General features: G+C 37.6%; 49 protein-coding genes and 3 tRNA genes (1 of these 52 running past the window's edge). 43 read left to right on the plus strand and 9 right to left on the minus strand.

The window, feature by feature from the left end:
* Nucleotides 1–101: 101 nt before the first annotated feature.
* A complete protein-coding gene (locus tag ACRD62_RS08550) occupies nt 102–863 on the minus strand; it encodes an RNA methyltransferase (protein ID WP_430819722.1) in 762 nt (253 codons plus the stop codon).
* Between the two features lie 120 nt (nt 864–983).
* Here ACRD62_RS08550 and tamL point away from each other — a divergent pair, with 120 nt between their 5' ends.
* From tamL to ACRD62_RS08660, 22 genes are all read left to right on the plus strand, one after another.
* Nucleotides 984–3,341, plus strand: a complete 2,358-nt coding sequence (tamL, locus tag ACRD62_RS08555) for a translocation and assembly module lipoprotein TamL (protein WP_430819723.1) — start codon at nt 984–986, stop codon at nt 3,339–3,341.
* A gap of 618 nt (nt 3,342–3,959) precedes the next feature.
* Entirely contained in the window at nt 3,960–5,036 is a 1,077-nt protein-coding gene (gene fbaA, locus ACRD62_RS08560; protein WP_430819724.1) for a class II fructose-bisphosphate aldolase, read from the plus strand.
* Between the two features lie 88 nt (nt 5,037–5,124).
* Nucleotides 5,125–6,441 carry a sodium-dependent transporter gene (locus ACRD62_RS08565; protein ID WP_430819726.1) on the plus strand — a complete coding sequence of 439 codons (1,317 nt, stop codon included), beginning with the start codon at nt 5,125–5,127 and terminating at the stop codon, nt 6,439–6,441.
* A 51-nt stretch (nt 6,442–6,492) separates the two neighbouring features.
* Entirely contained in the window at nt 6,493–7,551 is a 1,059-nt protein-coding gene (locus tag ACRD62_RS08570; protein ID WP_430819727.1) for a helix-hairpin-helix domain-containing protein, read from the plus strand.
* A gap of 176 nt (nt 7,552–7,727) precedes the next feature.
* On the plus strand, nt 7,728–7,919 hold the full coding sequence (gene rpsU / locus ACRD62_RS08575; protein WP_321409789.1) for a 30S ribosomal protein S21: 192 nt from the start codon (nt 7,728–7,730) through the stop codon (nt 7,917–7,919).
* 79 nt (nt 7,920–7,998) lie between these two features.
* Nucleotides 7,999–8,883, plus strand: coding sequence for a tyrosine-type recombinase/integrase (locus ACRD62_RS08580; RefSeq protein WP_430819728.1), 885 nt, complete (start codon nt 7,999–8,001; stop codon nt 8,881–8,883).
* A gap of 11 nt (nt 8,884–8,894) precedes the next feature.
* The gene (hpf, locus tag ACRD62_RS08585) at nt 8,895–9,200 is read left to right on the plus strand and encodes a ribosome hibernation-promoting factor, HPF/YfiA family (protein ID WP_430819729.1); all 306 of its coding nucleotides are present in this window, start codon (nt 8,895–8,897) and stop codon (nt 9,198–9,200) included.
* Nucleotides 9,201–9,395: 195 nt separating this feature from the next.
* Nucleotides 9,396–9,478: transfer RNA gene (locus ACRD62_RS08590), tRNA-Tyr, on the plus strand.
* Between the two features lie 23 nt (nt 9,479–9,501).
* A tRNA-Gly gene (locus ACRD62_RS08595) sits at nt 9,502–9,574 on the plus strand.
* 118 nt (nt 9,575–9,692) lie between these two features.
* On the plus strand, nt 9,693–10,880 hold the full coding sequence (gene tuf / locus ACRD62_RS08600; RefSeq protein WP_430819730.1) for an elongation factor Tu: 1,188 nt from the start codon (nt 9,693–9,695) through the stop codon (nt 10,878–10,880).
* A 47-nt stretch (nt 10,881–10,927) separates the two neighbouring features.
* Nucleotides 10,928–11,000, plus strand: a tRNA-Trp gene (locus ACRD62_RS08605).
* 60 nt (nt 11,001–11,060) lie between these two features.
* Complete coding sequence (gene secE / locus ACRD62_RS08610) at nt 11,061–11,255, plus strand: preprotein translocase subunit SecE (protein WP_321409796.1); 195 nt, start codon at nt 11,061–11,063, stop codon at nt 11,253–11,255.
* A gap of 24 nt (nt 11,256–11,279) precedes the next feature.
* The gene (nusG, locus tag ACRD62_RS08615) at nt 11,280–11,825 is read left to right on the plus strand and encodes a transcription termination/antitermination protein NusG (RefSeq protein WP_321409797.1); all 546 of its coding nucleotides are present in this window, start codon (nt 11,280–11,282) and stop codon (nt 11,823–11,825) included.
* Nucleotides 11,826–11,926: 101 nt separating this feature from the next.
* Nucleotides 11,927–12,370 carry a 50S ribosomal protein L11 gene (gene rplK, locus ACRD62_RS08620; protein WP_321409799.1) on the plus strand — a complete coding sequence of 148 codons (444 nt, stop codon included), beginning with the start codon at nt 11,927–11,929 and terminating at the stop codon, nt 12,368–12,370.
* Between the two features lie 19 nt (nt 12,371–12,389).
* Nucleotides 12,390–13,085: a 50S ribosomal protein L1 gene (gene rplA, locus ACRD62_RS08625; protein ID WP_430819731.1), complete on the plus strand. Its 696-nt coding sequence runs from the start codon at nt 12,390–12,392 to the stop codon at nt 13,083–13,085.
* Between the two features lie 29 nt (nt 13,086–13,114).
* Nucleotides 13,115–13,633, plus strand: coding sequence for a 50S ribosomal protein L10 (gene rplJ, locus ACRD62_RS08630; protein WP_430819732.1), 519 nt, complete (start codon nt 13,115–13,117; stop codon nt 13,631–13,633).
* A gap of 33 nt (nt 13,634–13,666) precedes the next feature.
* Nucleotides 13,667–14,041, plus strand: coding sequence for a 50S ribosomal protein L7/L12 (rplL, locus tag ACRD62_RS08635; RefSeq protein ID WP_430819733.1), 375 nt, complete (start codon nt 13,667–13,669; stop codon nt 14,039–14,041).
* Between the two features lie 102 nt (nt 14,042–14,143).
* Complete coding sequence (rpoB, locus tag ACRD62_RS08640) at nt 14,144–17,953, plus strand: DNA-directed RNA polymerase subunit beta (protein WP_430819734.1); 3,810 nt, start codon at nt 14,144–14,146, stop codon at nt 17,951–17,953.
* Nucleotides 17,954–18,030: 77 nt separating this feature from the next.
* Nucleotides 18,031–22,305: a DNA-directed RNA polymerase subunit beta' gene (rpoC, locus tag ACRD62_RS08645; protein WP_430819735.1), complete on the plus strand. Its 4,275-nt coding sequence runs from the start codon at nt 18,031–18,033 to the stop codon at nt 22,303–22,305.
* Between the two features lie 71 nt (nt 22,306–22,376).
* Entirely contained in the window at nt 22,377–22,703 is a 327-nt protein-coding gene (locus ACRD62_RS08650) for a DUF3467 domain-containing protein (RefSeq protein WP_321409809.1), read from the plus strand.
* Nucleotides 22,704–22,757: 54 nt separating this feature from the next.
* Nucleotides 22,758–23,924 (plus strand): exo-beta-N-acetylmuramidase NamZ family protein, encoded by a 1,167-nt coding sequence (locus ACRD62_RS08655; protein WP_430819736.1) that lies wholly within the window; start codon nt 22,758–22,760, stop codon nt 23,922–23,924.
* Between the two features lie 10 nt (nt 23,925–23,934).
* Complete coding sequence (locus tag ACRD62_RS08660; protein ID WP_430819737.1) at nt 23,935–26,829, plus strand: serine hydrolase domain-containing protein; 2,895 nt, start codon at nt 23,935–23,937, stop codon at nt 26,827–26,829.
* Here the strand turns inward: ACRD62_RS08660 and ACRD62_RS08665 are convergent.
* The gene (locus ACRD62_RS08665) at nt 26,826–27,548 is read right to left on the minus strand and encodes an AlbA family DNA-binding domain-containing protein (protein ID WP_430819738.1); all 723 of its coding nucleotides are present in this window, start codon (nt 27,546–27,548) and stop codon (nt 26,826–26,828) included. The genes ACRD62_RS08660 and ACRD62_RS08665 overlap by 4 nt on opposite strands.
* Before the next feature lie 222 nt (nt 27,549–27,770).
* On the opposite strand from ACRD62_RS08665, the gene nuoE reads away from it, so the two are divergent.
* The 16 genes from nuoE (at nt 27,771) to ACRD62_RS08745 (ending at nt 43,484) form a co-directional block, all read left to right on the plus strand.
* On the plus strand, nt 27,771–28,250 hold the full coding sequence (gene nuoE / locus ACRD62_RS08670) for an NADH-quinone oxidoreductase subunit NuoE (protein WP_430819739.1): 480 nt from the start codon (nt 27,771–27,773) through the stop codon (nt 28,248–28,250).
* Nucleotides 28,251–28,269: 19 nt separating this feature from the next.
* Nucleotides 28,270–29,451: an NADH-ubiquinone oxidoreductase-F iron-sulfur binding region domain-containing protein gene (locus ACRD62_RS08675; protein ID WP_430819740.1), complete on the plus strand. Its 1,182-nt coding sequence runs from the start codon at nt 28,270–28,272 to the stop codon at nt 29,449–29,451.
* A 17-nt stretch (nt 29,452–29,468) separates the two neighbouring features.
* Entirely contained in the window at nt 29,469–31,259 is a 1,791-nt protein-coding gene (locus ACRD62_RS08680) for an NADH-dependent [FeFe] hydrogenase, group A6 (protein ID WP_430819741.1), read from the plus strand.
* A gap of 234 nt (nt 31,260–31,493) precedes the next feature.
* Nucleotides 31,494–31,754 carry an NAD(P)H-dependent oxidoreductase subunit E gene (locus ACRD62_RS08685; RefSeq protein ID WP_430819742.1) on the plus strand — a complete coding sequence of 87 codons (261 nt, stop codon included), beginning with the start codon at nt 31,494–31,496 and terminating at the stop codon, nt 31,752–31,754.
* Between the two features lie 12 nt (nt 31,755–31,766).
* On the plus strand, nt 31,767–33,626 hold the full coding sequence (locus ACRD62_RS08690; protein ID WP_430819743.1) for a [Fe-Fe] hydrogenase large subunit C-terminal domain-containing protein: 1,860 nt from the start codon (nt 31,767–31,769) through the stop codon (nt 33,624–33,626).
* On the plus strand, nt 33,610–34,800 hold the full coding sequence (locus ACRD62_RS08695; RefSeq protein ID WP_430819744.1) for a SpoIIE family protein phosphatase: 1,191 nt from the start codon (nt 33,610–33,612) through the stop codon (nt 34,798–34,800). The genes ACRD62_RS08690 and ACRD62_RS08695 overlap by 17 nt, the downstream gene beginning before the upstream one ends.
* A gap of 249 nt (nt 34,801–35,049) precedes the next feature.
* A complete protein-coding gene (locus ACRD62_RS08700; RefSeq protein ID WP_430819745.1) occupies nt 35,050–35,394 on the plus strand; it encodes a DRTGG domain-containing protein in 345 nt (114 codons plus the stop codon).
* A gap of 9 nt (nt 35,395–35,403) precedes the next feature.
* Nucleotides 35,404–35,820, plus strand: a complete 417-nt coding sequence (locus tag ACRD62_RS08705; protein ID WP_430819746.1) for an ATP-binding protein — start codon at nt 35,404–35,406, stop codon at nt 35,818–35,820.
* Nucleotides 35,821–35,827: 7 nt separating this feature from the next.
* Nucleotides 35,828–37,210, plus strand: a complete 1,383-nt coding sequence (locus ACRD62_RS08710) for a [Fe-Fe] hydrogenase large subunit C-terminal domain-containing protein (RefSeq protein WP_430819747.1) — start codon at nt 35,828–35,830, stop codon at nt 37,208–37,210.
* Nucleotides 37,197–37,532: a DRTGG domain-containing protein gene (locus ACRD62_RS08715; protein ID WP_430819748.1), complete on the plus strand. Its 336-nt coding sequence runs from the start codon at nt 37,197–37,199 to the stop codon at nt 37,530–37,532. The genes ACRD62_RS08710 and ACRD62_RS08715 overlap by 14 nt, the downstream gene beginning before the upstream one ends.
* Nucleotide 37,533: 1 nt before the next feature.
* Nucleotides 37,534–38,277 (plus strand): PHP domain-containing protein, encoded by a 744-nt coding sequence (locus ACRD62_RS08720; RefSeq protein WP_430819749.1) that lies wholly within the window; start codon nt 37,534–37,536, stop codon nt 38,275–38,277.
* On the plus strand, nt 38,274–38,816 hold the full coding sequence (locus ACRD62_RS08725) for an ATP-binding protein (RefSeq protein WP_430819750.1): 543 nt from the start codon (nt 38,274–38,276) through the stop codon (nt 38,814–38,816). The genes ACRD62_RS08720 and ACRD62_RS08725 overlap by 4 nt, the downstream gene beginning before the upstream one ends.
* A gap of 80 nt (nt 38,817–38,896) precedes the next feature.
* On the plus strand, nt 38,897–39,304 hold the full coding sequence (locus ACRD62_RS08730) for a (2Fe-2S) ferredoxin domain-containing protein (RefSeq protein WP_321409836.1): 408 nt from the start codon (nt 38,897–38,899) through the stop codon (nt 39,302–39,304).
* Between the two features lie 10 nt (nt 39,305–39,314).
* The gene (locus tag ACRD62_RS08735; protein ID WP_430819751.1) at nt 39,315–41,108 is read left to right on the plus strand and encodes an NADH-ubiquinone oxidoreductase-F iron-sulfur binding region domain-containing protein; all 1,794 of its coding nucleotides are present in this window, start codon (nt 39,315–39,317) and stop codon (nt 41,106–41,108) included.
* Between the two features lie 36 nt (nt 41,109–41,144).
* Nucleotides 41,145–42,911 (plus strand): NADH-dependent [FeFe] hydrogenase, group A6, encoded by a 1,767-nt coding sequence (locus ACRD62_RS08740; protein ID WP_430819752.1) that lies wholly within the window; start codon nt 41,145–41,147, stop codon nt 42,909–42,911.
* 96 nt (nt 42,912–43,007) lie between these two features.
* On the plus strand, nt 43,008–43,484 hold the full coding sequence (locus tag ACRD62_RS08745; protein ID WP_321409842.1) for an NADH-quinone oxidoreductase subunit NuoE family protein: 477 nt from the start codon (nt 43,008–43,010) through the stop codon (nt 43,482–43,484).
* A 286-nt stretch (nt 43,485–43,770) separates the two neighbouring features.
* Here the strand turns inward: ACRD62_RS08745 and ACRD62_RS08750 are convergent, their stop codons facing one another.
* The 5 genes from ACRD62_RS08750 to larE form a co-directional block, all read right to left on the minus strand.
* Entirely contained in the window at nt 43,771–44,520 is a 750-nt protein-coding gene (locus ACRD62_RS08750; protein ID WP_430819753.1) for a LytR/AlgR family response regulator transcription factor, read from the minus strand.
* Nucleotides 44,521–44,522: 2 nt separating this feature from the next.
* The gene (locus ACRD62_RS08755; RefSeq protein WP_430819754.1) at nt 44,523–47,396 is read right to left on the minus strand and encodes a histidine kinase; all 2,874 of its coding nucleotides are present in this window, start codon (nt 47,394–47,396) and stop codon (nt 44,523–44,525) included.
* A gap of 154 nt (nt 47,397–47,550) precedes the next feature.
* Entirely contained in the window at nt 47,551–47,850 is a 300-nt protein-coding gene (locus ACRD62_RS08760) for a type II toxin-antitoxin system RelE/ParE family toxin (protein ID WP_430819755.1), read from the minus strand.
* A gap of 2 nt (nt 47,851–47,852) precedes the next feature.
* Nucleotides 47,853–48,062 (minus strand): hypothetical protein, encoded by a 210-nt coding sequence (locus ACRD62_RS08765; RefSeq protein ID WP_430819756.1) that lies wholly within the window; start codon nt 48,060–48,062, stop codon nt 47,853–47,855.
* Nucleotides 48,063–48,146: 84 nt separating this feature from the next.
* On the minus strand, nt 48,147–48,968 hold the full coding sequence (larE, locus tag ACRD62_RS08770; protein ID WP_430819757.1) for an ATP-dependent sacrificial sulfur transferase LarE: 822 nt from the start codon (nt 48,966–48,968) through the stop codon (nt 48,147–48,149).
* 191 nt (nt 48,969–49,159) lie between these two features.
* On the opposite strand from larE, the gene hydG reads away from it, so the two are divergent.
* A complete protein-coding gene (hydG, locus tag ACRD62_RS08775; RefSeq protein ID WP_430819758.1) occupies nt 49,160–50,593 on the plus strand; it encodes a [FeFe] hydrogenase H-cluster radical SAM maturase HydG in 1,434 nt (477 codons plus the stop codon).
* Nucleotides 50,594–51,232: 639 nt separating this feature from the next.
* Here the strand turns inward: hydG and ACRD62_RS08780 are convergent.
* Nucleotides 51,233–53,683, minus strand: coding sequence for a TonB-dependent receptor (locus ACRD62_RS08780; RefSeq protein ID WP_430819759.1), 2,451 nt, complete (start codon nt 53,681–53,683; stop codon nt 51,233–51,235).
* A gap of 106 nt (nt 53,684–53,789) precedes the next feature.
* Here ACRD62_RS08780 and ACRD62_RS08785 point away from each other — a divergent pair, with 106 nt between their 5' ends.
* Nucleotides 53,790–53,975, plus strand: coding sequence for a hypothetical protein (locus tag ACRD62_RS08785; protein ID WP_430819760.1), 186 nt, complete (start codon nt 53,790–53,792; stop codon nt 53,973–53,975).
* Here the strand turns inward: ACRD62_RS08785 and ACRD62_RS08790 are convergent.
* A complete protein-coding gene (locus ACRD62_RS08790) occupies nt 53,972–54,574 on the minus strand; it encodes a Fic/DOC family protein (protein ID WP_430819761.1) in 603 nt (200 codons plus the stop codon). The genes ACRD62_RS08785 and ACRD62_RS08790 overlap by 4 nt on opposite strands.
* Nucleotides 54,575–54,745: 171 nt before the next feature.
* Between ACRD62_RS08790 and ACRD62_RS08795 the strand changes: the two genes are divergently transcribed.
* The 3 genes from ACRD62_RS08795 to ACRD62_RS08805 all read left to right on the plus strand — a co-directional run.
* The gene (locus ACRD62_RS08795; RefSeq protein WP_430819762.1) at nt 54,746–55,699 is read left to right on the plus strand and encodes an NAD(P)-dependent oxidoreductase; all 954 of its coding nucleotides are present in this window, start codon (nt 54,746–54,748) and stop codon (nt 55,697–55,699) included.
* Nucleotides 55,700–55,741: 42 nt separating this feature from the next.
* Nucleotides 55,742–56,152, plus strand: coding sequence for a secondary thiamine-phosphate synthase enzyme YjbQ (locus ACRD62_RS08800; protein WP_321409860.1), 411 nt, complete (start codon nt 55,742–55,744; stop codon nt 56,150–56,152).
* 111 nt (nt 56,153–56,263) lie between these two features.
* Nucleotides 56,264–57,671: the 5' portion of a thiamine pyrophosphate-dependent enzyme gene (locus ACRD62_RS08805; RefSeq protein ID WP_430819763.1), read on the plus strand. The gene runs 206 nt beyond the window's last position; the window shows 1,408 of its 1,614 coding nt (coding positions 1–1,408); its start codon is at nt 56,264–56,266; its stop codon lies off the right edge, out of view.

Raw genomic sequence — 57,671 nt, forward strand, 5'->3', positions numbered from 1 at the left:
GAATCAATATATTATTATGAAAAACAAAGAGGCTAATCGGTAAAGATTAACCTCATATATTTTCCTTTTTAAGTATTACTTCTGAAATCGCCTAATTAACATTACTTTAAAATTCGTCTTCTGAATTCAGCGCACGTGATGGCTGTTGCTACTGCAACGTTTAACGATTCGCTGGTGGCTGAATCAGGAGGGTAGTTGGGGATATTGAGTTTGGTGGTAACGTATTTTTCTACTTCAGAGCTGATACCATTGCCTTCATTTCCCATTACTATAATTCCGTTTGGCTGTAATTCAGTATCATAAAGGTTGCTGCCTTCTAAGAAAGTTCCATACACTTCCAGTTTATCGATAGATTTAAAAAATTTATCAACGTCAACATATTGTATTTTAACACGTGCAATGGCTCCCATAGTCGATTGAACCGTTTTTGAATTGAATATATCGGCACATCCTTTGGAACAAAATACATTCTCAATACCAAACCAATCGGCCATTCTGACAATTGTTCCAAGGTTTCCCGGGTCCTGTACATCATCCAGAAATATACTTAGTTTAGAAGAAAGATCTTTAAAATTTATAATGTTAGCTGGTTGTTCAAATACAGCTAGAACCGGGGGTGTGCTTTTGAGGGTTGATATCTTTTTTAATTCATTTTCGGTAACAGAGATAAGTTCTGTTTTATTATTTGGAAGAGAATTATTTTTTATCCATTCATGAGTAGCAATCAGAAAAATGCATTTTAATGTTGTATTCAGCAGGTCTGTTACCAGTTTATGACCTTCGGCTACAAATAACTTTTCCTGATCTCTATGCTTTTTTCGGGTTAAAGAGGTAATTAATTTTTGCTTATTCTTACTCAGCATAACTTAAATTGATGAATGTTGGCCGTAAAGTTAGAGCTTATCAACCGAATTAAATATCTTTATCGCAAGTTTGTTTCAGACGACCACATTTCTAATGGTTCAATTACCGATTAAATTGTATTGAGAACATTGTTTAAAAAATATCATACTGCGACAGTTTCAGTCGGAGCTTTTATTTGCAGGGGCTTACTGTTTTTTATTCTGGTATTTCTTTGGGGATGCAAAACTACCAAGTATGTTCCGGAGGGTTCTTATTTATTAAATAAAGTTGAAATTGAAAATTCGGCCAAAGATTTATCTAAAGAAGAATTAAAGGGGTATTTACGTCAGAAAGAAAATATCAGAATTCTAGGTTTCTGGAGATTTCACCTGGGTTTGTACAATTTATCGGGTAGCGATGAATCAAAAGGCTTTAACAAATGGATGAGACGAATAGGTGAAGAGCCTGTATTGTATGATGAAGTGTTGAAACTTAAATCCAATGAACAGTTGAATTTATATCTGAGAAACAAGGGATATTTCAATGGGGTTGTGTCGGATACAGTCATCCATAAGTCCTCCAAAAAGGTTAAAGTACGCTACGAGATTGAACCCGGAAAAAGATATAGTTTAAACAAAGTCTCATACAGGGTTGAGGATCCTGAAATCAGGACGTTGGTTTATGAAGATACAATCAAATCCTTGTTAAAAACTGGTAAGCCATTTGATGCCACTTTGCATGATAGAGAAAGAGAACGAATCACACAAAAGGTTAGAAATAATGGTTATTTCGATTTTCGAAAAGAATATATCTATTTCTGGGCTGATAGTGCTTTTAATAATTACACCGTTAATGATTCGTTGATTATAAACAATAACCGAATTAATCTTGGAAAGAATCGTGATACCATTATTAATCATCGTAAATCCAAAATAAAAGATGTGTTCTTTGTTGTTGGATATGATGCCCAGGAAGCTTTGGAGCAAAAAGATACCTACTTTCAACAGTTTGATACTTTAATGTATGAGGGCTGTCACATTTTATTTAATAAAGATCTTCATTTCAGAGCCGATGTATTGATTAACTCCAATTACATATTTCCTGGTCAGTTTTATAAAGAAGAATTGGTTGCAAAAACACAAAATCTACTTTCTGATATTCAGTTGTTTCGGTTTATTAATATCCGCTTTAAAATTGCTGATGAGCAAGTTGATGAAGATGGTAATCAGTTACTTGACTGTCTGATTCAATTATCGGCTTCTAAAATTCAGAGTTATACATTTGAGGTTGAAGGTACCAATTCATCAGGTAATTTGGGAGTTGCCGGTAATTTCAAATACAAGCATAAGAATATTGTTCGGGGAGGTGAGGTTTTTGAGTTTGGACTGAGAACAGCGACTGAATCACAAACACAGGTTGAAGGAAGTCAGTTTAATACTTTCGAATTGGGGTCAGAGTCATCTTTATCTATACCAAAATTTGTAGTTCCATTTAAGATTGAAAGTTTCAGAAAAAGATATAATCCTAAAACCAATATATCGGCAGCCTATAACTATCAGCGCCGACCCGATTATACCCGTATCATTCTTAATGGAAGATTAGGTTATAATTGGAGATCAAATCCTATGGTTAGTCATTTTCTATCTCCATTTGAATTAAGTTTGATTAATGTGCCCTATATGAATCCTGACTTTTACGACAGGATAAAGGATACTTATTTGATATACAGTTATCAGGATCAGTTGATTAGTAGTACTTCGTATTCTTATGTGTTTAATGATCAGCTTGGACCGGGTGAAAAACATTATTGGTATTTTCAATCTAATGTTGAACTGGCCGGTAATGTAATAAATGGAGTCACCAGTCTTTTTAATCTTGGCGGAAGTAAAGACTATAAAGAGGTTCTGGGTATTCGTTTCGCTCAATATGTGAAGTCAGATATTGATGTACGATATCATTTTAATGTGAACAGGATCAATTCTTTTGCTTATCGATTCTTTGCAGGAGTTGCTTATCCATATGGCAACTCGCAAACCATGCCTTTTGTTAAGCAGTATTTTTCAGGAGGTGCCAATAGTATCAGGGCCTGGCCGGTTAGAGGATTGGGACCGGGATCGCATAAAGAATCAGTTATTCAATATTATAATATGACGGCTGATATTAAGCTTGAGGCTAATGCTGAATATCGATTCAAATTATTCTGGCTGCTCGAAGGAGCTTTGTTTGTGGATGTTGGTAATATTTGGGATATTACAAGCACTGGGGATGAAGAACGGGATGCTAATGGTCTGTTTCATTTTAATGAATTTTACAATCAACTGGCAATTGGCGTTGGAAGCGGTATTCGCCTTGATTTTAACTACTTCGTCTTTCGATTGGATATGGGAGTAAAGGCAAGAGATCCTTCATTGGAGTCTGGTCAAAGATGGATAATCGGACGAAGAGCATTAAAGTGGTCGGATACTGCATTTAATTTTGCAATTGGATATCCATTCTAAAATAAAAAACAGGAGGCCTTTTGAGTCTTCTTATTTATTACTATTGTATTTGGATTAAGTTTTCTCAGCGGATCCTAATACATTGATGTTTTTCTACATGTAAAGCTATTTTGTTTCAATACAGGCTTTTATAACAGCTTACATTTAAGAAAGGTTGATGAAGTTGCAACCATTAATTGCTTATTCGCCTAGAATTGCTTTTTTTGAATAGTTCAGGCATGACTGAAAGTTCAGGATCCTTCTAATTATTTACTATATGTCTGAATTTATAGCTTCAACTGTTGGTTTTAATCTATTGCAAAAACGTCAATATATCTAATGAAGCATAAGTAATTTGTAAAATAAAGTTTATATATGTAATTTTGCACCCGAAATAGTAGTCAATAGATGAGTCTCATCCAATATTCGCATTTTATTGTTTGCTGTTATTCTTAATTTTTAAAGATATTTTTCTTTAATCTAAATTAAAGGCTAATAATTTGTTGTAAGCTGTAAACATTTAGTACCTTTACCGTTTGAATAGACTTTAGGTATTTATCAATGTTAATCGTTTAGATTTCTTGATTATAACCTTTTGATTTGATTATATTTTTATTCTAAATTTCATTATTTGATATTATGGGAAAAGTTTTAGACGTGGTAAAACCTGGTGTTGTAACTGGTGACGACGTAAGTAAATTATTTGCAGTAGCAAAAGCAGAAGGATTTGCAATGCCTGCAGTTAATGTTGTAGGAACAGACTCTATCAATGGTATTTTAGAAGCTGCTAAAGTGGTGAATTCACCAGTAATGATTCAGCTTTCTAACGGAGGTGCAGCTTTTTTTGCTGGTAAAGGATTAAAGTTGGAAGGTCAGCAAGCTCAGATTTTAGGAGCTATCTCAGCTGCAAAACATGTTCATACTTTAGCTGAAGCTTATGGTGTACCAGTGATTTTACACACCGACCACGCTGCTAAGAAATTATTACCTTGGATCGACGGATTGTTGGATGCAAGTGAAAAGCACTTTGCTGAAACTGGTAAGCCATTGTTCAGCTCTCATATGTTAGATCTTTCTGAAGAGCCTCTTGAGGAGAATATTGAAATCTGTAAAGAGTATTTGACTCGTATGAGCAAAATGGGAATGACTCTTGAGATTGAGTTAGGAATTACTGGTGGTGAAGAAGATGGTGTTGATAACTCTGATGTTGATAACGCATTACTTTATACTCAGCCAGAAGAAGTTGCTTTTGCATACGAAGAATTATTGAAGATTTCTCCAAACTTCACAATTGCTGCTTCATTTGGTAACGTACATGGTGTTTATAAGCCAGGTAATGTTGTTTTGAAACCATCTATTTTGGATGCTTCTCAAAAGTATATTCAGGAAAAATACAATACAGCAGAAAAGCCTGTTAACTTTGTATTCCATGGTGGTTCTGGTTCTACTTTAGAAGAGATCCGTGAGGCTATCAGCTATGGTGTTATTAAAATGAACATCGATACTGATACACAATGGGCAACATGGGATGGTGTACGTCAGTTTGAAGCTGATAACCGTCCATACCTACAAGGTCAGATTGGTAACCCAGAAGGTGACGATAAGCCAAATAAGAAGTATTACGATCCTCGTGTTTGGTTGCGTGCTGGTCAGGTAACTCTTGTTGATCGTTTGAAAGTTGCTTTCGAAGATCTAAACTGTATTGATCGTCTATAAAATTTTATAGAAAGATATATTAAAAGAGGCGCTGGTTTTGTATCTTGTGCCTCTTTTTTTTAGGTATAATTCAAATTATCAAAATAAAATGAGTATCGATACAAGAGATAGCTTTACAGGAAAATTCGGTGTAATTGCTGCAGCTGCCGGTTCTGCTGTTGGATTAGGAAATATTTGGAGATTTCCATATGTTGTTGGTGAGAATGGTGGTGGAGCTTTTCTTTTGGTTTATATTTTATTTATTCTTGCAATAGGTATTCCAGTGATGATGTCTGAATTAATTATTGGTCGAAGAGCGCAAAAGAATGTGTTTGGAGCCTTTAAGGCATTGGCACCAAAACATCCTTATTTTATTATTGTTGGGATAATGGGTGTAGGTGCTGCGTTTATGATTCTGGCGTTTTACTCTGTTGTAGCCGGTTGGACACTGGAATATACGTATCTGGCGGTGAGTAACAATCTTCTAACCAAGACTTCGTCAGAACTATCTGTTTTCTTCTCAGAATTTTCACAATCAACAACCGGGCCGGTAATTTGGATGGTTGTATTTATGTTTTTAACGGGTGCTATAGTTATTGGGGGAGTGCAAAAAGGTATTGAGCGTTATACAAAAATATTAATGCCTGTATTGTTCATTATTATTGTTATTCTTTGTATAAAGTCAGCAACACTCGATGGAGCAGGTAAAGGTTTTTCATTTTTATTTAAGCCTGATTTTTCGAAAGTTACAGGAAAAGTAATTTTAGAGGCACTTGGACAGGCATTTTTCTCCCTCAGTATCGGTATGGGTGTAATTGCTACGTATGGTTCCTATATTCAGAAAAAGGAGAATCTATTTACGACGGCTGTTTCTGTATCATTTGCTGATACCTTAATTGCAGTATTGGCAGGAGTAGCAATTTTTCCGGCTGTTTTTGCATTTGGTATTGATCCTAGTTCTGGTCCTGGATTAGTATTTGAGACCCTTCCTAATGTTTTTAATCATATGGCAGGAGGATATTTCTTTTCTGTAGCTTTCTTTTTGTTGCTTGTAATTGCAGCATTAACATCTTCTGTCTCTTTATTGGAAGTTGTGGTTGCATATTTTGCCGAAGAATTGGGAATGAAAAGGACTGTAGCAACTGTCATTGCGACAATTGCAATTACATTATTTGGCTTATTGGCTGTGTTCAGTTCAGAGATGTTTAATTTCTTTGACAAGACATCGTCAAATATTTTATTGCCATTAGGTGGAATTTTAATTTCAGTTTTTGTAGGTTGGGTACTTGGAAAATTGCAAGTTAAAGATGAACTTTCTGCTCATGGAGGAAAGGTTCGTATGATTGGTCTTCTTATGATCATTCTGAAAATTATTGCTCCATTAGCTATTGGACTTGTGTTTTTAAATGGTATAGGTATAATATAAAGCCTGTGATGTTGAACAGTTGAAGAAGGTAGGCTTTCAAAACTGTGAATCATGTGGCGTGAATTTTTAACATTAACTAAACGGGAACAGACTGGTATTTTGAGTCTGTTCTTTTTGTTAGTAATACTTATAGGCTTGCTTTGGATTAAACCCGCCTTCAAGGAAGAGCAGGTGGACAAAGAATTACAAGCCTGTGCAGATCAGCTTAAACAGTCTAATTCTGTCATGGTATCAGAGGATAACTTCGAACCCCTTCAATATTTTAGTTTTGATCCGAACAATGTTTCTAAAAACGATATGCTAAGGTTGGGATTTTCTAATTATGCTTCTGATAATCTTATTAAATATAGAAACGCAGGAGGGAAGTTTAATAGCATTGAAAAATTAGCCCAGATTTATGGAATGGATTCAGTTCATTTAAAAAACATCGAACCTTATATTATATTTAATGTTGATCAAAGGCTTTCTGTTAATAACTTGAATAACTCTACTAAAGTCAATTTTAAAGTTGATCTTAATCTTCAGGATTCATTAGATCTGATTAAATTAAAACTAAATAGCTCTTTATTGAATGATATTCTTCAAATTAAAAAAGAGTTTTATTTTAATCAGCGAATTTCATTAAATGATTTGCAAAGCTGGAGTTTTAGTGAATGGATTTCTATTAAAGATACATTAGTAGTAAGGAAAAGGGCAGATGTGGTTCAAACCGATTTGTTTCAAATAGAACTAAATTCAGCTGATACTGCCGAATTGGCTTTGCTAAAAGGTATTGGTAAAGTATTGGCAAGAAGGATAGTTTATTATCGCAATCGCCTGGGCGGATTTTATGAAATTAATCAATTGGCAGAAGTAGAAGGAATATCACCCATTGTAATCAATGATAATCAAAAATATATCTTAATTGATACGTCATTTATTAAGAAAATAAACATTAACAAAGCCAGTTTAAGAAGAATGAAGGAGCATCCTTATATGGATTTTTACATGGCTAAAGATATTTACGAATCCAGAAAGGAATCAGTTGTAAATCTGAAAGATATCATCCAAATGAGATCTTTTGCAAAGGCTAACAAGAATAGGATTCGTCAGTATTTTACAGATAACTGATAAAAGTGTATTAAAAACTGCTAAAAAAGAGCTTCAAAATTTGTTGTAATCAGTAAACTTCCTTTTCTTTGCACCTGCAAAATTTCAAGGTACAAAGTAATTGCTTCCGATTTGATTGATTTTTTGCGATTTAATAGGTATTTTTGCAGCCTAAATAAAAAATTAAAGAAAGCGTTATGATAGTTATTCCAATTAAAGAAGGCGAAAACATTGAAAGAGCCTTGAAGAAGTTCAAAAGAAAATTTGAGAAGACTGGTACTATGCGTGAATTAAGATCACGTCAGGCATTCACAAAGCCTTCAATTGTTAGAAGAGAGCAAGTTAAAAAAGCAGCATACATTCAGCAATTGCAGCGCGAAGCTGAATAGATTTTTTGCGTAGGAGGGCGTCGGTTTATTGCTGATTTTTTCGTATATTCGTTAGAGCATAAAAAGACTCCCTCTGTTGATGCAAAATATTGATTCATTCTATAAATATCTTGAATTTGAAAAGCGTAGTTCGGTACATACCTTAACTGCGTACAAAAATGATGTTGGCCAGTTCTGTGATTATCTCCAGGAGAAAGAGATTAACAACTGGCAACAGATTACTGCAAAAATCATCCGTCAGTGGATGGTTGAAATGCTCGACGAGGGCACCAAGGCCAGAACGGTCACAAGAAAAATTTCAACACTTAAGGTTTTATTTCGGTTTTTGATTCGTGAAGAAGTGTTGGAAAGTAATCCTGCAGATAAAGTTACTACTCCAAAAATCCCTAAGCGCTTGCCTGTTTTTGTCAAGGAAAACGAAATGGATTTTTTATTGGATCAAATTGATTTTGGTAATGATTATTCCGGTATACGAAATAAAGTCATTATTGATCTTTTTTATTTTACCGGAATGCGATTATCTGAATTAGTTGAATTGAAAATATCACAAATTGATTTTTCCAATGAAGTTATCAAGGTTTTGGGTAAGAGAAATAAAGAGAGAATAATACCCATTACCCGAGAACTAAAAATGTCACTTGTTAGTTATATAAGTAGGAGAAACCAAACTTTTCCTGATATAAAAAATAAAGTGCTTTTTCTTACAGATAAAGGAAATCCTGTGTATCAAAAGTTGGTTTATAGAGTAGTAAATCGTTATCTTAGTCAAGTGTCTACGGTCACAAAAAAGAGCCCGCATGTTATTAGGCATTCATTTGCAACAGCTTTGCTTAATAAAGGTGCAGACTTAAATGCGATAAAGGAATTGTTAGGGCATGCTAATTTAGCCGCTACCGAGGTTTATACTCACAATTCCTATGAGAAGTTAAATTCTATTTATAAACAGGCTCACCCGCGAGCCTAAAAGAAGGAGGAATGCATATGAATGTTACAATTCAATCTGTACGCTTTACTGCTTCCGATCAATTGGAAGAGTTTATCCAACAAAAAGTTAGTAAGTTGGATCAGTTTTTTGATGGTATTGTATCAGCAGAGGTGATTTTGAAGTTGGATAAGTCAGATTCAACAGAGAACAAAGTATCAGAAATAAGTCTTAACGTTCCCGGAGGAGATTTGTTTGCAAAAAAGCAAACCAAATCTTTTGAAGAAGGTGTTGACTTATGTGTCGATGCCTTGCGTAAACAGTTGATAAAATGGAAAGAAAAGGTACGTGCCAAATAACCAAAAAAAAAAGCGTTTTTTTTGTGTTGTTGAAAATAAATTATACATTTGCACACCGTTTTTAGGGTAGTACGTACAGTGCTGCTTGAAAATGAACTTAATAGGCTGATTGACCAAGGTAATCGGCCTATTGAAATGAAAAAAAGAAACCAAACGTGGTTTTTAGTTAAAAAAAAAGTATTGAAAATATATGTTGGGGAGATACCAAAGTGGCCAACTGGGGCGGACTGTAACTCCGCTGTCGTACGACTTCGTAGGTTCGAATCCTGCTCTCCCCACTAATGGAATTATAGATTCTTATGCGGAAGTAGCTCAGTTGATAGAGCATCAGCCTTCCAAGCTGAGGGTCGCGGGTTTGAGCCCCGTCTTCCGCTCACTTTTAGTGATAAGAATAAATTCCTTTTTGCATTGAAGATTAATTTTATTGACAATGCAAAAAAATAGAGTTAGTTTAAGATTCAATTTATATCTAATTGTCTAATATTTCGAGTTATGGCTAAAGAAACATTTCAAAGGACGAAGCCTCACGTTAATATCGGTACCATTGGTCACGTTGACCACGGTAAAACTACTTTGACTGCTGCTATCACAAAAGTTTTGGCTGATGCAGGATTGAGTGAAGCAAAAGACTTCGACCAAATTGATAACGCTCCTGAAGAAAAAGAAAGGGGTATTACTATTAACACTGCTCACGTTGAGTATCAAACAGAAAACCGTCACTACGCACACGTTGACTGTCCAGGTCACGCGGATTACGTAAAGAACATGGTAACTGGTGCTGCTCAGATGGACGGTGCAATTCTTGTATGTGCTGCTACTGATGGTCCTATGCCTCAAACTCGCGAGCACATCCTACTTTGTCGTCAGGTAAACGTTCCTAAAATCGTTGTTTTCTTGAATAAAGTTGACATGGTTGACGATGAGGAATTATTAGAGCTTGTTGAGATGGAAGTTCGTGACCTATTAAGCTTCTACGAGTTTGAAGGTGATGATTCTCCAGTAATCATGGGTTCTGCTCTTGGTGCATTGAATGGAGAAGCACAATGGGTAGAGAAAGTAATGGAATTAATGGCTGCTGTAGATGAGTGGATTCCACTTCCTCCACGTGACATTGAAAAGCCATTCTTGATGCCTGTTGAGGACGTATTCTCTATTACAGGTCGTGGTACTGTAGCAACTGGTCGTATCGAAACTGGTGTTATCAAAACTGGTGAAGAAATGCAGATCATTGGTCTTGGTGCAGAAGGTAAGAAAACTGTATGTACTGGGGTAGAAATGTTCCGTAAGATTTTGGATACTGGTGAAGCTGGAGATAACGTAGGTTTATTGATGCGTGGTATCGACAAAAAAGAAATTAAGCGTGGTATGGTATTGGCTAAGCCAGGTTCAATCACTCCTCACTCTAAATTTAAAGGTGAGATCTATGTGTTGAAGAAAGAAGAAGGTGGTCGTCACACTCCATTCCATAACAAATACCGTCCTCAGTTCTACTTACGTACATTGGACGTAACTGGTGAGATCACTCTTCCAGAAGGAACTGAAATGGTAATGCCTGGTGATAACGTAACTATCACTGTAGATTTGATCTACCCAGTAGCATTGAACCAAGGTCTTCGTTTCGCTATCCGCGAAGGTGGACGTACAGTTGGTGCTGGTCAGGTAACTGAAATTCTTGACTAATCATTGATTAGCATATAAAACCGGAAGCGAAAGTTTCCGGTTCTTTTACGGGTGTAGCTCAGTTGGTAGAGCACTGGTCTCCAAAACCAGGTGTCGGGCGTTCGAGTCGCTCCTCCCGTGCTCAAAAAGCCGGTTTCAGGACAACAAGTTATGAAACCGGCACATTAATGAAACAATATTATGAGTAAACTAACAGCATATTTTAAAGACGTTCATAATGAGTTGATCAATAAGACGTCATGGCCAACTTGGTCGGAACTAACAAACAGTGCAATTGTTGTTATGGTAGCTTCCTTAATTATTGCTGCAATTATCTTTGGCATGGATTCTGCTTTTGATAATGGTATTGATTGGATTTACAGACGACTTTACTAATCATCATATAGAGGACTTTAATAAATGGCCGAAGTCGAAAAAAAATGGTATGTTCTCCGTGCAATCGGAGGAAAAGAAAAGAAGGTTAAAGAATATGTTGAAAGCGAGATTGCTGGCTTGAAACTTACTGACTATGTAAGTCAGGTTCTGATACCTACCGAGAAAGTATATCAAATACGTAATGGAAAAAAAGTAAGTAAGGAACGCCCTTATTTACCAGGTTATGTGTTGGTTGAAGCTGCTATGGTAGGAGAGATTCCACATATTCTTCGAAATATACCTAATGTAATTGGTTTTCTGGGGGACAATGATTCAAACCCTATTCCGTTGCGTCAATCTGAAGTAAACCGTATCCTAGGCAAGGTTGATGAACTGAATGAAACAGATGAAGAAATCAATGTACCATACTTTGTTGGTGAAACAGTAAAAGTAATAGATGGTCCTTTTAGTGGATTCAACGGTTTAATCGAAGAGGTTAACGAAGAAAAGAAAAAGCTAAAAGTAATGGTGAAAATTTTCGGAAGAAAAACACCACTTGAATTAAGTTTTATGCAGGTAGAAAAAGAGTAGTTACTTAGTAGAAACAAGCTTCCATGTAGACTTAATGTTTGCATACTACAAGTGACATCTTTAATTATCTATATTTTAATAAATAAATACGAATTGCTACAATGGCTAAAGAAGTAGAAGCTTTTATCAAACTTCAGATAAAAGGTGGTGCAGCTAATCCTTCACCTCCAGTTGGTCCTGCGTTAGGTGCCAAAGGGGTGAACATTATGGAGTTCTGCAAGCAATTCAATGCCAGAACACAGGAAAAAGCTGGTAAAGTTTTACCTGTGGTTATCTCGGTGTATAAAGACAAATCTTTTGAATTTGTTATTAAAACACCACCGGCAGCTGTTCAAATTATGGAAGCGGCTAAACTTAAAGGGGGTTCACCTGAACCTAACCGTAAGAAAGTTGGTTCTATTACCTGGGATCAGGTGAAAGCTATTGCCGAAGATAAAATGGCTGACTTGAATTGTTTTACAGTTGAATCTGCAATGAGGATGATCGCCGGTACCGCCAGAAGTATGGGAGTAACCGTATCGGGAGAATTCCCTGGTAGTAACTAATTAACACCTTTTTGCGAAAATGACAAAACTAACAAAAAATAAAAAGTTAGCGTTAGAAAAAATCGATGCCTCAAAACTTTACTCTCTTGAGGAAGCAGCGAAATTGGTTAAGGAAGTAACCACTACCAAATTCGACGCTTCGGTAGATATCGATGTTCGCTTAGGTGTTGATCCACGTAAAGCGAACCAGATGGTAAGAGGTGTTGTGACTTTGCCTCACGGAACAGGAAAAGAAACACGTGTTTTAGTGTTATGTACTCCTGATAAAGACGAAGAAGCAAAGGCAGCAGGCGCCGATTATGTTGGACTAGACGAATACATTGAGAAAATCAAAGGTGGTTGGACTGATGTGGACGTGATTATAACCATGCCAAGTGTAATGGCGAAAGTAGGTGCTCTAGGTCGTATTTTAGGTCCTCGCGGCTTAATGCCAAACCCTAAGAGTGGTACTGTAACCATGGACATTGCTAAAGCGGTACAAGAAGTTAAAGCCGGTAAAATCGACTTTAAAGTAGACCGTTACGGTATTGTTCATACATCTGTTGGTAAGGTATCGTTTAGTGAAGATAAAATCGTTGATAACGTAAAAGAATTCATGAACACTATCATGAAACTTAAGCCTAGCGCGGCTAAAGGAACTTACGTTAAGAGTATTGGTCTTTCTAGCACCATGAGTCCGGGTCTTCGCATTGAACCTAAATCGGTTGATGCTTAATGTTTAATCTTTAAAAAGAAGAAGGAATCATGAGAAAAGAAGATAAAAATACGGTCATCAATGATATTGTTGCGAGTATTAATGAGTATAGTCACTTTTATGTAACTGACGCAGCAGGATTAAATGCTGAAAAAAGTAGTAATCTGCGTCGTGAGTGTTTCAAAAAAGATGTAAAAATGGTGATGGTTAAAAACACCCTTTTACAAAAAGCTTTGGAACAGATCGAAGGTGATTTCGAAGAAATGTACGCAACATTTAAAGGAACAACTGCTGTTTTATTCTCCAACACAGGTAACGTTCCAGCTAAGTTGATTAAAGATTTTTCTAAAGCAAATGCTAAGCCTACGCTTAAGAGTGCTTATGTAGAAGAGTCGCTTTATATTGGCGAAAATCAACTTGAAGCATTGTGTAACATCAAGTCAAAAGAAGAAGTTATTGCAGATGTTATCGCATTGCTACAATCTCCGATGAAAAACGTTGTTTCTGCCCTTCAATCAGGTGGATCGACCATTCACGGACTATTAAAAACACTAGGAGAAAAAGAATAATTAAAGTAAAAACAATATTTAATAAATAGAAAAATGGCTGATATCAAAAAGCTTGCAGAAGAATTAGTAAATTTGACTGTTAAAGAAGTTAACGAACTAGCTGAAGTTTTAAAAGAAGAATATGGTATCGAACCTGCTGCTGCAGCTGTTGCTGTAGCTGGCCCTGCTGCTGGTGGCGAAGCTGCTGCTGCTGAGCAAACTGAGTTTGACGTAATTTTGAAGTCTGCAGGTGGTTCTAAATTAGCTATCGTTAAGTTAGTTAAAGAAATGACTGGCGTTGGTTTGAAAGAAGCTAAAGAATTAGTGGACAAAGCACCAGCTCCATTAAAGGAAAAAGTAACTAAAGAAGAAGCTGAAGCATTAAAATCTCAATTAGAAGAGGCAGGAGCAGAAGTTGAACTTAAGTAATTTAAATTCCTATATAAGGATTTTCGGTTTAGGAAACCCGGTAACGGGTCTCCTAAACCTTTTTGTGCTTTAATATTTTAGGTTCAATAAATTTGTTGATAGATGACTCCAAATACTACCGAAAGGATTAGTTTTGCTTCCATTAAGAATAAGTTGGATTACCCTGACTTACTGGAAGTTCAATTAAAATCTTTCCGCGAATTCTTCCAAATGGGTTCTACCCCAGAAGAGCGGAAATTGGAGGGGTTATATCAGGTTTTCAATGAGAATTTCCCCATTACGGATACAAGAAACAACTTCGTTCTGGAGTTTCTTGATTTCTCGATCGATCCACCACGATATAGCATCTCAGAGTGCATAGAAAGAGGTTTAACATTCAGTGTGCCTCTAAAAGCCAAATTAAAGTTGTACTGTACCGATCCTGAGCACGAGGATTTTGATACGGTGGTACAAGATGTATATTTGGGCACAATTCCTTACATGACCGATAAAGGTAGCTTTATCATAAATGGAGCAGAGCGTGTTGTAGTTAGTCAGTTGCACCGTTCTCCTGGTGTATTCTTCGGACAAAGCGTTCATGCCAATGGTACTAAGTTGTATTCAGCTCGTATCATTCCATTTAAAGGATCATGGATTGAATTTGCTACCGATATAAACAGCGTGATGTATGCTTACATCGACCGTAAGAAAAAGCTTCCGGTAACTACGTTGTTAAGAGCAATTGGATATGAAGGTGACAAGGATATTCTTGAAATCTTCGACCTTGCTGATGAAATTAAAGTCAATAAGTCAAGCCTTAAGAAAGTGGTTGGCCGTAAATTGGCAGCCCGTGTTCTTAAATCATGGATTGAGGATTTCGTAGATGAAGATACCGGTGAAGTTGTTTCAATCGAACGTAACGAAGTTATTATCGATCGTGAAACAGTCCTTACCGATGAACACGTAGATGAGATTATTGACTCTGGTACTAAAACAATTCTATTGCACAAGGAAAACCAAAACCTTTCCGATTTTGCAATTATTTATAATACTCTTCAGAAAGACCCTTGTAACTCTGAAAAAGAGGCAGTAGTTCATATCTATCGACAATTAAGAAATGCTGAGCCACCTGATGAGGCAACGGCTCGTGATGTTATCGACAAATTGTTCTTCTCTGACAAGCGTTATGACTTGGGAGATGTAGGACGTTATCGATTAAACAAAAAATTAAATCTAAGTACGGACTGGGAAAATAAAGTATTGACTCGCGAAGATATCATTGCGATCATCAAGCACTTAATCCAGTTGATCAATTCAAAAACTGATGTTGATGATATTGACCACTTAAGTAACCGTCGTGTAAGAACCGTTGGCGAACAAATGGCAAATCAGTTTGGTGTTGGTTTAGCACGTATGGCCCGCACCATTCGTGAACGTATGAATGTACGCGACAATGAGGTGTTTACTCCAATTGACTTAATTAACAGTAAGACTTTGTCTTCAGTTATTAATAGTTTCTTTGGAACAAATGCTTTGTCTCAGTTTATGGATCAAACAAACCCATTGGCTGAGATTACACACAAACGTCGTATGTCAGCTTTGGGTCCTGGTGGTTTATCACGTGAACGTGCAGGTTTCGAGGTTCGTGACGTACACTATACTCACTATGGTCGTTTGTGTCCGATTGAAACTCCTGAAGGTCCAAACATCGGTTTGATTTCTTCTTTATGTGTTTATGCTAAGATAAACGATCTAGGATTTATTGAAACTCCTTACCGTAAAGTAGAAAACGGACAAGTTGATTTATCCAATGAAGGTGTATCTTACTTAACCGCCGAAGAAGAAGAAGAAAAAATCATTGCTCAGGCAAATGCTCCGTTGCATGATGACGGTAAATTTGTTAACGACAGAGTAAAAGCTCGTGAAGAAGGTGACTTCCCAGTTGTAGAACCAGGAGAAGTACATATGATGGACGTTGCACCAAACCAGATTGCGTCTGTTGCAGCCTCATTAATTCCTTTCCTTGAGCATGATGATGCGAACCGTGCTTTGATGGGATCTAACATGATGCGTCAGGCAGTACCTTTGATGCGTCCTGAGTCACCAATTGTTGGAACCGGATTAGAAGGTAAATTAATTCAGGATTCACGTACTCACGTCGTTGCTGAAGGCGAAGGTGTTGTTGAGTATGTTGATGCCGATGAGATTGTTATTCGTTATGATCAAACAGATGATGAACGTTTTGTAAGCTTCGATGGCGAAACTAAGCGTTACCGTTTGTTGAAGTATCAGAAGACGAACCAAAATACTAGTATTGACGTTAAGCCTTTGGTTACCAAAGGTCAGAGAGTGTCCAAAGGACAGATTTTGTCTGATGGTTATTCTACTGAAAAAGGTGAACTTGGATTAGGACGTAACCTTAAAGTAGCATTTATGCCTTGGAAAGGGTATAACTTCGAGGATGCGATTGTAATTTCTGAGAAAGTTGTTCGCGATGACGTCTTTACATCAATTCATATTGATGAATATTCATTGGAAGTTCGTGATACTAAACGTGGATTAGAAGAATTAACTTCTGATATCCCTAACGTTAGTGAAGAAGCTACCAAGGATTTAGATGAGAATGGTTTGATTCGAATTGGAGCTCATGTTAAACCTGGAGATATCTTAATTGGTAAGATTACTCCAAAAGGTGAAAGTGATCCAACTCCTGAAGAAAAACTATTACGCGCTATCTTCGGTGAAAAAGCTGGTGATGTTAAAGATGCATCATTAAAAGCCTCTCCATCATTGAAAGGTGTGGTTATCGATAAGAAGTTGTTCTCTCGTAACATCAAGGATCGTAAGTCACGTTCTTCTGAGAAGAGCATGATTGCCAAAATTGATGAGGATTTCGCTAGATCAGCTGAGGAGTTAAAAGGAAGATTGATCGATAAATTATTCGTTCAGTTAAACGGTAAGACTTCTCAGGGAGTTAAAGATTATTTAGAAGTGGATATCGTATCAAAAGGTACTAAGTTCACTCAAAAAATCCTTAACGACATTGATTATTTGAATGTTAATCCAAATGACTGGACAACAGACAAAGATAAGAATGACCTTATTTCAAAGGTTATTCACAACTATCGTATGAAGTACAAAGAGTTGGAAGCAGTTGAAAAGCGCCAGAAGTACAACGTTACTATTGGTGATGAGCTTCCTGCAGGTATTGTACAGTTAGCAAAAGTATATATTGCTAAAAAACGTAAGATTACGGTAGGTGATAAGATGGCAGGTCGTCACGGTAACAAAGGTATTGTATCACGTATTGTACGTGCCGAAGATATGCCTTTCTTAGAAGACGGAACGCCAGTTGATATTGTTTTGAACCCATTAGGTGTACCTTCAAGGATGAACCTTGGACAGATTTACGAAACTGTTCTTGGTTGGGCCGGTAAGAATTTGGGAGTTAAATTTGCTACTCCTATCTTCGATGGTGCTAAAATGGAAGATTTGAATGGTTGGACTGATAAAGCAGGCGTTCCTCGTTATGGTCGTACATATTTGTATGATGGAGGAACAGGTGAGCGTTTCCACCAGCCGGCAACAGTAGGTGTGATTTACATGCTGAAACTGGGCCACATGGTAGAAGACAAAATGCACGCCAGATCGATTGGTCCTTACTCATTAATTACGCAACAGCCATTAGGTGGTAAAGCACAGTTTGGTGGTCAGCGTTTTGGTGAGATGGAGGTATGGGCATTAGAAGCATTTGGTGCGGCTAATATCCTTCAAGAGATCTTAACTGTTAAGTCGGATGATGTAATTGGACGAGCTAAGGCTTATGAGGCAATAGTGAAAGGTGATGGACTTCCTCAAGCAGGTATTCCTGAGTCATTGAATGTATTGCTTCATGAAATGCGTGGTCTCGGACTAAGTGTGAACTTAGATTAATAATCTGATCGAAGAGAATGGTGCTTGCACTGTTCTCTTTATATCCATATTTATAATTTTCAAATACTCTACGCTATATGGCATTTAGAAGAGATCAGAAAACAAAAACTAGTTTCAATAAGATCACTATTGGCTTGGCTTCACCGGAAGAAATTCTGGAGATGTCGAGTGGCGAAGTGCTTAAGCCTGAAACTATCAACTACCGTACATATAAGCCTGAGCGCGACGGATTATTCTGTGAAAGAATTTTCGGTCCTGTAAAGGATTATGAATGTCACTGTGGTAAATATAAGCGTATCAGGTACCGTGGCATCGTCTGCGACCGATGTGGTGTTGAAGTAACCGAGAAGAAGGTACGTCGTGAGAGAATGGGACATATCTCATTAGTGGTTCCTGTTGCTCATATCTGGTATTTCAAGTCATTACCGAATAAAATTGGTTACTTACTTGGTTTACCAACAAAAAAATTAGATACTATCATTTATTACGAGCGTTATGTTGTTATTAATGCTGGTGTTAAAGCTGAAGATGGTATTAACAAAATGGATTTCTTAACAGAAGAGGAATATCTTGATATTTTAGAAACTCTTCCAAAAGATAATCAGCATCTTGATGATGATGATCCAAACAAATTCATTGCAAAAATGGGTGCCGATGCATTACATATGTTATTAGGCCGCATTGATTTGGATTCATTATCTTATGACTTACGTCATAAAGCGAGTACTGAAACATCACAACAACGTAAGAATGAAGCTTTAAAGCGTCTTCAGGTTGTTGAGTCATTCCGTGAGTCGCAAGGTATCAACCGTCCTGAATGGATGATTGTGAAAGTAGTTCCTGTTATTCCACCAGAATTACGTCCTTTGGTACCATTGGATGGTGGTCGTTTTGCTACTTCCGACCTTAACGACTTGTATCGCCGTGTGATTATCCGTAACAATCGTTTGAAGCGATTAATTGAAATCAAAGCACCTGAAGTAATCTTACGTAACGAAAAACGTATGTTACAGGAAGCTGTGGATTCATTGTTCGATAACTCGCGTAAATCAAATGCTGTTAAAACTGATTCAAACCGTCCTTTAAAATCTTTAAGTGATAGTTTGAAAGGTAAGCAAGGACGTTTCCGTCAGAACTTATTGGGTAAGCGTGTTGACTACTCAGCTCGTTCTGTAATTGTTGTAGGTCCGGAGCTTAATATGCATGAGTGTGGTATTCCAAAAGATATGGCAGCTGAGCTGTTTAAACCATTTGTTATCCGTAAGCTTATCGAGCGTGGGGTAGTAAAAACGGTTAAATCAGCAAAGAAAATTGTTGACCGTAAAGATCCTGTTGTTTGGGATATTTTGGAAAATGTAATGAAAGGTCACCCGGTATTATTAAACCGTGCCCCTACGCTTCACCGTTTAGGTATTCAGGCGTTTCAGCCTAAAATGATCGAAGGTAAAGCAATTCAGCTACATCCACTTGCTTGTTCTGCATTTAACGCTGACTTTGACGGTGACCAGATGGCGGTTCACTTACCATTAGGTAATGCTGCAATTTTGGAAGCCCAAATGTTAATGTTAGGATCTCAAAACATTTTGAACCCTGCTAACGGTGCACCTATTACTGTACCATCTCAGGATATGGTTTTGGGTCTCTATTATATGACCAAAGCTCGTGAAGGTGCCAAAGGTGAAGGATTGATTTTCTATTCACCAGAGGAGACTAAAATTGCCTTTAACGAAAAACGTGTTGATTTACATGCAATCGTAAAAGTTAAAACTAATGATTTAAATGCTGAAGGTGAGATTGTTAAAACAATAATCGAAACAACAGTTGGACGAATCTTATTTAATGAGTTTGTACCTTCTAAGGCAGGTTATATCAATAAAGTTTTGACCAAAAAGGCATTGCGCGACATTATTGGTGAAGTACATAAAGTTTGTGGTACACCACGTACTGCAGCTTTCCTTGATGATATTAAAAACCTTGGATACCGTATGGCATTCGAAGGTGGTCTGTCGTTTAACCTGGGTGACGTAATTATACCTGCTGAAAAAGAAACTCTTGTTCAGGAAGGATATGATGAAGTTGAAGAAGTAATGAATAACTATAACATGGGTTTCATTACCAACAACGAACGTTACAATCAGATTATCGATATCTGGACGCATGTTAATGCCCGATTGACTCAAACCTTAATGAATCAGTTGAGTTCTGACAGACAAGGTTTCAACTCAGTATACATGATGCTTGACTCTGGAGCGAGGGGTTCTAAGGAACAGATTCGTCAGTTGTCAGGTATGAGGGGGCTGATGGCAAAACCACAGAAATCTGGTGCTGAAGGAGGTCAGATTATTGAAAACCCAATTCTTTCGAACTTTAAAGAAGGACTGTCGGTATTAGAGTACTTTATCTCTACTCACGGTGCACGTAAAGGTTTGGCGGATACCGCTCTTAAAACTGCGGATGCGGGATACCTTACTCGTCGTTTGGTTGACGTATCTCAGGATGTGGTTATTCTTGAAGAAGATTGTGGTACTCTAAGAGGTTTAACAGCAACTGATATAAAAAATAACGAAGAAGTTGTTGCTTCTCTATACGAACGTATTCTTGGACGTGTTTCTGTTCACGATATTTATCACCCAAGTACTGGTGAAAAACTGGTAAGCGCTGGTGAAGAGATTGTTGAAGATCAGGCAAGATTAATTGATGACTCACCAATAGAGCGTGTTGAGATTCGTTCAGTACTGACATGTGAATCTAAACAAGGTGTTTGTGCTAAGTGTTACGGACGTAACCTGGCAACAGGCCGTATGGTTCAAATGGGTGAATCGGTTGGTGTAATTGCTGCACAATCAATCGGAGAGCCGGGTACACAGTTAACACTTCGTACTTTCCACGTAGGGGGTACAGCAGGTAACATTACTTCAGAAAACAGTATCAACGCTAAATACGATGGTGTTGTTGAAATTGAAGAGTTACGTACTGTTCCATCAACTACGGAAGAAGGAACTGAAGTGGATGTGGTGATAGGTCGTTTGGCTGAATTGCGTATTATCGACAAGAATACCAATATTGCCTTAACTACACACCCAATTCCTTATGGTGCCAAACTCCACATTAAAAACGGAGCCGAAATTAAGAAAGGCGATGTGATTTGTGAATGGGACCCATATAACGCATTGATCATTACAGAAAAATCCGGTAAGGTTTCTTTCGAAAATATGATTGATGGTGTTACTTACAAAGAGGAATCGGATGAACAAACTGGTTTCCGCGAAAAAGTAATCACTGAAACTCGTGATAAAACCAAGAACCCATCATTGCGTATCTTAAGTGCCGATGGTGAGATCTTAAAAACATATAACTTACCTGTGGGAGCTCACCTTTCAGTAGATGAAGGTGATGAAGTGAAAATGGGTCAGATATTAGCTAAGATTCCTCGTGCTGTTGGTAAAGCAGGTGATATCACCGGTGGTCTTCCAAGGGTAACCGAATTATTCGAAGCTCGTAACCCAAGTAACCCTGCAGTAGTATCTGAAGTTGATGGTGAGGTAACGTTTGGTAAAATCAAACGTGGTAACCGCGAAATCATGGTTACTTCTAAAATAGGTGAAGTAAAGAAGTATCTGGTATCACTTTCTAAGCAGATCCTCGTTCAGGAGAATGACTATGTACGTGCGGGTACTCCTCTTTCTGACGGAGCAACTACTCCATCAGACATCTTGAGTATTAAAGGTCCTACTGCTGTTCAGGAATATATTGTGAACGAAGTTCAGGATGTATATCGTCTACAGGGTGTGAAAATCAATGATAAGCACTTCGAAATTATCGTACGTCAGATGATGCGTAAGGTAGATATCGATGATCCGGGAGATACTAAATTCCTTGAAAAGCAAATCGTTGATAAGATTGAGTTCATGGAAGAGAACGATAATATCTGGGGTAAAAAAGTAGTTGAAGATGCTGGTGATTCACAAACATTGAAAGCTGGTATGATTATTACAGCCCGTCGTTTGCGTGATGAGAACTCTCAGTTGAAGCGTCGTGACTTGAAACTGGTAACAGCTCGTGAAGCAATTCCGGCTACATCAAGTCAGGTATTACAGGGTATTACCCGTGCCGCACTTCAAACTAAGAGTTTCATGTCAGCTGCATCCTTCCAGGAAACAACTAAAGTGTTAAATGAAGCAGCTATCCAGGGTAAAGTCGACAGACTTGAAGGATTGAAGGAAAATGTGATCTGTGGTCACTTGATTCCTGCCGGTACTGGTGTGCGTTCATATAACAAAGTTGTTGTAGGATCACGAGAAGAATTTGACCGCTTGGTAGGTAAAGAAGTGGTTGAAGAGAATCAAGACTAAACAAATTATTTTGAGATAAGGAGAGAGGGGGAGCACGTTAGTGACTTCCCCTTTTTTGAAAAAATATTGCTATGGAAGATAAGAAGAATCAGAATCAGTTGAATATCGAGCTTAAGGAAGATGTTGCACAAGGTGTTTACTCAAACCTTGCTGTAATAACACATTCACCTTCGGAGTTTGTGCTCGATTTTGTGAGAGTTATGCCAGGTGTGCCTAAAGCACAGGTGAAATCGCGCGTTATCATTACACCTGAGCATGCTAAACGTTTGATGAATGCACTGAATGACAATATAAAGCGTTATGAGTCGATTCATGGTCCAATTAAACAATCGGTACCGCAAGGACCTGACGGTGGACCGGTGATGCCAATGAATTTTGGACCAACAGGACAAGCTTAAAGAATAAAACGGGGCAATTTGCTCCGTTTTTTTTATTTTTAAATAAAAAATCAAATGTCCATTCGTCTCCTGCTGTTTAGCCTCTTGGCTATTTTTATTTCTTCATGTTCTGCTCAGACTGAAAAATCACGGATTATATTAGGTGCTGAGCAATTTGAATCCTACTTGCCATTGCTAAAAGACAAAAAAGTTGGATTATTGGTTAATCACACTTCACTTGTAAATTCGACACATTTGTTAGATACCTTATTAGCATTAAATATTGATGTTCAAAAAGTATTTGCTCCCGAACATGGTTTCAGGGGAAATGCTGATGCAGGTGAGTTGATTAAAAGTGATGTTGATATAAAAACAGGAATTCCAATTGTTTCGATGTATGGTAAAAGTAAGAAACCGTCAAAGGAAACAATGGCAGGATTAGATGCTGTTGTATTTGATATACAGGATGTAGGAGTAAGGTTTTACACTTATGTTTCTTCGATGCATTACATGATGGAAGCATGTGCTGAGAATAATGTTCAGTTGATTGTGTTGGATCGTCCAAATCCGAATGGCGACTATTTTGATGGTCCGGTTTTACAAAAGAAATTTCAATCTTTTGTTGGGATGCATCCTATCCCTGTGGTGCATGGTCTTACGGTTGGTGAACTGGCAAAAATGATAAATGATGAGTATTGGTTAAAGGATAGCCTGAAGACTAGTTTGACGGTAATTCCAATGCAGCATTATAGCCATGATACTTTTTATTCCTTACCGGTTAAACCTTCGCCCAATTTACCCAATGATATATCAATTAGATTATATCCTTCCTTATGCTTTTTCGAAGCAACAACAATCAGTGTTGGACGTGGCACCTATATGCCGTTTCAGGTGATTGGTTATCCTGATTCCTGCATGGGAGATTTTACATTTACTCCGGTATCCATTGAAGGAATGTCAAAATATCCGTCACAACAGAATCAGTTATGTTATGGGATTGATCTCAGACAAGAGCCATTAAGTCATATGTTTACACTGAAGTACTTTGTTGATTTTATGAATAAATGTGTTCCTTCAGATACATTAATCGACAGGGTTAGATGGTTTAATCTTCTTGCCGGCAACGATATGCTTTTAAAAAAAATAAAGGACGGATGGTCGGAAGAACAGATTAAAGAAAGCTGGCATGATGAATTAAATAACTATGCTATTTTAAGACAAAAGTATTTGTTATATCCATGATAAACATTGTATGAAATCTATTATAAAAATTCTTCTTGTACTGGTATTACCATTCAATATTACTGCTCAATCTAATTTTCCGTTTTATGCAGATGAAACAGCAAATCAATGGGTAGATAGTATTTATCAAACATTGTCTGTTGATGAGCAAATAGCACAATTGTTTTGGATAGCCATTGAAAATACTGCTGATGAGAATGCTATATTGAAAAATGAGAACCTGATTCGCGAAACTAAACCGGGAGGAATCATATTTTTTGAGAGCCAATCTTCAGAAGTCATAGATTTGATTAGTCGTTTAAATCATTTATCAGAGGTTCCATTAATTGTGGCAATAGATGGAGAGTGGGGTTTAGGTATGCGTTTAAAAGATGCAAATTCTTTTCCTTATCAAATGACTTTAGGTGCTATTCAAAATGATAGTTTGATTTATGAAATGGGTAGGGAAATAGGTCGTCAGATGAAACAAATGGGTATTAATGTTAATCTGGCTCCAGTAGTTGATGTTAATAACAATCCGGATAACCCTGTAATTGGAAAACGATCGTTTGGAGAGGATCCTGAAAATGTTGCCCGTAAATCATGGGCTTATGCCAAGGAACTGCAGGATGCCGGTATTCTGGCAGTTGCCAAGCATTTTCCGGGACATGGTGATACAAATAAAGATTCGCATCTTACTTTACCTGTTATTTCGCACACTAAAGAAAGACTGGACAGTATTGAGCTGGTGCCTTTCCGGTATGTTATTGAAAAAGGAATCAAGGGTGTTATGACTGCTCATTTAGCTGTTACATCTCTGGAGGATAATGAACAGTTACCATCAAGTTTATCAAAATCGATTTCAACCGATTTGTTACAGACCCAAATGGGATTTACAGGGCTGGTTATTACAGATGCTATGAATATGAAAGGTGTATCAGACTATTCGGGTGTTGGTGAAAATGAATTACAGGCTTTAATTGCTGGAAACGATATAATCGAATTTAGTCCTGATCTGAAGAAATCAATTGAAACCATAAAAAAGGCTCTTCAATCTGGTAAAATATCTCAAAAAACAATAGAAGCTAAGTGTAAGAAAGCTTTATTGGCAAAATATGATTGTGGTCTGAGTAATGCCAGAACAGATTCTTTTAATTATAGTAATGACCATCCCAAAGCTGATTATTTGAAATCAAGCTTATATAAAGAAGCCATTACAGTAATAAAGAATGATGCTGGTATTCCGTTCAAAAAACTGGATGATATTAAAATATCAGTAGTTTGTTTTGAGAATGCTGTAGAATGGAAAAACAATTTTTTAAGGTATCTGGATGTTGAAATAATAGATGGGACTATAAGTAAGATTGATTTATTAGATAGTGCATCTAAGGTATTGGTAATTCCCGACAGTAAGGTTTATAAAAAATATCAGCAACAAATTGATCAGCTTTTGTTAAAAGACAATTGTATTTTAGTTTACCAGGGAAACCCATATCAATTGGCTGAAATAGAAAATTTTGATAAGGCAGAAAGTATTATTCTAACCTATGAAAACAATCCTATTACCAGGGATTGGGTATCTCAACTTTTATTTGGAGCTATTGAAGCCAATGGTACTTTACCGGTTAGTATTAATGAAAAGTACAGAGCAGGTTATGGACTGAATATTGAATCATTAAACAGGCTATCGTATACACAACCTGAAGAGTTTGATTTAGATTCTCGTTTTATTACAACAAAGGTTGATTCGGTTGTGAATGCAGGATTAACAATGAAGGCATTTCCGGGCTGCAGGGTTTTTGTAGCTATTGATGGAAAGGTGATATTCAATAAATGTTATGGTTTTCATACATATGACAGTATATCTCCTGTTCAGGAACACGATGTATACGATTTGGCATCAGTTACCAAAATATCTGGGCCATTACCTCTTATTATGAAGGGAGTGGATGATGGATTGATTGATTTGGATCAGTCTTTCTCAACTTATTGGCCTGACTGGCAGAAAAAGCTTTTTCACAGCTCAAATAAGGAGGAGCTGATCTTTAGAGAAGTCTTAGCTCATCAAGCAGCTTTAACACCTTATATCAACTATTATCCATTCACCTTAAAAAATGGTGTTTATAATAGTCGTTTTTATGATGATCATTTTTCAGATAAGTTTTCGTTGCAGATAGATGATAATGTGTTCCTGAAAACATCGTTTAAAAAGAAGATTTATAAAGAAATACGTAAGTCACCTTTGTTGAATGAGCATAAATACACCTATAGTGGATTATCTTATATTATTTATCCAGAGCTGTTAACCAATCTTTTTCATCACAACTACGAAGAATGTCTTTATAGTCAGTTTTATAAACCTCTGGGAGCATCATCTCTTTGCTATCTGCCCCTTTCGAAGATGGATACCTGCAGAATTCTTCCTACAGAGATGGATAATAATTATCGGCATAAACTGGTTAAGGGATGGGTGCATGATGAAGCAGCTGCTGTAATGGGTGGAGTTTCAGGAAATGCAGGTTTATTTGCTTCTGTTCATGACTTGGCAAAGCTAATGCAGATGTATCTTCAGAATGGTGAATACGGGGGAGAAAGATACATAAGTGCCGATGTATTGAAACAATTCAGTCAGGTTCAATATCCTGAAAATGAAAACAGGAGAGGCCTGGGATTTGATAAGCCTATATTTGGTAATGATACTTTATCTATTGATCAATCTTACCCTGCACCAGGAGTAAGTGCTGACAGTTTTGGACACAGTGGTTTTACCGGCACTTTTGTATGGATGGATCCCCAATATAAAATGTTGTATATATTCTTGTCAAACAGAGTTTATCCAACAAGGGATAACAGACTTCTTTATCAAAAGAATATAAGACCTTCGATACAACAAGTATTTTACGATGCTTTAAAATCCAAGAATTAAAAATCTTCAGGAAGTTCTTGCTGAGTCATTTCAGGGTAAACAGGGTTTGGATTCATTTTGTAAAAAATCTGTTTTTCAGTGATGTCCATTACAAGTACCTTCATGTGAATCAGATTGATCAGTATTTTTTCTGCTTTTCGTGGACTGATACGAGCCATTCCGCAAAATCTTGAGAAGGTGATATAACCATGAATTTCAAGATAGGAGAGAAGTTTGCTCTCGGCATATTTGATTTTTAACATGCCTCCACTTCCTTCTTTCTCCTTTTGCCATACCTCCAATAAAATTCGGTTGGCCATAATGTTTTGATCCTTAACACGTACGTATGCTTTGGGCTTACCATCTTTATCTGGAGCACGGTGTGGACGTTTATTGCTCTTGGGAATAATGATTTCAAGAACTGTTTTACCTTCTACTTCCCATTTTCTGGTTTCGAAAGGAACCTGTGGTTTGCAATGAATTTTAGCTGCTGCCTCAATCATGTAATATTCCTCATCAGATTCAACACCCGCAATTCTGCCATTGTCTTTTACGCCCAATAACAATCTACCACCATCGGTATTGGCAAAAGCAGATAATGAGCGGGCTATCTTTTTTGAGTCATTAACAGCGAATTTAAAATCCTGTGTCTGATGCTCACCTTCGGCAATCATATTTAATAGTTCTTTCCCTTCCACAACTAAAATTCTTTTGCGCAAAGGTCGGAAAAAAGTTGTCATCAACGAAATATTACTTTATTTCCAGAATTGGGCATCAATCAAGCAAATGCTTTACCTAATAGTATGTAGTGTGTTGATAAATAGTTATTAAGAATAAGTCTTTATAATACTTAAATAGGAAAATAGTGATATTTATCATGTGACAAAATCGTTAAAAAATATTAAATTACTGAAAAATATCTCTAATAAATAGAGCAGTGATCACCCTTAAATTTCGCAATTATGACAGAAGTGAAACAACTGGTTCAAGACCTTGCTGATCAATATGGCAGAAACCAGGAAAGTCTGTTACCAATTCTGCAAGGTATTGTAAACAGAGAGCAACACATTTCAGAAGATGCGATGATTGAAGTAGCCCGGGAATTGAATATTTCGGCAGCTCAGGTTTATGGAACTGCAACGTTTTATTCTTTTCTAAACACCAAACCCCTAGGCAAGTATGTCATTCGTGTTTGTAAAACAATTACGTGCATGATGCACGGAAAAAATCAGATTATAAAAGAACTTGAAACCGTTCTGAAGGTGAATCTGGGAGAAACCACACACGATGGCAAATTTACCCTGCTCGAAACAAACTGCCTTGGTCAATGTCATAAAGGGCCGGCAATGTTAATTAACGATAAACCATACACTGAACTTACTCCTGATAAGGTGAGAGAGATTATAATGATGTATCGTGATAAGGAATTACGAGTAAACTAACCATTAACATCTTTCAACTATGAAAAAGAAACATCTGCAACGACTGGATCTTATTTTTAAGAACGAACACGATATAGAAGATATTCTAACCAAAACATTCAAAAAAAGCAATGAGGAGCTTGTTAATGATTTGATAAGTTCAGGATTAAAAGGCCGAGGAGGTGCTGGATTTCCTACGGGTTTAAAATGGAAGCTGGCTTCAGAAGAAGAATCTGATTCTAAATACATTATTTGTAATGCCGATGAGGGTGAGCCCGGAACCTTTAAAGATCGTGAGATACTATCGAGAGTTCCCCATAAAGTTTTAACCGGAATGGCAGTTTGCGCCCGTATTATTGGAGCCAAAAAAGGATTTATTTATCTGCGGGGAGAATATGTTTTTCTGAAACCTCAATTAATGGAGGTAATTAAAGAATTTCATCAGTTATTGGATAAGCTCAAACTGGATTTCAGGGTTGAAATTTTCTTAGGTAGTGGAGCATATATCTGTGGGGAGGAAAGTGCCTTATTTGAAAGTATGGAAGGTAAAAGAGGAGAACCACGGAATAAACCTCCTTTTCCAACACAGCATGGCTATAAAAGTAAACCAACCGTAATAAATAATGTAGAAACACTGGCTCATACATATTCGATTTTTAAATATGGTGCCGATAAATTTAAAGATTTGGGAGTTCAGGATTCACGTGGGTCAAAAGTATTTTCTGTATCCGGAGATACTCCTATTCCTGGAATTTATGAACTGGAATTTGGTATGTCGTTACAAAAATTTGTAGAAGATTTTGGTGATGGGGATGCCAAAGCTGTTCAGGTCGGTGGTGCTTCCGGTTTTTGTGTACCCCGCAAAAAGTTTGACAAAACGGTTATAGGTTATCAGGGTAAACTAAGAGGTACTTCTTTGCCAACAGGAGGCTCCATGATGATTTTCAATTCGTCGCGTTCCATGTATAATGTCCTGCATAATTATCTTGATTTTTTTGTGGAAGAATCATGTGGGCAATGCACACCCTGCAGGGTTGGAACTCAACAATTATTGTTAGGTATTGAAGCCGTTAAAAAAGGAGAACAACCCTCTTCTTATCTTGAAAAGTTAATGGAACTGGCTGAAGCAATGCGGATAACTGCTAAATGTGGTTTAGGGCAATCAGTTGCTAATTCTTTCTCTTCAATTGTTGAGAACTTCAAAGAAGAAATGATCTACTAACCCTTAAATCGAAAATCATGTCAGATAAGATTAATCTACGAATTGATAATATCGCCGTAAGTGTTGAAGAAGGTACAACTATTCTGGAGGCTGCACGAAAGGTAAATATCAGAATTCCTACTTTATGTCATCACGAGGATTTATGTGTTGCCGGAAATTGCCGGGTTTGTATGGTTGAACAAACCGGAGCTGATAGATTATTGCCATCTTGCGCAATGCCTGTTTCAGAAGGTATGGAGATTCAAACCAATAGCTTGAAAGTCAGAAGTGCTCGCAGGCAAATTATTGAATTGCTGGTAAGTGAACACCGAGCCGATTGTACCAGATGTTATAAAAACGGTAAGTGTGAATTGCAGGAGCTCTCTTCGGAATATATTATTGGTGAAAGCGGTTTTATTGATTTGGTTCCCTTAAAGGTGATGACCATCGATAATTTTTCACCATCAATCATAAAAGATGACAGTAAATGTATTCGTTGCCAACGTTGTGTTCGGACCTGCGATCAACTGCAAAATATAGGCGCTTTAACGGTAGCATACAAAGGGAAAAATATGAAGATTTCATCTTTCTATGAAAAGCCAATGTATGAAGTGGTTTGTACCAATTGTGGTCAGTGTGTGAATCGTTGCCCAACAGGTGCTTTAACCGAGAAGACCTATGTCGAACAGGTGTGGACAGCCATCAACAATGATAAAAAGCATGTGGTTGTACAAACAGCTCCTGCTGTACGTATTGCTTTGGGAGAGGCATTGGGTATGCCAGCCGGTGAAATTGTGACTGGTAAAATGGTTTCCGCTTTGCGTCGTTTAGGCTTTGATTCTGTTTTGGATACTGATTTTACAGCTGACTTAACCATTATTGAAGAGGGTAATGAGTTATTGCAACGTTTGAAAAAAGTGTTGGTTGATGGCGATACTTCGGTTAAAATTCCAATGACAACTTCGTGCTCACCAGGATGGGTGAAGTTCATTGAACATACCTTTCCGGAATATCTAGAAAATGTTTCCACTGCAAAATCACCACAGCAAATGTTTGGTGCTTTGGCTAAGACGTTCTATGCCAAAAAAGTTAATGTTGAACCGGAGGATATGGTAAGTGTATCCATTATGCCTTGTACAGCTAAGAAATATGAAGCTGACCGTCCTGAGATGCGTAGCAGCGGATACAAAGATGTTGATTTTGTTTTAACAACACGTGAGTTGGCTTTGATGATTAAGCAGGCCGGAATCGACTTTGCTTCATTGCCCGAAGATGAGTACGATAGTTTTATGGGTGAATCCTCAGGTGCAGCAGTAATCTTTGGCGCCACTGGCGGAGTAATGGAAGCTGCCTTGCGCACAGCTTATGAAGTGGTAACAGGACGCGAGGTTCCATTTGATAATTTGAATATTACGCCTGTTAGAGGTATGGATAGCATAAAAGAGGCAAGTGTTAAAATTGAAAATCCTTTACCTGAATGGAGCTTTTTGGATGGTGTTGAGCTTAAAACCTGCGTAGCACATGGACTTAGTAATGCTAAGCAAGTTATGGAAGCTGTTAAGTCTGGTAAAGCCGATTATCATTTTATTGAGATTATGGCATGTCCGGGTGGATGTTTAGGTGGTGGAGGTCAGCCAATTCCAACTTCTCCTGCCATAAGAGAAAAGCGTAGTAAGGCTATTTACAAAGAAGATAGTTTGAAACCTATCAGAAAATCGCACGAAAATCCTGAGATAGCACAAATCTATGATGAGTTTTTAAAAGAACCATTGGGTAAGAAGTCACACCAATTATTACATACTCATTATACAGAAAGAAACAGATACTAATTACCTCGGTCGTTTCAAAAATGTAATTGCTTCGGCTTGCAATTACAACTAAACCGGGACGAGTTCCCGGTTTTTTATAGCTTATTTTTTAATGTTTTAATAATGAGTGTTATAGCTCATGTGCATTGGTCAACTTATTATTTAGTATTGATATAAATTACCGTTTTAAAGGGGACAGGAAATCTAATTACGGATAAATTTATATAATTTAATATTTAAATATTATGCTGAGTCATGGATAACAAAGTAGAAATTACCATTTGTTTAGGGAGTTCCTGTTTCTCAAGAGGAAATAAGGAAGTACTTCAAGTGATTAAAAGCTTTATTGCCGAACACCAACTGGAAGCAAAAGTTTTTTTTCATGGTGACTTATGCGGAGGAAGATGTGAAGAGGGGCCTGTATTAAAGATTGATAATACATTGTATAAAAAGGTTAGTGTTGATAATGTATATGAAATCTTACGTAGCTTTTTTGATATTAATGATAATGTCTAGAATATAGAATCTATGGCTCAACTTATTGTTGCAGATAAGGATAAGTGTAATCTGAGTTATACATGTGTTCGGGTTTGTCCGTCAAAAGCGATTAAAATAGCCGACCGGCATGCACAGATTTTACCCGATCGTTGTATTGGTTGCGGACATTGTGTTACAATGTGTTCGCAAGAAGCTATCAGTTACCGCGATGAACAGACTATTGTACAGGAATTACTGGCTTCTAAAATGAAAGTGGCAGCCATTTGTGATTCTGCCATATCAGGTGAATTCAATGATGTAACTGATTACAGAAAATTTGTGGCAATGATTCGTGCCTTAGGTTTTGATTATGTAACAGAAATGTCCTTTGCAGTTGACTTAATTGCCTATCGCTACAAAGATTTGGTTGATAACTTTCAGGGCAAACATTTTATATCATCCAAATGTCCGGCGACAGTCAAATACATTGAACGACATGAGCCGGAACTTGTTGAGAATCTCGCAGGTATTGTTCCTCCTTATGTTGCAATGAGTAAGGTTGTGCATCAACGTTATGGAGCGGATACCAAAATAGTTTATATTACAGCATGTACTGCTGCTAAAGATGATACCAAGCGGTTTCATGGTAGTGATGGTAGTATAGAATCGGTTCTCACTTTTGTTGAATTAAGGAAATTATTCAAGAAAAAAAGAATCACAGAGAATACAGTTGAATACAGTGAATTTGATCCTCCACTTGGAAGAAAAGGAGGTCTTTTCCCAATCTCGCATGGCTTATTTCAGGCAGTTGATATCAATCAGGGCTTGCTAGAGGGAAATATTCTAATTACCGAAGGAAGAACCAATTTTTTACAATCTATTAAGGAATTTAAAGAAGAGAAGGATATGCATCAGCATCTTGATCTTTTTTATTGCAGGGGGTGTATCATGGCACCAGGAATGACACCCGGAGGTAAAAAATTTACACGTCGTTCGCAAGTGATTGAATATGTAGATAAAAGGATGAAGGCCATAGATGTTTACCAGTGGCGGCTTGATGTTGAGGAATTTAAAACCTTGGATCTGAGTCGTTCATTCAAATCTGTTGACTTACGTCTTTCTCAACCGAGCGAGGAGGATATTGATCGTGTTTTGCTGGAAATGGGGAAAGGAAAACGTGAAGATCAATTGGGGTGTGGAGCATGTGGTTATCCTTCCTGTCGTGAGTTTGCTGTAGCTCATTTGCAAGGATTGACGAATTTTGAACAATGTTATACCTATTCTATAAAATCACTTAGAAGCTATGTTAAAAAACTAAATGCTTCCAACGAAAAATATAAGCAATCTCAAGATGCTTTATTGAAAAGTGAAGAGAGGGCAAGATATGAAGAACGATCGGCCAAAGAGGCTGCAGAAACTACAACAGCAATGCTTAATAAACTAAGAGCCGGAGTGGTTATGGTCGATGCCAATTTAAAGGTGGTAGAGGCTAACCGCCGGTTCATAGAGATGTTGGGTGAAGACGCCAGAGAAATTTCAATGCTTATCCCAGGTTTGAAAGGTGCCGAATTGAGTAAATTAATTGATTTTCATCGAGTGTTTACAACTGTATTACAATCCGGTCAGGATGTGCTGGACAGAGATGTTACATATGGTAATTCTATACTTAATGTTTCGGTATTTACCATTAAGAAAAACGAAGTTGTTGGTGGCATTATCCGTGATCTGGTAACACCTGAAGTTCGAAAAGAGGAAGTAATTAAGCGGGCCCGTGATGTTATCAAAGAAAACCTGCAAACAGTTCAGCAAATAGCCTTTTTACTAGGTGAAAGTGCCTCAAAAACAGAAAAAACGCTTAATAGTATCATAGAAGCACAGCAGTTGGGAGAATCCAATGAATCAGGAAAATAAATTCTACATCGATATCGAATGCCGGCAGAATAATCATGTTGGTGAGCTTATTTGCGGCGATGTTTTTCTTTCAAAACGCATCAAAGAAGAAGGAAGAACAATTGCTGTATTATCTGATGGAATGGGTAGTGGGGTTAAAGCTAATGTATTGGCAACATTAACCGCTTCGATGGCGCTTAATTTTACGGTTGAACATCGTGAGGTAAGAAGAACAGCAGAAATAATTATGAATACTCTGCCGGTTTGTAGTGTTCGAAAGGTGAGCTACAGCACATTTACCATTATTGATATTGAAGATGATGGCACAACCACAATTGTGGAGTATGATAATCCAACATGTACCATCACCCGTGGAGCTGAAATATACGATGCCAAATGGGATTATATTGAGCTGGAAGGAGAACAAAACAGAGGTAAGAAAATACGTATCTGTCGTTTTATTGCCAGGCGTGAAGACCGCATCTTTTTTTGGTCTGATGGAATAATGCAGTCAGGTATGGGTACAAAGGCATTTCCATTTGGCTGGGGCGAAGATGGTATGCGCGACTATGTGAAAAGTTTGGTTAGATATACTCCATTCGCATCCTCGGGTAAGTTGGCTCAAAAGGTTCTGAATATGGCACTTCTACATGATGGAGATAAGCCTAAAGATGATTCTTCATGCGGGGTTATTTATTTCAGAGAACCAAGAAAATTATTATTGGTTACCGGGCCTCCGTATGAGGATAGTAAAGACTTTCAATTTGCATTAAAGGTGCAGCATTTCAAGGGTAAAAAAATAATAGCAGGTGGCACCACAGCAGAAGTGGTTTCCAGGGAACTGGCATTGAAATTTGATGCAGGTTTGGAATCTGACGATCCGGATTTGCCACCTATATCATTTATGCAGGAAATAAACCTGGTGACAGAAGGCATTCTTACACTTGGCAAAGTGGCACGCTTACTTGAACAATATAATATGGATACAAGGCTGGGTAAAGGTCCTGCAGATCAGATTATAAAAATGCTTTTTGAGAGTGATAAAATACACATTATCAATGGTACACGCATTAATGTGGCGCATCAGGATCCGAATCTTCCGGTAGAGTTGGAAATTAGAAGAACGGTAGTTAAAAGGATTATCAGATTACTGGAAGAAAAGTTTTTGAAAGATGTAGATGTCGAGTATATATAATTGACGAAAATCATGATCTTATGATTCCTTACAGAATGGAATTACAGAATGTTCTATTCTTATATTTTATAAGTGGTTACGTTGTTTTTATAACTTGATTATTGAACATTAATTTAGATTTGATATGTATTATAGAAAATCAAGATCTTCATTTTTTTTTTTCATATTATTAGTATTCATTTGTTAAAGAATCATGAAAAATTTCTTTAATCGAGAAGCTTGATTCTGAATACTAAAGGCTGATCCAACATGAAAATAAAAGAGATTGCAGAAATATTAGAGGCAAAGGTGGTTTGTGGAGAGGACGACATTGATAGAGACATACGATGTGGCTTTGCCAGTGACCTGATGAGCGACGTATTAACATTAGACTCAGAAAACCTGGCCCTCATTACGGGTTTAGCCAATATGCAGGTTATCAGAACAGCCGAAATGGCTGATGTTAACTGTATTGTTTTTGTGCGCGATAAGCATGTGAGTAATGAAATGATTGAGGTTGCCAAAGAAAATGATATGGTACTTCTCGAGTGCAAATATTCAATGTTCAACACGATAGGTAAATTGTTCCAGGCAGGATTAGCACCTGTTTACTGATTTATAGATATGGAGTTTAATTACGAAGTAGAGGGTGGAAATTTCGCAAAGGCGGGTTATGCAGCAAGTAGCGTAAAAAAGGTGCTGAAGGAACTTAATGTTGATCCGAAAATTATTAAGCGTGTGGTTGTGGCATTGTACGAAGGAGAAGTAAACGTTGTAGCACATGCTTACAGGGGCAATATTAAAGTCGACATTGATACAGAACGCATTTTTATTGAGATTAAAGATGAAGGACCTGGAATACCGGACATCAATCTTGCCATGCAGGTGGGGTATTCAACAGCCTCGGCAATGGTACGCGAAATGGGGTTTGGTGCTGGTATGGGACTTCCGAATATGAAACGAAATGCTGATACTTTAGATATTTCCAGTTCAGTAGGAAAAGGTACAGTAGTTGAATTAACAACTTACCTGGTTAAATGAAAATTGTATGAGCGAACAACAGTTTTATCATGCTTTAAAAGTAGACCGCGACAAATGCTTCGGGTGTGTTCATTGTATGAATGAATGCCCGACTGATGCAATTCGTATTCGTGATGGAATTGCCACAATTCGTAAGGATTGGTGCATTGATTGCGGGGAGTGCATGAAAGCCTGTCCGGTTGATGCAATATATGTTGAGCAGGATGACTTTGATGATATCTTTCGTTACAAATACAGGGTAGCCATATTACCATCTGTTTTTATTGGTCAGTTTTCGAAAGTCATCAGTGTAGATGAAATCATAGAAATATTAAAAGGATTAGGTTTCACTCATATTGTGCCGGCTGAGGCAACTGTGGATGTAATTAATGAAGCAATGCTTGAAGCCTATGATTCAGATATTGAGAAACCTTTAATTAGTACTTTCTGTCCTTCAATTGTCCGTTTGATTCAGGTTCGTTTTCCCGGATTGGTTCACAATATTATGCCTATCAAACCACCCATTGACACTACTGCAATTTATTACCGTAAGCGTTTGATTGATGAAGGAAACAATCCGGAAGAGATTGGAATATTTTACGTAACACCTTGTGCATCTAAAATTGCAACTGTTAAAGCTCCGGTTGGAGAGGACGAGTCTTTTGTGGATGGAGTCATTAACATGGATTTTTTATACAACAAGGTTTACCACATCTTAAAAAATCGAAATGTAGCCAGAGAAGCTAATGAGACTGATGCATTTGAATACATTAGCCCTAAGGCACTACGCTGGAGTCTTACAGAAGGTGAATCTTCCAGCATGAAAGGCCGTTGTTTGGCTATCGATGAAATTCATAATGTTATTAAATTTCTGAATAAGGTTGAGAATGATGAAATCATTAATGTTGATTTTATCGAATTAAGAGCTTGCGACCAGAGTTGTGCCGGAGGTGTACTGCTTAGCGAAAATCGTTTCCTTACGGTTGAGCGTATGAAAAAAAGGGCAGAAAACCTTGAGCAAATGCAAATAAAAGCCAAAGAGATCAGCTTTGATCATCATCAATATATAAAAGAAAGATTATCCATTAAGCCAATAGAACCCCGTTCGATGATGGGTTTGGATAACGATATGGCCACTGCCATTAAGAAAATGGAACGAGTGCGTCGTATCATGTGTTTTTTACCTGGTATTGACTGCGGAGCCTGCGGTTCGCCGAGTTGCGAAGGTCTGGCACGTGATATTGTATTAAAGGATGCAAATCTTTCGAGCTGTGTGTTTATGCAGCGAATGATGGAAAAAAGTAAAAAACTGGATCCGCAGCATTCCATTCGAATTATTGAGAAAACATGGGGAAAAGATCGATTGGATAAGGATTGTTATAAAAAAGGAGCAAAAAATGAAGGTAACTGATATAATTGAAAAACTTAATCTGAAGGTTATTGCAGGTGCAGAAGGCTTGCAAAATAAAGTGACAGGAGGCTACACTTCAGATTTGTTAAGCGATGTAATGGGAAATGCAGATGAAGGTCAGGTTTGGATTACCCTGCAAACACATCGCAATGTGATGGCTGTGGCATCGCTTAAAGAAGTGGCTGCCGTTATTATCGTCAAAGGCTTGGAAGCAGAGGAAAGCACCATCAGTCAAAGTAATAATGAAGGGATTCCTTTGTTAAGTTCCGATTTGGAAACATTTGAATTGTCGGGCCAGCTGTATCAGTTATTGCATCCGTAAGATGAATCTTTTCAAAGCTGATCTACATATTCATACGGTCCTTTCTCCATGCGGAAGTCTGGAAATGAGTCCGAAAGTGATTGTAGAACGTGCTTTGGAAATGGGGTTAGATATTATTGGTATTACCGATCATAACTCAACACTGCAGTGTGAAGTAGTTGTGAAATTAGCCGGTAAAAAAGGATTGACGGTTCTTTGTGGAGCTGAAGTAACCACCAAAGAAGAAGTCCATTGCCTAACGTTCTTTGAAACTTTTGAAAAACTTGAAACTTTTCAGCAATATCTGGATCAACATCTTCCGGATATTCCAAATGATACTGAAATGTTTGGACACCAGGTTTGGGTTGATGAAGATGAAAATATACTGGGTGAAGAAAGTCGATTGTTGATTAGTGCCATTGATCAGAGCATAGAAGAGGTGGAAGCAATGGTGCGGAGTCTGGATGGTTTGTTTATTCCAGCTCATGTTGATCGGGGGCGATTCAGTTTATACAGTCAGTTGGGTTTTATGCCTTCTGATTTAAAACCGGATGCCGTGGGTGCGACTTTCAGAGCCAACATGGATGAGATGATTAAAAGTCATCCAGAGTTGAAAAAGCTTGCTATACTAAGGTCATCCGATGCACATTTTCCGGAGGCAATTGGTACTCACTACACTGTTTTAGAAATGGAACAATGTAATTTTAGTGAAATTCGGTTGGCCCTTCATCAAAAGGATGGTCGAAAAGTAAAGGAACTGGTATGAGAGATCTTTCGATGCATATCACCGATATCGTTCAAAACTCGGTACGAGCGAAGGCTAAACTTATTCAGCTTACGATTGAAGAAAAAGGAGAATGGCTGGTTTTTACTTTTGAGGATGATGGTACTGGAATGGATGCGGAAACGGTGAAAAAAGTAACAGATCCATTTTATACCTCACGCACAACCCGCAAAGTTGGGTTAGGATTACCACTTTTTAAGCAAAATGCAGAACTAACAGGTGGCACTCTGGAGATATATTCTCAATTAGGAGAAGGTACAACTGTAAAGGCTGATTTTGGAAAGGACCATATCGATCGTCCACCAATGGGTGATTTAAAATCAACAGTAGCTATGCTGATCACCGGGAATCCCGAAGTTGATATGGTATTCACCTATCGAACAAAGGATGATGAGTTTAGATTGGATAGCAGAGAAGTTAAGGAAGTGTTGGATGGAATGGATATCAGAATGCCTCAGGTGACAAGTTTTTTGAAAGAAATGATTGATGAAAATTTAAAAGAGATAAAAGCAGACTTATAAAGTGTACTTGTTGAGGCTAATGAGTTAAAGCAAGCACATATCAGCTAAACAAAAATGTGTAATAATTATATCCAATTGCTATGACTAAAGTGAAATCCCTTGCCGACCTTCGAAAAATGAAGGAAGAATTGGCAAACAAAGTCCAGCTGAGAGAAAAGAGCGATCATCCTGATAAAATCGTTCAGGTGAAAGTTTCGATGGCTACATGTGGAATTGCCTCAGGTGCCAAAGAAGTGATGAACCATATTATTGAAGAGCTGGACAGACAGGCAATAGATGCAGTCGTAACCCAGACCGGCTGCATGGGTTATTGCTATGCCGAGCCTACTATTGAGGTAACTTTGCCCAGCTCCAATCCGGTTGTGTTTGGGTATGTAGATTTTAAAAAAGCCAACGAAATAATTGCAAAGTACATTATTAGGGGTGAGTTGGTAGATGGAATCATCCCCGTAAATTACGAAACAGTTAACGATAAAAAGAACGACTAGGTATAACGCTATGGCAAAATATAAAAATCATGTTCTTGTGTGTGGCGGTACAGGATGTCGCGCATCGCAAGGAGAAGAGATTGTACAAAACCTGAATCGTATTCTTGAGGAGAATGGTCTCGAGCAGGAAGTTCAGGTGGTAAGAACAGGATGTTTTGGTTTCTGTGAAAAAGGTCCTGTGGTAAAAATGGTTCCCGATAACACTTTTTATGTGCAGGTTAGCCCTAAAGACGCAGAAGAGATTGTTAAAGAGCATCTGGTTAAAGGCCGTCAGGTTGAAAGACTTTTATACATCGATCCGGAAACAAAAAAACAAGTTTCAGAATCGAAAAACATGGGCTTCTACAAAAAACAGATTCGGATTGCTTTACGAAATTGTGGATTTATCAACCCTGAAAATATAGATGAATATATTGCCCGCGATGGGTATGCTTCATTAGGTAAAGCTCTTACTGAGATGAAACCTGAAGAGGTAATCAAAATTATTATTGATTCCGGATTACGTGGTCGTGGTGGAGGTGGATTCCCTACCGGATTAAAATGGGATATTACCCGCAAAGTAGAATCAGATCAGAAATACGTAGTATGTAATGCAGACGAAGGAGATCCGGGAGCCTTTATGGATCGTTCCATTCTGGAAGGTGATCCGCATTCAGTTTTGGAGGCAATGGCTATCAATGCCTATTGTACAGGTGCCGACAAAGGTCTGATTTATATCCGTGCAGAGTATCCGCTTGCTATTAAACGTTTGAAAATTGCCATTGAACAGGCTCGTGAATATGGCTTGTTGGGTAGTGATATATTTGGTACCGGTTTTAATTTTGATGTCGAATTACGTTTTGGTGCCGGTGCTTTTGTTTGTGGTGAAGAAACTTCGTTGATTCACTCCATGGAAGGATTACGAGGAGAACCTACAGTTAAACCTCCTTTCCCTTCAGAAAGCGGATACAAAGGCAAGCCTACCAACGTAAATAATGTTGAGACTTACGCCAACATTCCGGTTATCCTGATGAAAGGTGCTGAATGGTTTAGCAGTATCGGAACCGAGAAAAGTAAAGGAACCAAGGTGTTTGCCCTGGCAGGAAAGGTAAATAACGTTGGTTTGATTGAAGTACCGATGGGTACCACTCTTCGGGAAGTAATTTTTGATATTGGTGGTGGTATTAAAGACGGTAAGAAATTTAAAGCTGTTCAAACAGGTGGGCCATCGGGTGGGTGTTTAACCGATAAACACCTTGATATACCTATTGATTACGATAACTTGCTGGCCAGTGGATCAATGATGGGATCTGGTGGTATGATCGTGATGGATGAAAGCGATTGTATGGTATCAATGGCTAAGTTTTATCTTGATTTTACTGTTGAAGAATCATGTGGTAAGTGCGCTCCATGTCGAATCGGTAACAAGCGTTTGTACGAAATGCTTCATAAAATTACCGAAGGAAAAGGTACTGAGGCCGACCTTGATAACCTTCGCAATTTGAGTAATGTTATTAAGGATACCTCGCTTTGTGGTTTGGGGCAAACCTCTCCAAATCCGGTTTTATCAACCATGGAAAATTTCTGGGATGAATATATCGCACACGTGAAAAACGATAACTGTCCGGCTGGTCAGTGTAAAGCGTTAATGCAATATGTTATTGACGAAGAAAAATGTGTGGGTTGTACTTTATGCTCACGTGTTTGTCCGGTTGATGCCATTGCAGGTGAGAAAAAAGCACCGCATGTGATCAATCCAACAACATGTATTAAGTGTGGAGCGTGTTATGAAAAATGTAAGTTCGGAGCGATCAGCATCCAGTAATTTACACCAGTATTTTTGAACAGAAAAAGATAAGAAATGGATATCGTTCAATTAACCATAGATAATAAAAAGGTAGTCGTTGAAAAAGGAACTACCATCTTAGAAGCGGCAAAGACAATCGGGGTAGATATACCTTCGCTTTGCTATATGAAGTTGGAAGACACCAACTTTGAAAATAAGCCCGGCGGATGTCGCGTATGTGTTGTTGAGGTAGAAGGTCGTCGTAACCTTGCTCCGGCATGTAAAACGGAGTGCTCTGAAGGTATGACAGTTAATACGCACTCGGTGAGAGTGGTTAACGCACGTCGCACAGTTATGGAGTTGATTCTTTCAGATCACCCTTTTGAATGTCTGGTTTGTGCAAAATCAGGTGATTGTGAATTGCAGAGTCTGGCTCAAAAACTGGGTATTCGTGAGATAAAATACACGGGTGCCAAGAGTACTTACAAAGGTGATGAATCGCCCGCTATTATCCGTGATATGGATAAGTGTATTATGTGTCGCCGTTGCGAAACAGCATGTAATGATGTACAGACAGTAGGGGTTCTTTCAGCTATTAACAGAGGCTTTGAATCAGTGGTTGCACCAGCCTTCGAAATGGATCTTGACCACTCAACCTGTACCTTCTGCGGGCAATGTGTGGCAGTTTGTCCTACCGGTGCACTAACCGAACGCGATAGTTCATCCAAAGTGATGGATGCGATTGTAAATCCAACCAAAACTGTAATAGTTCAGACAGCTCCGGCTGTGAGAGCTGCATTGGGTGAAGAATTTGGAATGGAACCAGGAACATCTGTAACAGGTAAGATGGTTTCTGCTTTGCGCAAACTGGGATTCGATTATGTATTTGATACTGATTTTGCTGCTGACCTTACCATTATGGAAGAAGGCACTGAATTGTTAGATCGCTTAAGCAAGCATCTGGCAGGAGATAAGGATGTTAAATTGCCAATTCTTACTTCCTGTTGTCCTGGATGGGTAAATTTCTTTGAGCATCAGTTCCCTGAAATGATTGATATTCCTTCAACAGCCAAATCACCTCAACAGATGTTTGGTGCTATTGCCAAAACGTATTTTGCAGATCAGTTAAAACAGAAGCGTGAAGATGTAGTGGTTGTTTCTGTAATGCCATGTTTGGCTAAGAAATATGAATGTTCACGCGAAGAGTTTGCGGTAAATGGCGATCCGGATGTGAATATTTCCATCTCTACCCGTGAGTTGGCTCAGATGATACGCAATGCCAACCTTAATTTTGAGGCATTGGATGATGAAGATTTTGATAAACCATTAGGAGAATCAACAGGTGCAGCTGTGATATTTGGTACAACCGGAGGAGTGATAGAAGCAGCTGTTCGTACAGCTTACGAGGTGCATACTAAAAAGCCTTTGGAACGACTTGATTTTGAAGAGTTGCGTGGTATGGAAGGTATCCGTTCTGCAACCATTGATTTCGACGGGTTACCTATTAATATTGGTATTGCTCACGGCTTAGGTAATGCGCGTAAATTACTCGAAGACATCAAAGCCGGTAAATCAGAGTTTCATGCAATTGAAATAATGGCTTGTCCCGGCGGTTGTATTGGTGGCGGTGGTCAACCTTATCATCATGGCAATGTTGATATCTTGAAAAAGCGTCAGCGTGCTATATACGAAGAGGACAAAGGCAAAGTATTGCGTAAATCACATGAGAATCCGTTTATACAAAAACTGTATGCCGAGTTCCTGGGTGAACCATGTGGACATAAGTCTCATGAGTTGTTGCATACGCATTATTACGATAAGAAAAAGAAGATTGAAATCTGATTAGTATCAAGATGAAAGTATCAAGATGAAAGTATCAAGATTCATGATTGTCTTGATACTTGATACTTTTTATCTTATGTCTTAAAAAATAATAAAATGGCAAATATAAAATTACCCGCTGCAAAAGTAGATGAATTAAAAGAGGTATGTAAGAAGTTCGATAACGATGGTGGCGAACTGATTAATGTGCTTCATGCAGCACAGGAAATGTTTGGCTATCTGCCTGCCGAGGTTCAGGAACTGGTTGCCGAGGAATTAAATGTTTCAGTGGCACATGTTTATGGTGTCGTCACTTTTTACTCTTTCTTTTCAATGATACCCAAAGGACAGCATCCTATTTCCATTTGTATGGGAACAGCATGTTATGTACGTGGTGCTGAGAAGGTGTTGGATGAGTTTAAAAAACATCTGAACGTAAAAGTGGGAGAGACAACCGATGACGGTAAATTCTCTATCAGCTGCCTGCGTTGCGTAGGAGCCTGCGGATTGGCACCAGTGGTTACTGTAGGTGAGCGTGTTTACGGACGAGTTGCTCCCGAAGATGTAAAAGGTATTATTGAAGAGTACCTGTGATTAGCTTGTTAGGCAGTAGTCAGAAGGAAGTAGCTTTTTATGATGTGATTATCAATGTGCTGATAAGTTGATTGATTAGACGAAGTGCTAACTCCGGAGGAGTTAAATAGTGAGAGCCCCGGGTGATTGAGCGTAGCGAATGAACCTGGGGAATTATAGAATAAGAAGCCTGCCGCACTCACTGCACAAAATTGAATCGCAACTCTTTTTGCGGCAACAAGGAGAGGTTAAAATTATTAATTTAAGATTATATAAAGCCGCTTTCTAAAATCAGAAGGTGGCTTTATTATTTGGTTAAAAGATCCATCACTGTATTTTTTCGTTGACGAGATACAGGTATGGAAGTTCCGTCATTCATTTTAAGGTAACCTCCATCATATTTTTCAAATGAACGGACATACTTTAAATTTACCAGGTGAGACTGGTGAACACGAGTAAAACCTTTGTCGCACAATAATTCATCAAATTCTTTTAGTGTTTTTGAGATTAAAATACTTTTGCCATCCATCAGATATACATGTGTATAATTACTTTCCCCTACACATCGTGTTATTTCATGCAGTTCAACAAAAAGGATACGCTCTGCAGTAGGTAATCCTATTTTTTGTTTGTTGGCTTCTTGTTTCCGGTTTTCGATAAATTGTTGAGGTGCATGAATCTGATTCTTTTCCTGAAGATTTCGAATAGCTCGCTGAACGGCTTGTTGTAAATCCAGAATATCAACTGGCTTCAATAAATAGTCAATGGCACAGAAACGAATGGCTCGAATAGCATATTGATCAAAAGCAGTTACAAAAATTACCTGGAAGGTGATAGGAGAGAGTGCTTCCAATAGTTCAAAGCCGGTTCCTCCTGGCATTTGAACATCCAGAAATACTAATTCGGGTTGAACAGCTTTAATTTTTTTGATGCCTTCAGCTGCATTTTGAGCTGTATCGCATATCTCAACTTCAGGACAGTAGTATTGTAATAAATCCTTAAGATTGTTGATGTTGTTTTCTTCGTCGTCGATAATCAGGGCTCGTATCGATTTCATTTTTAGGCTTCGGTTTCAATGTGAATATTTACCAGGGTTCCTTTTTGATTAGGATCGTGTTGTTTACGGTCGCTGACTTCAAAAGTAATTCCCTTTTGGTATTTCTGCATTAACAGTTCCATCCTTTTTTGGGTTAAATTAATTCCTTTTCCATTCGATTGAACTGATGAATTGGATTTATTTAAACCTGCACCGTTATCGCAAATGCAGATCTTTAATTGATTCTGATTAAACTGTTTAATTGAAATTTCGATAATTCCTTTGTCTTTTAATTCAGCAATGCCATGTATGATTGCATTTTCAACAAATGGCTGTATAAGCATCACTGGAATTTCGGTATTATAGGCATCAATGGCAGGATCAACATTAATATTGAATGTAAATTTATGACGAAGCTGCTCCAGTTCAAGGTATTTTTGAATAGTATCCAGTTCATTATTGAGCGAAGTATATTCCTCTTCCGCCTGATACAGAACTTTACGCATTAATTTGGCAAAACTGGATAAAAACAGGTTGGCTTTTTTATTCTCATTCTGATTCACCAAAAACTGGATAGAGTTCATGGCGTTAAACAAGAAATGAGGGTTAAGTTGAGAACGAACGGCACTTATTTGCCACTCCAGTTGCTGGCGTTGTAAAGCATCTTTCCGTTTGATATTTCGTGTAACCATAATGCTCACAAATACAATTATTAGTATAACCAATAAAGCAACCAAAAGAACACTGTACAGTGTTCTTTTGGATATTGCTGCTTCATAGGTAGAGAAGTCGGTTTGTTGAATGACTTTCTTTACTTCATTTAAAAAATATTCGAGTCCATCATCTGCTATTGCACCACTAAATATTATTACTCCATCCGGATTGACAAGAAAATAGGGTAAGCCATATTCCATATTAAATTGGTTTAGCTCATCAATATGCCAATCGGGATTCGAAACTAAAATGCCTTTAGGTTGGTGTTCTTTAATGTATTCGTTAATCTTATTTTCATCGGGTGTTACAAATACTGTAATAAGTTCAAACTGCTTGCTATCCATTTCGGTTTTAAATTTTTGATAAGCCTCCATGGTTTTATCCCTATCATTAAATTCAATATTTATAAATAATAGTTGCACATATTTTCCTCTTAAATCATTGGTTGAGATATGTTTGCCGTCAATAGTAGTAAAAGTAACTTCGGGTAATGATTGGTTTGGTCCAAGATTTACACGGTTAGTATGTAAATTATACAACAATTTGTAAAACTCCGATTGCCAATAATGTTTTTTGTATTCCTGAAAAAGATGATTGCCGATTTGTGTATCGTTGCTTTTAAGCGCTTGCCAAACAATATCGGTTTGAGCCATGTATTTAGCTTCGCCTGATAATAACATCTCAGCCAGATAGAATTCTTCCTGTTCGGGTATGACCATGTTTTGATTATGCCCTTTCATAATCAGTGCTTTTCTGTATAGATAGTCTTTAACAACTGTCCGATTGTAAAAAGAAGTGATACATGAGTGTATTGTTAAATCTACATCATTAAACAGCAGATCAAAAGAGGAAGCATTTACCTTACCATCATTGTGATAATAGTAATAGTGCATTAAATGAAACAAACTACCATAATAAATATCGGCTTCTAAATGTTGACTTGCCCAATCACTAATCAGCGCTTTAAATTTATTGATATAGGCAAAATGTTCAATGTTTTTTTGTTCACATATTTGTTTAATTTTTTGTTCATCCCATTCCTTATCTATCTTCAAATCATGGTCTATTAAATATCTTTTTAGTTTGTTTTTTAAAGCTCCTTTTCCGGTAAAATAAATGCTATCATTATTGATGTTTATTGTAATACTATCACCAGGTTCCAATAGGAGATTACAAAAAGAAGAACCCATAGCCGGACCCTCTTTTAAAACTAAATTAAGAGCTAAGGGGCGCAACAGATCTTGAGTGGTCGAATAGGTCTTTCCTTTTTCCAGATCAATTCTCCATTTAAAAAGGTCTCGCTCAAAAAAGTAGTTGTTAACCAAATAAGCATGTAATTCACTACCATTGTAATCATCTGCAACCTTGGCTATGAGTGTAACGCTTTTGTTTGGCGTATATGGTTGTATGGTAACAATTTGATTTATGTCATATGATTCAACATACATCTTTTGTGTTAAAGCAATACTGTAAGAAATTTCAGTTGAGAGTCCTGTTTTCGGGTTAACTATGAAAGTGCCTTCTATATTTTCTTTTTCCGGATAACTAATGTATGGGGTTGTCTCAATTTTCTTTGAGAGCAACACGCTGTCTGCTTCAAAAATATACTTAACCTTGTACTGGTTATTAGTTGTTGAGTTGTAATAGGCTAAATCATTGTTTTTGGCATCAGGCATATTCCAGCATGCAAAAACACTTTCAATCAACTTTTTTAACTTAATTTCATGCTGTTGATAATACATCGACAGCTGCATCTTCTTTAGTAGATCTTCTGCAGCAAAATCATCACTTCGCTTATTAATAACCTCTCTCGGAAGCTGAAGATCAGATATTTTCCTATCCTTGCTTATCTGAAATGGAACAGGTATCTGTATTAATGGTGATTCAAACTCATTATAGCACCCAAACTGGGTATCAAGGTTCTGAGATGCACTGTTTGTTTTGTATCGATCGATTTCGACTTCCATTGAGTAAACATCTTTATTTATGTCTATTACTTGAAAGGTTAACCAATAGATTTGCTCACTTTTATTATCATCGTTATTTGTGGTATTACATTGATACGAAAATGTATCTCCTTTTTTTAGTTTTAGGGGCGGTAGCTTTATGGGTTTTGCCTGAACACTTACAAACAGAGTTAGAAAACAAAGAAGTAAACTAGTTTTGAGAATTAGGTTTTTCATAAGTAACAATTTTAATAAATATTTAGAATTATCACTTACGAAACTGCCTATTTCGCTACATTAAATAGGAGGTAAACTAGAATTTGGTTGGGGTAGGTTAGAATTTGGTGTTTTTAATTGCTTAAAGACATCTGAGTGGCTATTTGTAAAAAGTTTAGCTTTTCATTTTATCGGGATCTTGTCTTGTATCGAAAATATCGGTAATGTAGATATATTCACCAATAACTCTATAAATAATTTTATAATTCCCATCGATTATTCGTCGATGACCAAGAGAAAGATGTTTGAGGTATGGTTCTTCTGCTCCTTGCAGAGGTTGTTTAAGAAGTGTGTCAGCTGCATCAAGAATGCGGTTACGTATTAAAGACAATTTTTTACGTGATACTTTAGATGCCATAAAGTAAAGTATATCTTCCAAGCTGTTTAAAGCTTGTTCGGTATATACAAGCTTCATAATTAAAAGAAACCAGAGGTTCGATCTTCAAGCTCAGAGCGTGAATATATTTTACCTTCAGAAATATCTTTCTCGGATTTTTTAGCTCTGGCAGATAATTTTTCTTTTAATATTTCTGATTTTTGAAGTATTTCATAAAACTCATTTATTATGTTTTCGTCTGCCTGATTCAAATACTTTTGAATAAAATCTCTTTTCTTAGTAATATCCATAGTATTAATAGTTTGATTGTTATACAAATTTAACGATTAAGATCGAGTATACAATCTGATTAAGTAGTTCAATTCTTTTCAATATTACTCCCTTACCACTTTAAAACCCAATGCCCGGTTGAGTTTGCCCGAAATTAAACCCTCTTTATCAATTTCAATATTGCTGAAACCCATTTTTATAAAGAGTGGTTGAAGCTCGTCAAACAATGATAAGAGTTTCTCCACCTCTTCGGGTTGAACTTCCAGTTTGGCAACTCCATTGTAATAGCGAACCCTACAATCAGCAAAACCATAAGAGTTTAACAGGTTTTCGCCTTCTTCCACCATATTCAGTTTTTTAATAGTGATGGCAGTTCCATACGGAAAACGGCTACTCAAACATGGAGAGGCTGGTTTATCCCAGATTTTCAACTGGTAATGTCGGGCAATTTCTCTGATGGTGTCTTTATTGATGTTGCAATCCATTAAGGGACTCAGTGCATTGTTTTCTTTTGCTGCTTCCAGTCCCGGGCGGTAATCTCCTTTGTCATCAGCATTGTTTCCGTTAACCATGGTAAAGGAAGGATATTTTTCATTCCGCAATTGAATCATGGCCTCGTATAAAAAGCTTTTACAGTAATAGCATCGATTATCCGGATTGGCTGCATAATTAGTATCTACTATAGGGTCGGATTCCAGAATATGATATTCTATATCATACAACTTACAAAATTCAATGGCTTCCTGTAAGTCTTTTCGCTTCAGACTGGTTGAGTCGGAAATGACAGCCAATACATCTTCCTTATTTTTAAATAATCGTGCCAGATAAGCCGCTAAACTGGAATCAACGCCTCCTGATAAAGCAATCATTATCTGTTGATGGTTTTCAAACCATTTCTGTAGTTCCGAAATTGAATTAGCAATCATATCTGTTACACTTTTTTTAAATAAGGTTCGATATTGAAGTTTGTTCAAAGATGTGATAAATCTCCTGTTTTATATCCATATAAATGAAGAAATTTATCCCTATTAATTAGGTAGTTTATTGCTTGAATTAGCAGAATAATCCTAAATTTACAGAGCTATTCAGGCAAAATTTTTTCTTTAAAAACAGCATCATGTCCATAATATATCATCCTCAACAATATGCTCTTGCAGACCGACCAATGGAAAATTTCATCGATGCAGATGAGATATGGAGTTACATTTCGAAGAATGAAAATCCAACCATGGAGCAGGTTGAGGCTGTTATTGGCCGATCGTTGCAGAAAAACAGATTGACGCTTGAAGAAACGGCCATTTTGGTGAATGCCAGAGAGCCTGAAATGATCGAACGCATTAAAGCTGCAGCCCGTGAATTGAAAGAAAGGGTATATGGTAAGCGTATTGTGCTGTTCGCCCCTTTGTACATTGGTAATTTATGTATTAACGATTGTACATACTGTGGTTTCCGAACCTCCAATAAAAAACAGGAACGCATGACACTGACCAATCAGGATTTGATCGATCAGGTCACAGCCCTGGAGGATCATGGTCATAAACGGTTGATTCTGGTTTATGGCGAGCATCCGAAATATAATGCTGGGTTTATTGCAGATACAGTAAAGACGGTATATAGTGTAAAGCATAAAAATGGTGAAATTCGAAGGGTTAATATCAATGCTGCACCATTGGATATTGAAGGTTTCAAAACCGTGAAAGAGGCTGGTATTGGAACCTATCAGATTTTTCAGGAGACATATCACAAAGAAACCTATGAGAAGGTACATAAATCAGGAACCAAGAAACACTACGATTGGCGAATAACAGGTCTTGACAGAGCTCAGGAGGCTGGTATTGATGATGTGGGTATTGGTGCTTTACTGGGTTTGTACGACTGGCGCTTTGAAGTATTGAGTTTGCTGCGTCATGTAAATCATTTTGAGGCCGTTTATAATGTTGGACCACATACGATCTCTTTTCCACGTATTAAATCGGCTTCGGGCTTTGAAGTGGATAAAAAATACGATGTGAGTGATGAGGATTTTACCCGACTGGTAGCCATTCTGCGATTGGCTGTGCCTTATACCGGATTGATTCTAACAGCCCGGGAACCCGGACATATTCGCGATGAGATTATGGAGTTTGGTGTTTCGCAAATTGATGGCGGTACCAATATTGAGATGAAAGGCTACACCAACAAAAAAGATCAACAGGATCTGGATCTGGAGCAGTTTGAAATTGGCGATAACCGATCATTGAATGAAATAATGGAAGATCTGGTGGGCAAGGGATATATACCTTCTTTTTGTACAGCCTGCTATCGGTTAAAAAGAACCGGTGAACACTTTATGGAATTTTCGGTACCGGGTTTTATCAAACGATTCTGCCAACCCAATGCCATGCTTACCTTAGCTGAGTATCTAGAAGATTATGCACCTTCAGAAACCAAAGAAAAGGGTTATCAGTTGATTGAAGATAATCTAACATCCTATGAAGATGAGCAGTTTAAAGATAAATTAGTTGATCGCCTGGAAAGAATCAAAAAAGGAGAGAGGGATTTGTATTTTTAGTGATTAGTCAGTAGTCTATAGTTTTTAGTCTGCAGTCCTTTAGGGATTTGATTGTTGAGATTTTGAATATTGTGCATTAATCTTCAATTCAACACTTTAATACATTACCAATTTGAACAAATAAGCCTGGATAGACATTTCTGCTAGTCCCGAAGGGACGTTTGTGCCAGCATTGAACATGATAGTTATGTTCTTTTTAACAATTATATGACAGTCCCGGAGGGACGCCTGTACCAGCATAGTACGTGAGTGCTATGTGTATTTAACGAAGATGCTCATCAAAGCCCGGAGGGCTGTCTGTATATGATGTTGGATTGATAGATTATAATTTTCGATTCATTAAATTAACAATCAAATACTTCAATCCATCAGCAATTCGACAAAAATATGTGTTGAAAGAATATGCTTAATAGTCCCGTCAGGGACGTTTGTGAGAGCATTGAACATGATAGTTATGTTCTTTTTAACAATTGTATGACAGTCCCGGAGGGACGCCTGTACCAGCATAGTACGTGAGTGCTATGTGTATTTAACGAAGCTGTTCATCAAAGCCCGAAGGGCTGTCTGTAAATAATGTTGAATTGTTAGCGGCATAATATTCAACTCTTCAAATTAACAACTCAACACAATTAAACACCTTTAAAACTCCACCGCCAGCTTTAAATTAATTCGTCTCGATGTCAGATAATTTGGAACCGCATACTGGCGATTAAAAACATCGTTAACCCAAGTGTAAGAAATAGTGTTGTTAATGTTAAACAGGTTAAATATTTCAACACTTAACCATGCATTCTTAATCGTTTTGCTTCGAGTCATATTGTGATAAATATTCATCAGATCTTTCGAAAATCCAATATCAACACGTCGATAGCTGGGCATTCGTTGTGTGGCCTTGTATCTTTCTGATTGCGGCGGTCCGAATGGTAATCCGGTTCCATATAAAACACTCAGCTGAACCGTAAAGGTTGGGTTGTTAGGCAAATAATCCTGAAAAAACAACGAAAAATTCACTCTCTGGTCAGACGGGCGAGGTATATAACCAGGATAAACAACCTGTTCTAAACCATTCTCATCTGTCACGGTATATGAATCATCCAGAATATCTTCTTCTGTTTTCATAATTGACAGGTTAGCCCACGATTCAATACCTTTTACAAACTCGCCATTAATTTTGAAATCAAGTCCTGTTGCATAGCCTTGTGCATTATTTTCACCTGCATATCTTATTCTTACGTTATCAATCTGATAAGGATTAATGTCAGTCAAATGCTTGTAATAGGCTTCTGTTGTAAAAGTAAAAGAGCGCTCCTTTACATCAAAAATCTTATCATATCCGGCTACAAACTGCACCGATTTCTGCGACTTGATATCATAATTCAATTCACCCTTAGGTGTTCGTATTTCGCGATAAAAAGGCGATTGATAATATATTCCGGTAGCAAAGCGATAACGTGTTTTATTGTTTTCGGCAGGATGATATAAAGTGTTCAACCGTGGACTAAAAATCAATTCGTTGTTAAAATCCCAGTAACTGGCTCGTATTCCGGCATTAATAATAAAAATTCCACGGTTGGTTTCCAGTTTAAATTCATCCTGAAGATAGCCTGTAACCCGGTTCGAGTTTGTTTCAAGATTTGAGTTTAGCGCATATTTTAAAATAAGCTCAGTATTGGTAACAGGAATCGAGTAACCAGCTGAGTCGCGCATTTCCCATTCATTGATACGGTCTTTGAAACGTTCGTGCTGATACTTTGCTTCCCATGATAATAAGTGATTGTCCAATTGGTGTTTGCCTTGTACAGCAATGTTTTGAATAAGACCAAATAAATCGTTTCGGGCATGTTCAATGTTGGTTCCTATTCCAATATTTTCAGCTGGATCAGTTATGGCCGGAGTGGATCCGTCTGTTGATTCGAGATCCTGTAACCAATATTGCCCCATAATATCATAGGTTTCCTCTTCATAGGTTCTGTAACCCATGGCAGTAACCTTCAGTTGGTTGTATGCGTCAGGATTGTATTTAAAAGTGATGGCTCCTAATCCGGTTTGGAAATTATCGTGTTCCTGTCCTTCAAAATATATTCTTAAACTTTTTGCTTCATTGATGGTACCAAAAACGGTATTTCTGTCAACAGGCATAAAATCATATGCGTTGAACGAATAGTAACCCAAAGCTTCCAGTTTAATTTTATCACTTAACCGATAAGTAATAAATGTTTGGGCATCAAAAAATGTAGGATTATAATCACCACTTACATCCAGGGTGCCAAGCAGGTATTTATTGGTTTTGTAACGTACACCGGCTATAGCAGTTAATTTATTGTCTTTGGAGCTGCCTTCTATATGGCCCGATGCGCCTAATAAACTGGCAGACAGGCTTCCCTTTAGTTCTTTGGGTTGTTTGTACTGAACATCCAGCACCGAAGACATCTTATCTCCGTATTGAGCTTCGAAGCCTCCCGGTGAGAATTTTAATGACGAAATCAGTTTGGGATTGACAAAACTCAAACCTTCCTGTTGGCCGGAACGAATCAAAAAGGGGCGATAGATTTCTATATCATTGACATAAACCAGATTTTCGTCGTAGTTACCACCTCGTACCCGGTATTGCGAGCTTAATTCATTATTGGAAGAAACACCAATCTGACTTTTTACCAAGCCTTCAATACCTCCTCCAGATGCATCCGGTAAACGGTCAATTAACTTTGGGTCTATTTTAGTAAACGATTGATCTTTAATGTTACCTTCTACTTCAACCTGACCAATTTCTTCGGTTTTTGATTCGAGTGTTATTTTAAGATTATTCAGATCTTCAGCCCTTTTTACTTCCATCTCCAGTTCTGCAAAACCAATGGAAGAAATCTTCAGAACAAAGGGAGGCTGAGTGAGAGTGGAAAACGAAAAATTACCTGTCTCATCACTTACGCTTCCTTCGTTTGTTTTGGTTATAACAATATTGGCAAATGGAATAGGCGAACCTGTTGAATCAACAATGTTACCTTTGATTTCAATTTGCTTTTGCTGGGCAATTATTTGATGACTTACAAAGAGTTGTAAGATAATAGATATTAACAGTAGACGATTTTTCATTGCTGTAAAAATAGGAAGTTAATCCATATAAAAAAAGCAACGTTTGAAGGTAAATTGTATTGCTTAAAACGAGGAGTTTAGGGTAATTTTTTGTAATTTTATGTATATGAAGAAGAGCGTGATGGATAGCCACCCTGATTTAAATGAGGAAGATGTAAGGTTCAATAAAACAGTTAATTCTGTTGTTTCGTCTTTTCAAATAGAAGGCATTGAATTCAGTTCAGATGAACTGGATGAAATGATATCTAATGTTAAAGAGGAATTGAAGCTGAAAGAATCTAAACGTTCTTAAAAAATGGACTTTATTATTTTGTACATGGGTTCATAATTTTGTTCTGCTGCCGACTGAACCGCAAATATGTATTGTTGAAATTGCCTTTGTGTGATTTTGTAAAACCCAAGAAAATCATATCCCTGTTTAACAGCCATCAGATTAGCCAGCACTCTGGCAACTCTGCCATTTGCTTCTCTAAAGGGGTGGATAAATAGTAGTTCGGCATGAACCTTGGCAATGTCGTAAATCAGAGCTTCCTTATCGGCATAGATATGAGGTAGTTTAGCTAATACTTCTTCTTCAAATTGGTGTAGGATAGTTGGAAGGAACTTGGCAGTGGGAAACAAAAAACCACCCTTGGTCATATTTACGTGTCTTAGTTGACCGGCAAAGTCATATACATCCTTTAAGGCAATTTTATGAATTCCCTGAATGTATTTAATGTTGAATATGGTTTTGGTATGTAGTTGTTCCAGAAGAATATACTGCGCTTTTAAGAATCCTTCAAATTCAACTTTATAAATGGATTTTAAATCGGTAATGCCCAGCTTGTTTGGAAGAACTTCGTGTGAGTTCCTTTCTTCGGGTACATCATATCTGGAATGCATTACCGCCATGCTGTTATTTTTAAGAAAGGAAAAGAAAATTACATTCAAATTTTTAATAATGCAAGTCTAACCGATTAGTTTATAGTAAATCTTAATTGAAAATATATTTTGGTGAGCTATTAAATGGAGTTTTTTTGCCTAGACTCATTAACTTTATCTCATCAATAAATAAATATTGAAATGAATAAAAAGGTATTAGTAATGCTGGCAGTTCCAAAAGATGAAATTCAAAAGGTTTTGCCAGACTGGAATTTAATATATCCTGAGAATGAAAAGTTTTCTCAGGAGGAGCTGATAGAAAAAGTCGTTGATTGTGATGCAATTATTACAGTTTATGGTAATAAGATCGTTAATGAGGTAATTGATGCAGCTCCCAACCTTAAAATGATTGCCAACTTTGGTGCAGGATATGATAATATTGATGTTGCCCATGCAAAGTCGAAAGGTATTATTATAACCAATAGTCCCGATCCGGTAACTGAGCCAACAGCTGAGCTGGCGATGGGCTTGATGATTTCGGTTGCCCGTAGAATGGCTGAAATGGATCGAAAGCTACGCGAAAAGCAGGTTACCTGGGGAGTGATGCGTAACTTAAGTACTACACTGGTTGGTAAAACGCTTGGGATTATAGGTATGGGTGCCATTGGAAAAGCCCTGGCAAGAAGAGCTATTGCATCTGGTATGAAAGTGGTGTATCATAACCGAAATCGAGTGGATGAGGTGATAGAAAAAAGTTTTAGTGCTCAGTATTTAGCATTGGATGAATTATTGAAGCTGTCTGATGTGGTTTCGTTGAACATGCCTTTAACAGCTGAAACAAAGGGAATGATTGGCAAGGAGGAACTGGCTTTGATGAAGTCGTCAGCATACTTAATTAACACGGCACGTGGACCTGTTATTGATCAGCAGGCACTGATAGAAGCTTTGCATTCTGGCAGAATAGCCGGAGCTGGACTGGATGTGTATGAGAATGAACCAACAGTTCCTGATGAATTATTAGCTATGGATAATGTGGTGTTGATCCCGCATCTGGGAACTGCTACACACGAAACCCGAAAGGAAATGTCGACGTTGGTGGCTGAAAATATAAAAGCTTTTTTTAATGGCGAAACTCCTCCAAACCGGGTGGTGTAGCAAGATTAGTTATAATTTGTAAGTAAAAATAAATTTTTCAAGATGATTGATCAATATGAGATAACATTATCGGAATATAGAAGAGGTTTTCATTTGGTAACCAATGATATTTTGCGTCATATTCCAACTCTTCCCGAAAAAGGTATTATGAATGTTTTTATTAAACATTCATCGGCTGGATTAACATTGAATGAAAATGCGGATTATACAGTTCGTGAAGATTTTGAAACGGTGTTTAATAAATTGGTTCCTGAACGGGATCCTGATTATAACCATGTTTTAGAAGGTGATGATGATATGCCGGCTCATATAAAATCTTCACTAGTGGGCGTGTCATTAAATATTCCTATTACAAATCACAGATTAAATCTCGGAACCTGGCAAGGCATCTATCTTTGCGAATTCAGGAATTATGGAGGTCGTCGAAAGATAGTTGTTACTATTTATCATTAAAATAGGTTTTAAATTGTAAGCGTTGATTTTTATCATAGTGATTGAAGTCGTAACTTTATTACTTAGTGAGTGGATTACATGAGGTAATAAATTATAACTTAAATCAACGCAATGCATAAGTTACTTTTATTAGGAGACGAGGCAATTGCCCAGGGAGCAATTGATGCCGGGTTGTCGGGTGTTTATGCCTACCCGGGAACACCATCAACCGAAATTACCGAATATATACAGGGATCGAAACTTGCCCGCGAACGAAATATCCATAGTAAATGGTCGGCTAACGAAAAAACTGCTATGGAAACTGCTTTGGGCATGAGTTATGCAGGCAAACGAGCCATGACATGTATGAAGCATGTTGGTTTGAATGTGGCTGCCGATGCATTTATAAATGCTGCCATTACGGGTGTGAATGGTGGTCTTGTGGTTGTAGTGGCTGATGATCCATCAATGCACTCAAGTCAGAATGAGCAAGATAGCAGGGTTTATGGTAAGTTTGCCATGATTTCGATTTTGGAGCCGCACAATCAACAGGAAGCATACGATATGGCATATCATGCCTTTGAGTTGTCTGAAAAGCATGCTTTACCTGTTATGATTCGTTTAACAACGCGATTGGCTCATTCAAGAGCAGGAGTGATTCGCAAACCGTTGCTTGATCAAAACAATAGTTCGTTACCGAAAGATCCTACTCAGTTTGTTTTGCTACCAGCCTTCGCCCGAAGGAATTATAAACATCTTTTGTCGACACGTCCCGATCTGGAACAAGTATCAACTGAATCTCCTTATAACTGGATGATTGATGGGCATGACAAATCCCTTGGTATTGTGGCTTGTGGTATCACTTATAATTACCTGATGGAGAATTTTAAGGATCGGGAGTTGAATCATCCTGTTTTAAAATTATCTCAGTATCCTATGCCTCGTAGCATTATTAATCAGCTGATAAATGAATGTGATGAAATACTGGTTCTTGAAGATGGTTACCCTGTTATTGAGGAACTGTTGAAAGGATACCAGGAAGCGGGTACACCAATTCATGGTCGTCTGGATGGTACCTTACCCCGCGATGGTGAATTAAATCCAAATATTGTTGCCAGTGCATTTAATCTTCCGGTAGAGGAAGGATTTCCAGTACCTGATCTGGTTAAATCAAGACCACCTGCTATGTGTAAAGGATGCGGTCATATTGATGCTTATAAAGCTTTAAATATTGCTTTGGAAGAATATGGTCCGGGCCGTGTTTTTGCCGATATAGGCTGCTATACCTTAGGTGCTTTACCTCCGTACAATGCAATTAATTCGTGCGTGGACATGGGAGCTTCAATCACCATGGCTAAAGGTGCCACAGATGCCGGATTAAATCCTTCGGTTGCTGTTATTGGAGATTCAACTTTTACTCATTCTGGTATGACAGGTTTATTGGATGCTGTAAGTGAGAAGACTCCTATAACGGTTATCATCTCTGATAATTTCACTACCGGAATGACAGGTGGTCAGGACTCTCAGGCTTTAGGTCATC

Source organism: Carboxylicivirga caseinilyticus, from assembly GCF_050589785.1.
GTDB classification, from domain to species: Bacteria; Bacteroidota; Bacteroidia; order Bacteroidales; family Marinilabiliaceae; genus Carboxylicivirga; species Carboxylicivirga caseinilyticus.

Coding starts and splice junctions, on each gene's coding strand:
- ACRD62_RS08550 (WP_430819722.1), bottom strand. CDS start 863: ATGCTGAGTAAGAATAAGCAAAAATTAATTACCTCTTTAACCCGAAAA.
- fbaA (WP_430819724.1), top strand. CDS start 3,960: ATGGGAAAAGTTTTAGACGTGGTAAAACCTGGTGTTGTAACTGGTGAC.
- ACRD62_RS08565 (WP_430819726.1), top strand. CDS start 5,125: ATGAGTATCGATACAAGAGATAGCTTTACAGGAAAATTCGGTGTAATT.
- ACRD62_RS08570 (WP_430819727.1), top strand. CDS start 6,493: ATGTGGCGTGAATTTTTAACATTAACTAAACGGGAACAGACTGGTATT.
- rpsU (WP_321409789.1), top strand. CDS start 7,728: ATGATAGTTATTCCAATTAAAGAAGGCGAAAACATTGAAAGAGCCTTG.
- ACRD62_RS08580 (WP_430819728.1), top strand. CDS start 7,999: ATGCAAAATATTGATTCATTCTATAAATATCTTGAATTTGAAAAGCGT.
- hpf (WP_430819729.1), top strand. CDS start 8,895: ATGCATATGAATGTTACAATTCAATCTGTACGCTTTACTGCTTCCGAT.
- tuf (WP_430819730.1), top strand. CDS start 9,693: ATGGCTAAAGAAACATTTCAAAGGACGAAGCCTCACGTTAATATCGGT.
- secE (WP_321409796.1), top strand. CDS start 11,061: ATGAGTAAACTAACAGCATATTTTAAAGACGTTCATAATGAGTTGATC.
- nusG (WP_321409797.1), top strand. CDS start 11,280: ATGGCCGAAGTCGAAAAAAAATGGTATGTTCTCCGTGCAATCGGAGGA.
- rplK (WP_321409799.1), top strand. CDS start 11,927: ATGGCTAAAGAAGTAGAAGCTTTTATCAAACTTCAGATAAAAGGTGGT.
- rplA (WP_430819731.1), top strand. CDS start 12,390: ATGACAAAACTAACAAAAAATAAAAAGTTAGCGTTAGAAAAAATCGAT.
- rplJ (WP_430819732.1), top strand. CDS start 13,115: ATGAGAAAAGAAGATAAAAATACGGTCATCAATGATATTGTTGCGAGT.
- rplL (WP_430819733.1), top strand. CDS start 13,667: ATGGCTGATATCAAAAAGCTTGCAGAAGAATTAGTAAATTTGACTGTT.
- rpoB (WP_430819734.1), top strand. CDS start 14,144: ATGACTCCAAATACTACCGAAAGGATTAGTTTTGCTTCCATTAAGAAT.
- rpoC (WP_430819735.1), top strand. CDS start 18,031: ATGGCATTTAGAAGAGATCAGAAAACAAAAACTAGTTTCAATAAGATC.
- ACRD62_RS08650 (WP_321409809.1), top strand. CDS start 22,377: ATGGAAGATAAGAAGAATCAGAATCAGTTGAATATCGAGCTTAAGGAA.
- ACRD62_RS08655 (WP_430819736.1), top strand. CDS start 22,758: ATGTCCATTCGTCTCCTGCTGTTTAGCCTCTTGGCTATTTTTATTTCT.
- ACRD62_RS08660 (WP_430819737.1), top strand. CDS start 23,935: ATGAAATCTATTATAAAAATTCTTCTTGTACTGGTATTACCATTCAAT.
- ACRD62_RS08665 (WP_430819738.1), bottom strand. CDS start 27,548: ATGACAACTTTTTTCCGACCTTTGCGCAAAAGAATTTTAGTTGTGGAA.
- nuoE (WP_430819739.1), top strand. CDS start 27,771: ATGACAGAAGTGAAACAACTGGTTCAAGACCTTGCTGATCAATATGGC.
- ACRD62_RS08675 (WP_430819740.1), top strand. CDS start 28,270: ATGAAAAAGAAACATCTGCAACGACTGGATCTTATTTTTAAGAACGAA.
- ACRD62_RS08680 (WP_430819741.1), top strand. CDS start 29,469: ATGTCAGATAAGATTAATCTACGAATTGATAATATCGCCGTAAGTGTT.
- ACRD62_RS08685 (WP_430819742.1), top strand. CDS start 31,494: ATGGATAACAAAGTAGAAATTACCATTTGTTTAGGGAGTTCCTGTTTC.
- ACRD62_RS08690 (WP_430819743.1), top strand. CDS start 31,767: ATGGCTCAACTTATTGTTGCAGATAAGGATAAGTGTAATCTGAGTTAT.
- ACRD62_RS08695 (WP_430819744.1), top strand. CDS start 33,610: ATGAATCAGGAAAATAAATTCTACATCGATATCGAATGCCGGCAGAAT.
- ACRD62_RS08700 (WP_430819745.1), top strand. CDS start 35,050: ATGAAAATAAAAGAGATTGCAGAAATATTAGAGGCAAAGGTGGTTTGT.
- ACRD62_RS08705 (WP_430819746.1), top strand. CDS start 35,404: ATGGAGTTTAATTACGAAGTAGAGGGTGGAAATTTCGCAAAGGCGGGT.
- ACRD62_RS08710 (WP_430819747.1), top strand. CDS start 35,828: ATGAGCGAACAACAGTTTTATCATGCTTTAAAAGTAGACCGCGACAAA.
- ACRD62_RS08715 (WP_430819748.1), top strand. CDS start 37,197: ATGAAGGTAACTGATATAATTGAAAAACTTAATCTGAAGGTTATTGCA.
- ACRD62_RS08720 (WP_430819749.1), top strand. CDS start 37,534: ATGAATCTTTTCAAAGCTGATCTACATATTCATACGGTCCTTTCTCCA.
- ACRD62_RS08725 (WP_430819750.1), top strand. CDS start 38,274: ATGAGAGATCTTTCGATGCATATCACCGATATCGTTCAAAACTCGGTA.
- ACRD62_RS08730 (WP_321409836.1), top strand. CDS start 38,897: ATGACTAAAGTGAAATCCCTTGCCGACCTTCGAAAAATGAAGGAAGAA.
- ACRD62_RS08735 (WP_430819751.1), top strand. CDS start 39,315: ATGGCAAAATATAAAAATCATGTTCTTGTGTGTGGCGGTACAGGATGT.
- ACRD62_RS08740 (WP_430819752.1), top strand. CDS start 41,145: ATGGATATCGTTCAATTAACCATAGATAATAAAAAGGTAGTCGTTGAA.
- ACRD62_RS08745 (WP_321409842.1), top strand. CDS start 43,008: ATGGCAAATATAAAATTACCCGCTGCAAAAGTAGATGAATTAAAAGAG.
- ACRD62_RS08750 (WP_430819753.1), bottom strand. CDS start 44,520: ATGAAATCGATACGAGCCCTGATTATCGACGACGAAGAAAACAACATC.
- ACRD62_RS08755 (WP_430819754.1), bottom strand. CDS start 47,396: ATGAAAAACCTAATTCTCAAAACTAGTTTACTTCTTTGTTTTCTAACT.
- ACRD62_RS08760 (WP_430819755.1), bottom strand. CDS start 47,850: ATGAAGCTTGTATATACCGAACAAGCTTTAAACAGCTTGGAAGATATA.
- ACRD62_RS08765 (WP_430819756.1), bottom strand. CDS start 48,062: ATGGATATTACTAAGAAAAGAGATTTTATTCAAAAGTATTTGAATCAG.
- larE (WP_430819757.1), bottom strand. CDS start 48,968: ATGATTGCTAATTCAATTTCGGAACTACAGAAATGGTTTGAAAACCAT.
- hydG (WP_430819758.1), top strand. CDS start 49,160: ATGTCCATAATATATCATCCTCAACAATATGCTCTTGCAGACCGACCA.
- ACRD62_RS08780 (WP_430819759.1), bottom strand. CDS start 53,683: ATGAAAAATCGTCTACTGTTAATATCTATTATCTTACAACTCTTTGTA.
- ACRD62_RS08785 (WP_430819760.1), top strand. CDS start 53,790: ATGAAGAAGAGCGTGATGGATAGCCACCCTGATTTAAATGAGGAAGAT.
- ACRD62_RS08790 (WP_430819761.1), bottom strand. CDS start 54,574: ATGGCGGTAATGCATTCCAGATATGATGTACCCGAAGAAAGGAACTCA.
- ACRD62_RS08795 (WP_430819762.1), top strand. CDS start 54,746: ATGAATAAAAAGGTATTAGTAATGCTGGCAGTTCCAAAAGATGAAATT.
- ACRD62_RS08800 (WP_321409860.1), top strand. CDS start 55,742: ATGATTGATCAATATGAGATAACATTATCGGAATATAGAAGAGGTTTT.